Raw genomic sequence first — 57671 nt, forward strand, 5'->3', positions numbered from 1 at the left:
ATGACTGACAACAAGAACCGGCCGGCAGCCGGCATCCTGGGCACCAAGCTCGGCATGACCCAGGTCTTCGACGAGAAGAACCGCGTCGTTCCCGTGACCGTCATCAAGGCCGGGCCGAACGTCGTGACCCAGATTCGCACCCAGGAGCGTGACGGCTACAGCGCCGTGCAGCTCGCCTTCGGCGCCATCGACCCGCGCAAGGTGATCAAGCCCGTCGCCGGGCAGTTCGCCAAGGCCGGTGTCACCCCGCGCCGCCACGTCGTCGAGATCCGCGTCGCCGACGCCTCGACCTTCGAGGTGGGCCAGGAGCTGTCGGCCGACGTGTTCGAAGAGGGCACCTACGTCGACGTGACCGGCACCAGCAAGGGCAAGGGCTTCGCGGGCACCATGAAGCGCCACGGCTTCAGTGGCCAGGGTGCCTCGCACGGTGCGCAGGCCGTGCACCGCCGCCCGGGCTCGATCGGTGGTTGCGCCACCCCCGGCCGCGTGTTCAAGGGCATGCGCATGTCGGGCCGGATGGGCAACGACCGCGTCACCACGCAGAACCTCTCGGTCCACAAGGTGGACGCCGAGAACGGCCTGCTGCTGATCAAGGGCGCGATCCCGGGCCGCAAGGGCGGCATCGTGATCGTCAAGAGTGCAGTGAAGGGTGGTGCCCGGGCATGAGCACCGAAACCAAGACCAACCTGACGCTCCCGGTCAAAGAGCCGGGTGGCAAGACCAACGGCACCGTCGAGCTCCCCGCGGAGATCTTCGACGTGACCGCGAACATCGCGCTGATGCACCAGGCCGTCGTGGCCCAGGAGGCCGCCGCGCGCCAGGGCACGCACGCCACCAAGACCCGCGGCGACGTCCGCGGCGGTGGCAAGAAGCCCTACCGCCAGAAGGGCACCGGCCGCGCCCGCCAGGGTTCGACCCGCGCCCCGCAGTTCGCCGGCGGTGGCACCGTGCACGGCCCGCAGCCGCGCGACTACTCGCAGCGTCTGCCGAAGAAGATGAAGGCCGCCGCCCTGCGTGGCGCCCTGTCGGACCGCGCGCGCAGCGAGCGGATCCACGTCGTCACCGAACTGGTTGCGGGACAGACGCCCTCGACCAAGAGCGCCAAGAGCTTCCTGGCCGAACTGTCGGACCGCAAGAAGCTGCTGGTCGTGGTGGGCCGCGAGGACCTCACCGCGTGGAAGAGCGTCGCGAACCTGCAGAACGTGCACCCGATCGCGCCGGACCAGCTCAACACCCGCGACGTGCTGAACAGCGACGACATCGTGTTCAGCGTGGAGGCCCTGAACGCCTTCGTGCACGGGCCCGCTGAGGCTGCACAGGAGGACAGCAAGTGACCACCATCGCCGATCCCCGCGACATCCTGCTCGCGCCGGTCATCTCCGAGAAGTCCTACGGGCTGATCGAGGAGGGCACCTACACCTTCCTGGTGCACCCGGACGCGAACAAGACGCAGATCAAGATCGCCGTGCAGAAGGTCTTCGGCGTGAAGGTGACCAGCGTCAACACCGCCAACCGTCAGGGCAAGCGCAAGCGGACCCGCGCCGGTTACGGACAGCGCAAGAGCACCAAGCGCGCGCTCGTGACCCTCTCGGCCGACAGCAAGCCCATCGAGATCTTCGGAGGCCCGGTCGCGTAAGCGGCGGGGATTCCAGAAAGCAGAGAAGAACTCATGGCTATCCGTAAGTACAAGCCGACTACGCCGGGACGGCGTGGGTCGTCGGTTTCCGACTTCGCCGAGATCACCCGCTCGACTCCCGAGAAGTCGCTGCTGCGCCCGCTGTCCAAGTCCGGCGGCCGCAACGCGCACGGCCGGATCACCACCCGGCACCGCGGCGGCGGGCACAAGCGTGCCTACCGCATCATCGACTTCCGTCGCCTGGACAAGGACGGGATCCCGGCCAAGGTCGCGCACATCGAGTACGACCCGAACCGGACCGCGAACATCGCCCTGCTGCACTACGCGGACGGCGAGAAGCGCTACATCCTCGCGCCCAAGAACGTCACCCAGGGCACGAAGATCGAGTCCGGCCCCGGTGCCGACATCAAGGCGGGCAACAACCTGCCGCTGCGTTCGATCCCGACCGGTACCACCATCCACGCGGTGGAGCTGCGTCCGGGTGGTGGCGCCAAGATGGCCCGTGCCGCCGGCATGAGCATCCAGCTGCTGGGTAAGGAAGGCGCCTACGCCGTCCTGCGTATGCCCTCCGGTGAGATCCGCCGCGTCGACGTGCGCTGCCGCGCCACCGTCGGCGAGGTCGGTAACGCCGAGCAGTCGAACATCAACTGGGGCAAGGCCGGGCGCATGCGCTGGAAGGGCCGTCGCCCCACCGTCCGCGGTGTCGTGATGAACCCCGTCGACCACCCGCACGGTGGTGGTGAGGGCAAGACCTCCGGTGGTCGCCACCCGGTCAGCCCGTGGGGTCAGCCCGAGGGCCGCACTCGTAAACCCAACCGTCCGAGCGACAAGCTCATCGTCCGCCGTCGCGGCAAGAAGCGCTAAAGAGGAGGTTAAGACATGCCACGCAGCCTGAAGAAGGGCCCGTTCGTCGACGAACACCTCCTCAAGAAGGTGGACGTCCAGAACGAGAAGAACACCAAGCAGGTCATCAAGACCTGGTCGCGTCGTTCGACCATCATCCCCGATTTCATCGGTCACACCTTTGCGGTGCACGACGGCCGCAAGCACGTGCCGGTGTTCGTGTCGGAGAACATGGTCGGGCACAAGCTCGGTGAGTTCGCGCCGACCAGGACCTTCAAGAGCCACGTCAAGGAAGATCGGAAGAGCAAGCGGCGATGAGCACTGAAACTCAGAACCCGACCGCGCGCGCGACCGCCAAGTTCGTCCGCGTGACGCCGATGAAGGCCCGCCGGGTCGTGGACCTGGTCCGCGGCAAGCGGGTCGAGGATGCGCTGAACATCCTGCGGTTCGCGCCGCAGGCCGCGAGCGAGCCGGTCGCCAAGGTCGTGGCCAGCGCCGCGGCGAACGCCGAGAACAACCTCGGCCTGAACCCGGACACCCTGGTCATCTCGACGGCCTACGTCGACGAGGGCGCGACCATGAAGCGTTTCCAGCCGCGGGCCCAGGGCCGCGCGTTCCGGATTCGCAAGCGCACCAGCCACATCACTATCGAGGTCGAGAGCGTCGCCAGCGCCGCCCCGGCTCGCAGCCGCCGGAAGGGAGGGGCTAAGTAAATGGGACAGAAAATCAACCCCCATGGCTTCCGCCTCGGTATCACCACCGACTGGAAGTCCCGCTGGTACGCGGACAAGCAGTACAAGGACTACGTCAAGGAAGACGTCGCGATCCGCAAGCTGCTGTCCACGGGCATGGAGCGGGCCGGCATCTCGAAGGTCGAGATCGAGCGCACCCGGGACCGCGTGCGGGTGGACATCCACACCGCGCGTCCGGGCATCGTGATCGGCCGTCGTGGTGCGGAGGCCGACCGCATCCGCGCCGAGCTGGAGAAGCTCACCAAGAAGCAGGTGCAGCTGAACATCCTCGAGGTCAAGAACCCCGAGTCGGATGCGCAGCTGGTTGCTCAGGGTGTGGCCGAGCAGCTGTCGAACCGTGTGGCGTTCCGTCGCGCGATGCGCAAGGCCATCCAGTCGGCCATGCGTTCGCCGAACGTCAAGGGCATCCGCGTGCAGTGCTCGGGCCGCCTCGGTGGCGCCGAGATGTCGCGCTCGGAGTTCTACCGTGAGGGTCGGGTGCCGCTGCACACGCTGCGCGCCGACATCGATTACGGCCTGTACGAAGCCAAGACCACCTTCGGCCGCATCGGCGTGAAGGTCTGGATCTACAAGGGCGACATCGTCGGCGGCAAGCGCGAGGTCACAGCCGCGCCGGCCGGTGAGCGTCGCGAGCGTCGTGAGCGGCCGAGCCGTCCGCGGCGGTCCGGTTCTTCCGGTACCACCGCGACCAGCACCGAGGCCGGGCGTGCTGCTACTGCAGTGGCGGAGCCCGCAGAGGCCTCGTCATCCAAGGAGGGCTGACCCATGCTGATGCCTCGCAAGGTCAAGCACCGCAAGCAGCATCACCCCAAGCGCTCTGGCATGGCCAAGGGCGGTACCTCGGTGGCGTTCGGCGAGTTCGGCATCCAGGCTCTGGAGCCGGCCTACGTCACCAACCGGCAGATCGAGTCGGCGCGTATCGCGATGACCCGCCACATCAAGCGTGGCGGCAAGATCTGGATCAACATCTACCCGGATCGCCCGCTGACCAAGAAGCCCGCCGAGACCCGCATGGGTTCCGGTAAGGGTTCGCCGGAGTGGTGGGTCGCGAACGTGAAGCCCGGCCGGGTCATGTTCGAGATGTCGTACCCGAACGAGGAGACCGCTCGCGAGGCGCTGCGCCGCGCGATGCACAAGCTCCCGATGAAGTGCAGGATCGTGACCAGGGAGGAGCAGTTCTGATGGCTACCGCCAATCCGGCCGCAGAGCTCCGCGAGCTCGACAACGACGCGCTCGTCTCGAAACTGCGCGAATCCAAGGAAGAGCTGTTCAACCTGCGCTTCCAGATGGCGACCGGCCAGTTGCAGAACAACCGGCGCCTGCGTGTGGTCCGTCACGAGATCGCCCGCATCTACACGGTCATGCGTGAGCGTGAGCTCGGCCTGGCCTCCGGTCCTGAAGGCAAGGGAGACGCCGCATGAGCGACGTAAAGGGCCCGGCCAAGACGCCGGCCAAGGAGGAGGTGCGTGGCAGCCGCAAGGTGCGGATCGGCTACGTCGTCTCGGACAAGATGAACAAGACCATCGTGGTGGAGCTCGAGGATCGCGTGAAGCACCCGCTTTACGGCAAGATCATCCGCACCACCTCGAAGGTGAAGGCGCACGACGAGAACGAGATCGCCGGCGTCGGCGACCGCGTGCAGCTGATGGAGACCCGCCCCCTGTCCGCCACCAAGCGGTGGCGCCTGGTGGAGGTCCTGGAGAAGGCCAAGTAAGCCCACTCCACCTCGGCTGAAGTCTGTAAAGCGAAGGCCCGCTTCCCGGTTGGGAGGCGGGCCTTCGTGCTTCGGTCTCCCGTCCGACGGATTGCGGAATGTGAGGTAACGCGGTGCCGGATGCAGATGAACGGTTCGCGCGCGCCCGGCTGGCCGCAGGCGCATTGTTCGTGCGCGGCAACCGAATCTTGCTGGTGCACAAGACATATGGCAACGGCTGGGACATCCCCGGTGGCTATGTCGAACCGGGTGAGTCGCCCGCGGAGGCTTGTCGCCGCGAGGTGAACGAAGAACTGGGAATCGACCTTCCTCCGCAGCGCCTACTGGTGCACGACTGGGCACCGAATCCGGGCGAAGGAGACAAGATCCTCTATGTCTTCCATTGCGGCGAACTGGCGGCTCGGGAGACAGAGATCGTGCTGCAAGCAGATGAACTCGACATGTGGAGATGGGTACCCGTCGACGACCTCGACGAGTACGTAGTGGCCAGGTTGGCCCGGCGTCTGCGGAACGCGTACGCAACTCACGCGAGTAGCGGCACGCGATACCTCGAACGAGGCGAGGCGGCGCCATAGCATTCGGTCGCCCCGACGACTTCCTCTGCTAGCCGATGTGCGGTGGTGTCTCCTCGTCGAGTTCGGCGATCAGTTTGTGGGGGGGGGCGATCATTCGGTAGGCCTCGGTGATGAGTTCGTGGATTTCTGTCCAGTCGAGGGGGACGTCTAGGTAGACGCCGAGCCAGTCGGGGCCGCCGAAGGGTGGGTGGAAGAAGCGGGTGGGGAGTTGGGTGGTGAGGGCTTCTGATTCGCCCGGGGGTGCTGGGCACCAGAAGCCCACGCGGCCGGCGGGTTTGCGTTCGGAGTAGGTGACCAGCGTTTTGCGGCGTACGCGCCAGCACGGCTCGTCGTGGTTGAGATGTTCCGTGACCCCGGGGAAGGTCAGGCACAGCTCGCGCAGCCGTTGCAGGGGAACTTCGGCCATATCCGCCATTGTCCCTCTCGGAAGTCTGCGAGATCGACCACGTGAAATCAGCGTGCTGCACGTGATCGAATCTGCGGTGGTGAAGGCTGCGGTGACTTGCCGGGTGGCTCAGGGGAACTCGGCGGCCACCTCGTAGAGGGCGGGGTTGGCGGTGGCGGTTTTGCGGGCCTGGTCGACGGAGGCCACGACGGTGGGGTTCATGCCTGCTGCCTCGCAGGCCTCGACGCTGTCCCAGTGGGCGACGTTGACGAGCTGGAATCTGGTGTTCGGCAACAAGGCTCGGTGCAGGCGGACGTCGCGGAAACCGGGGGCGGTGCGCATGAGGGCCACGCGTTCGCGCCACTGCTCGATGAATCCGTCGACCTCCTCGGCGGGCAGCTCGATCGCGTTGATGAATGTGACGCCTTGATCGGTCATGGGGGGTCCTCCGTAATGTGTTGTGGGTGTTCAGAGTTCGAGGGCCGCGGCGATCGGTTCGCCGGGCCCGACACCGGGTGGGACGGCGAACAGCGCGCTGCCGGTGTGCTGGATCAGGCCGTTGAGGCGGTCGGTCGCCGCGAGCATCCGCTGGGCCTTGACGAACTGGTCCGGCGGGTTGTTCATGTACGCGGCGAAGAGCAGGCCGACGTCGAGTTGATCGTGCCCGCCGTGCGTGTGATTCGGGTCGGTGCCGGGCGGATGGTCGTGTGGCTCCGTCTCTTTCGCTGTCGCGCCGCCGAGAACGCCGTAGTCGTAGTTGTATCCGCGACGCAGCATGGGAATGCCGTGGACGAGACGCACATGCGCGTCGGCCGGTATCGCGAGGTCCCCGTCCGCGGAGCGCGCGTCGAGATCGATCGGCTCGAATTCGCCGTGTCCGCCCAGCGGTGCGCCGTCGCCGCGGCGGCGGCCGATGATGCCGTCCTGTTCCACGGTCGGCAACTGATCCCATTCGGCGGTCCGCATCCGAATCTTGCGGAATACCAGGTACGTTCCACCGCGGAACCAGGACGGCTCGGCAGCGGCGTCGACCCAGACGGTGCGTTCGAAGTCCGGGGACCCGGGCGCCGGATTCGCGGTGCCGTCCTTGTGTCCGAACATGTTTCGCGGAGTGCCGCCGTCGGCCGGGCGGCCGAGAAAGCCCTGCTGCGTCCATCGCATGCGGGCGAGTCCCGGCATGCGGGCCCGCAGTGCGCGAAAAGCGTGGCTCACGATCTGGGCGTCGTCGGCGCAGATCTGCGCCAACACATCGCCGCCGCACCAGGCGGGATGTAATGCGTCACCGGCGAATTCGGGTAGCGGCCGCAGATGCGCGGGACGCCGGTCGCCGATGCCGAACCGGTCGCCGAAAATGCCCGGGCCCAGGCCGAAGGTGATGGTCAGCCGGGCGGGGCCGAGGCCGGTCGCGAAATCGGTGTGCGCGCTGAACCCGGCTGGCGTGCCCGGCTTTTCGGGCACCCGGTGACCGGCGGCGAGCGCCGCGGCCGTGGCGGTCCAGGCCGCCAGGAGATCTCGGAGCGCGGTGCGATCGGGTCGCGCGATATCGCAAGCGAAAAACAGGGCGTGCGATTGCGCCGCGGTGGCTATGCCCGCCTGATGAATTCCGTGGAACGACTCGGCATCCGGGCCGGAGGGCGAGCGATCCGGGGTCGTGGCGCGCCCTGCGACGGCGCCGACGGCGGCGGCACCGGCCGCCGCGAACGCCGACCCGAACATCGCTCGCCGCGAGACCGGGCCCAGCTTCGACCCGGTGTTACTACGAGTTGTAGTAGTCTCGCTCATGCTGCCCAAGGCTAGCCGAGATGTGTCGAACCTTCAATAGAGCTGAAGGATTGGTGTGGGTCGGCTCGAGTCCGGTGATCCTTCATCGGCGACCGGCCCGTGGTGGCGTCGCGGCCGGGAATGTCGACTCGCTGGGCGAGAGCTGATGGCGGACAAGGAAACTGATGTCCGGGTTGTCGTGATTTATGCCGTGGCCATAATGCGACATCGGGGGGATCGGCGGACCTGCGGTAATCGAGTGCGTGCAGCGGGCTTCGCCCTCGATAATCGGTCGAAAACCGAAGCCTCGCATTATTGGTTGCCACCGAACCGCGTGGAGCAGTGGCGGGATTCCGTCGAGTCGAATACGATCCGCGCGGAACCAACCGTCCGTTGGAGGGACAATTGACCACCCCGAGTACGCAGGAGCGCGAGACCGGGGGAACCGCAGGTCGGCGAACGGTACCCCTGTCGCAGCTGATCTACCTTATGGCCGAGCACGACAAGCTGGGCGAACACCGCCAGACGTTTCTGCCGCCACCGATGAGTGGAGACACCGTGGTGCGTGGCTGCGCGCTGGTGGCGGGCGGGCTGGTCGTCGTGGGCGGGCTCTGTGCGGCCGCCGGTTCGCTGGTGGGCAGCGGCGCGGTCGGCGCGCTGGCGCTGGTGCCGGCCGCGGCGGCATTCCTGCGCGGTCGACGCAACCGTGGCAGCCGCAGGGCGCGACTGGATCTGTTCGATTACGGCATGACCGTGTACCGCGGTGTCGAGAAGATCGTGGCATTCCGGTGGGACAGCCTCGAGGTCCGGCAGCAGGTCATCCCGTTCCATAATGCGGCCGCGGCGGCAACCGACTACTCGTTCACCCTGACCGGTCCCGGAAACAGCACCGCCGCCTTCGACGAGTCGATCTTCGACGGCGCGAAGGAATGGGGCCCGGCGATCCAATCCGCAGTCACGGCAACGCAATTGCCGCATGTGGTCGCCGCTATCGACAGTGAGCAGACCATTCGATTCGGCGATATCGCGGTGGATCTCAACTCCCTCACCTTTGCGGAGACCTCGTATCCGTGGGAGCACATCCAGCGGATGGAGGCGCACCACGGCCTGGTCTGCATCAAGGCTGGCGGGCAATGGATTTCGCTCGTCTCGGTCGAAACCATCCCGAATTTCTACATTTTCAACGAGGTGACCGAACGACTACGCCTCGCCGCACTGGACGAAATGGCCGAGCAGGCCGCGGCCGATGCCACGAGGAGCGGCGACGCGGCAGTGTCGGAAGAAGGCGCCGAGGCGGAGCAGCCTTCGCTCACGCCGTGGGCTCGGGCCGCCGCGGAGACGAACTCGACGGCGGCGCCCGCGATTCGTCCCCCGACACTGCAGGCCGACGCCCCCGCGGCTCGCGGTGGGGCCGTGGATGTCCCCATTCATCCTGAGCAGGAGGATATTTCGGTCCGCGAGGGAGCGGAGGCGGTCGGGGTTGCCGGTCCCGCACGGGATTCCGAGTAGGGCGAGGACGACCGCTAACGCATAACAGGCAGGACCGGGGTATGTGAGCGTCCGGTGGCGGCCTCGATGAAGGCGATCGGATCCGCTATCGCGGAAAGTATTTCGACCGTCCGCCGCAGGCCCGCCTCCGGCGGTGCGTCACCTCCGACGGCGTCGATCAGGTCGAGCAGGTGCGTGGTGGCCTCCACGATCATGGTGTCGGCCAGCGCCCGGAAGCTGACGGTGCCGAGGATCGGGTGGACGAGACCGGCGGCGGGATCGGCCCCGCGCAGCTCCGCGAGCATCGGCGGGCCGTCGTCGGCGAAATGCCGGACCAGCGTCTCGGGGCCGACCGCGGAGGTCTGCTGTGCCTGTTCGGCGACGTCGTCGGCCAGCGTGTGTGCCGGCCCGCCGGGCTCGTTGAAGATCCGAAGCCACTGCGCGCTACTAGTCACCGCGGGTGAGTCCACCCGCTCCCCGCGCAGGAAGTCCAGCACCTGCTTGTCCGGCGCCATGTGGGCGACGAGATCCTGCACCGTCCATCCCGGAAGTCGCGTGGGTGTCGCCCACTGCGCGGGCGTCAGTTCCGCCACCCGCTCGCCCCAGGTCACGCAAAGCCGTTCCAGCGTGGTGATATCCATATGAACCCCAGTTCACCCAACGATGCGGATGCCATGCCATCCCATGTCAGCACCATCCGGTGGCGGTCGCAACGAGATATCGCTCGATGAGCGCGACACCGGGCTTCGTGTAGCTTGGTGATGTCTTCTCACCGGAGGGCCCGCGGGTCCTCGAGGGCTTCGGCCTCGCCAACCGGTTTCCCGGTGCCCCATGGCATCGAGGAGGTGGGAGTCGTACACGACTCCGGTGAGGTATGTCTTGAACAGCTCTGTTTCACGTCCGCATAATCCTGCTCTCTCTCGCCCGCGACGGCCGTACCCGCACGTCGTCGTGGTCGGCGCGGGTCTCGGCGGGCTCTGTCTCGCCCAGGGCCTGCGCCGTGCCGGTATCGGCGTCGCCGTCTATGAGCGCGACGCCGCGGCCGCCGTCCGGGCGCAGGGCCACCGCCTGCACATAGATGCCCGCGGGCGGCGGGCGCTGTCGGCGACGCTGCCGCCGCATCTGTTCGCGCTGCTCGCGGCCGTCGCCGGACGACCCGCGATGACTGCGAACGGTTTCGATCATCGACTGCGTCCGACGGGCGTGTTCGCGCTGGACGATCCGGTGCCGAGCCCGGGCACCGCGGAGCACCTCCTGCCCGCGCATACGGTCGTCGACCGGCAGGTCCTGCGTCGCATCCTCCTCGCGGGGCTCGACGACGTCGTTCACTTCGGGCGCCGCTGTGTCGGTTACGACAGCGATGCGGACACGGTCAGGGTGCGGTTCGCCGATGGCAGCACGGCGCAGGGCTCGGTTCTGGTGGCCGCCGACGGCATCGGATCGGTGATTCGAGCGCAGCGGCTGCCGGATGCCCGTGTCGTGGACTCCGGGACGCGCCTGATCTACGGCCGCGTTCCGCTGACCCCCGAACTGCGCCGCGAACTCCCGCCGGAGATGTTCAGCGTCTTCAACTCCGTCATCGATCCGGACCGGCGGTTCGTCGGCGTCGCGCCCGTTCAGTACCGGGAACCACCGCGGGCAGCCGCGGCGCGATCGGCGCCCGAGGTGGCTCTCGAGCCTGCCGAGGACACCCTGGCGGTGATGTTCGGCCGCCGCCTCGACCGGCTCGGGCTCTCCGACGGGGAACTCCGTGCCGCAACGGATGTGGGCCTGCGCGAACTGGTGCTCGAGCAGCTCACCGGCTGGCATCCCCTGGTGACCCGGATCGTCGAGGGGTGGACTCCCGCGAGCATCTACCCGATCACGGTGCGCAGCAGCGTTCCCGTCCTACCGTGGCAGTCCTCGAACGTGACACTGCTCGGCGATGCGATCCACGCCATGAGCCCCGCCGCCGGGGCCGGTGCGAACATGGCGCTGCGGGATGCCGCCGCATTGGCAGAGGCGCTGACCGAGGTCGCCGACGGGCGTCCGCTCCTCGATGCGGTGCGCGAGTACGAGCGGGCGATGGCCGACGAGGGCTTTCGCATGGTGCGACGGTCGGCAGCGAACGGGACGCAGGCGTTGGGGGCGGAGCCGCTGCCGGATTGATCGGGCCGGTCTGTGCGGTCATGAAACGGGGTGATGTGACGACATATGCCGTCGGGACGCGAATTGTGTCCGCTCAGACCGGGATCCGAGCGCTCCTCACCCGCTGACGGCGTAGGGGAGGCGGATGCGGCGCGCGGCTTCGAGGATGCCCAGGATCCGGGAGCCCGGCAGTCCGATGGAGGAGCCGATGGCGGCGGGGGTCCAGGACTCGTCGGCGAGGGTGAGTATCTCGGCGAGCTGCTCCACCGGGAGCTTGGACAGGCGGCGCTCGGAGATCTCGCGCGCCACCGCCCACACCCCGACATTGTCGATCTCGGCGGCCAGGTCGTCGGCACTCGCCCGGGTTTCGGTCGAGTCCTGTTCGGCGGCTTCGGGTTCCGTCTCGACAACCGCATACGGACGCCGGTACTTGGAGACGTCGGGGGCGGGCTCCTCGAGGGTCAGCTGGGTGCCGCGCCGACCCGGCTGCTGCGCACGCGGTTGCCGATCCGCCTCGGTCGGTGCCTGAGGTTCGGCCGTCTCCGGAGCCGAGGCGGGGCGCCGGGTGTACGGATGCGCGGCGGTGGACTTCTTCGCGGTGCGTCGAGAGTCGTTGCGCCCCTGCGATTCGGAACCGTTGGGAACGCTGCCGGTGTGCTGCCGGATTGTGCCGGTTTCGCCGTCGTACTCGGCGCGCGATGATCCGTTCGGCCCGGGGCGACCGGTATCCGGCTCTCCGGTGGAACCCGTGCGCTCCAGAGGGGAGCCGGATGCCGGGCGGCGGTCGTCACCGGGCTCGATGCTCTGCTCGGTGGTAGGGACCGTGGGCTCCGACGTGGGTGCGGCGGCCGGGCGGGGGCCGTCACCGTGGTCGCTCTCCTGGCCGCCGGACGGGCTGCCTTCGTCGGGGGACGGGCTCACTCGTTCCGCGTCCGTGTCGGCCGATTCGCCGAGCTGGTACCGCCGCTCCGAGAAAGACTGCTCGGCAACGCCATTCGAATGCTCCCCGTTGATTCGAGGCGCAGGCTGACCGTTGCCGTTGCCGTTGCCGTTGCCGTTGCTGGGGGAGTTCGGCGCGCTGTGTCGCCGGTCGGTCTGCGGCAGGCGTGGCTCGCGGAACCCGTTCGGAACGGACGGTGCTGCGGGATGTGTGTGGCCGTTGCGCCCCGAGTGGCCCGTTGTCGGTGACGCGCCGTGCTGCGGATTCACCTGGTTGCTGTCAGGGCCGCGGGATGGGGTGGGAAACCCGTTGTGTTCGACGGTGTTTGCGGGCAGGTCGTGTGTGTGGTTGCCGAAACCGCTGGTAGTGGGGGCCGTTGGCGATGGGTGCGTGTCGCCGTTGTGCGAAGGCGCAACCCGGGGATGCCTGTCGGGGGCAGAGCGGTGGAGGTGCCCGTTGTTCCCGGGGGCGATATCCGTAGGGCGAGTGTTGCTCTCGTGATCGTCTCGCGTCGACTGCGGGTAGGACGCGAGGGGGTCGATCGGGCGGCCGTTGCCGTACGGCTCGGCGGTCGCGTGGCCGTTTACCTTGTGCCCCAGTGTTGTCGAGGCTGTTTCGGTGCCGTGCCCGTTCGCGGGGAGGTCGTCCGGCGGGTATGCGTGGCCATTGCGATCGCCGAAGTGGGTACGGTCCGTTGTGGGGCGGGGAGCGGCGGTTTCCTCCGACCGGTGGTCCCGGCCATGACGGTTGTCCGGTTGGGCTTGCGCGTCGACGCTGGTGCCTACGGCCTCCGCCGATGGGTGGCTCCGGCCGTTGCGGCTACTCGGCTGAGGTCGGGGGGTGTCGGGAGGGGAGCCGTGGGCATTCGTCGGCGGGATGTGGTCGGAGCCGGGCGACTGTGGTGCGGACCCATCCGCCGGGTGGTCCTCGGGCCCGGGGTGGGGGACCGAGTGCGCCGTAAGACCCGGATCGCCTGGTCTGTAAGCGGCGGCGCGGTCATCGGCCGAATGGTTGGAAAGCATTGGGCCGGAGGGGTATTCGTGAGCGGCGGAGAGGCGGCGAGATCCCGAACCCTCGCGGACCGGGGCGAAGGCGTCGACTATGCGATGGGTGACCGTGCGGCCGTGCTCCGCCGAGTTGTCCGGGATCGCGTCGATCAGCTGGGCGTAGCGCGCGGAGACCCAGGCGTGCAGCCAGATCACGACGCCCACCATGACCGGCGCCACCGCGGCCTCGGCGGCGCGGGCGGGTGCGCCGCCCGCCAGGTGCGGCCCGGCGTTCAGGGCGATGGTGACGCCCAGCAGTGCCGCCTCCAGGAAAACCACCTTGCCCCGGGCGATTTCGCGGCCCCACCGCGCGGCGGTCGTCGCCACCACCATGATGGTGATGATCGGGATGGAGATCATCGCCTCGAAGCCGTAGCTGAGCCAGTACAGCGGATCGGACATATCGCCGCTGGGCACCAGATTCTGCTGCACGTTGACGCCCGCCCACACCATGCCGAGCACCACCACGCCGATCAGGGCCCGCGAGGACCATTCGGCGCGGCGGTACAGCTGGGCAAGGCGCGCATCGGGATTGGACACCCGGCGCCGCGCGGCGAGTGCCTTCCGGTGCCAGCGGGCGTCGGCGTCGTCGGCGCGGCGCAGTGCGCGCTCGACCCGGCGGTCGCGCTTCTCCGCGGCCAGTTCGGCGGTCACCGCTCCGCGACGCTGCCGTCGGCGCTGCGCTCGAATCCATTCCGCCAGATCGCGTTCGGCGGCGATCTCGGAATCGGACATCTCGTCGAACAGGGCGGGATCCGTCTGCAGCGGAAGCTTGCCGCGCGCGGTCGCCACCCGCTGGGCCAACGCGGCGATCTCTGCTGACATCTCTGCATTCCCGGCCGACTGGTCGTCGCGCATCGCGAGCCTTCCATGACGAAGGTATGGTGCCGAATATCCGCAACAGCCGATTACTCGAACATATGTGTGACCGCAGTGAGAGTAATCCGTGACCTACCCGTGGTCAATGGTGACACCGAACATCAGTTCGGGTGAATCCGCGAAAATGCTCGTCCACCCGCAACTTTCGGGCAGAATTCGAGCGCGTGTCGCGGCGGGCTCAGCGCATTGCGGTATGCCAGAGAATCGCCGCCGTCAGGGCGCCCGCCCCGTTCAGCGACCAGTGCAGCGCGATCGGCGCGAGCACGCTGCCGCTGCGCCGCCGCAGCCAGGTGAATACCGCGCCCGCCGCGGCGGTCGCCAGGACGGCGAGCGCAATTCCGCCGATCTGCCCGGCCAGGCCGCCGCCGAGAAATGTGCTCAGCCCGCGGTTGCTGCTGGTCAGGCCCAGCGACGAGGCGATATGCCAGAGGCCGAAAAGCAGTGACCCGGCGGCGAATACGCCGCGAGCGCCATAGGCGCGGTCGAGCGCCCCGTGCAGGACGCCGCGGAAGGCCAGTTCCTCGGGAATTGCCGTCTGCAAAGGGATCACGATCATCGAGGCGATCAGCGCGCCGGAAATCGTGGCGTAGCGGTCGGCCAGAAAGAACGGCCGCGTAATCGGCAGCAGCGCGCCGATGGCGACGGCGCCGAGCACGATGCCGACCGCGGCCACCGAATACAGCGTGCCCTTGCGCCAGTGTCGCGGCGAGAGCCCGAGTTCGGACCAGCCGAGCCCGCGCCGCCGCATCATGGCCACCAGGACCACGGCGGCGATCGGCACGGTCACGATGTTGGCCCAGGCCGAGGTGAAGTGTGCGATCAGATTGGTGCAGGCCAGCACCACGACGACGACGGCGACATCCAGATAGGCATGCAACCGGCGGGGCGAGCCGGTGACCTCGGAGAGCGGTACGGCGTCGTTATCGTTTCGAGACATCGCCGCCAGTCTACGTTCATCCGCCGCGGGCGCGCTGTGTTCCTCCGAACATCCGGCCGGGAATCGGGTCTTGCTTTGTATGTATACGTCTACGTATAGTCTGTCTCGGGTGGTTGGTTGAGCGCCCCGACGATGGTGTCGAACCGATCCAACGAGGGGTGTGGGCTCGAGTCCGCGCTCACCGAAGCCCGATGGCAACGGGTATCGCCGTGCGCCAGAGATCAGCTCATGCGCACGTGCGCAGTTATGCATGAACGGAGAATGCAGATGGATACAGATCCGCAGGGTTTCGGCGAACACGCCGCGCACGGTCCGGCCGACGAGCCGCATCCGGCCGACCAGCAGGCCGGAACGCCCGACCGGAGCCGGTCCGGAGATCCCGTCCGGGTCGTCACGGAGGACGGCGAGTTCGGCGAGATCAGCCTGAAGGACGGCCCCGGCGGCCTGCGCGTCAAGCGCTTCATCGGTCGCTACCTGGCGGAGGCCCGGGATGTCGCGAAGACCGGGACGGAGGTCGTCCGGGTCTACCGCAGCCGCAAGGGCAAGTTCGTGGTCCATCGCCAGCAGTCGGACTGGTCCGACTTGTCGGCGCTGTCGGAACTGGCCGCCGACTGGAGGAACTGGCGCAGCATCCTCGGCAAGGGCGACCAGGACTGGGGCGATTTCACGGTGGAGATCGTCGACTCGCTCGACGAACTGCGTGCCGTGGTCACCCCCAAGCTCTATCGCCGGGTCGCCGCCGCGGTCGAGCAGCCGCAGGCCGAAAACCTCGACATCTGAGCGGGCCCGCTCCCGGAAAGGACCCTGAACATGTTCGCACGGCTGGGCGCAGTGGTCGTCCACAACCCGTGGAAGACGATCGGCCTGTGGGTACTGATCGTGATCGCGGTCATGGCGACGGCGCCGAAACTGGCCTCGACCACCGACCAATCCGACTTCCTGCCTTCGCATTACGAGTCGATCCAGGCAATGGAGCTGCAGGAGAAGGCATTTCCGCAGAGCTCCGCACCGGCGGCGATCGTCGTGTTCGAGCGGGGCGACGGGGCGCCGCTGGAGGCCGCCGATTCCGCTGCGGTCGAGTCGATCACGGCACAGCTGCGTCAGGCGGGCATCGAGAACGTCACCGGCATCCAGGCGGCGCCGCCGTCGGACAACCGGCTGATCCAAATCGCCGCCGTGCAGATGACCAAGGCCACCGGGGCGAGCGACACCCGGCAGAGCGACGCGGTGCGGGATCTGCGTGACGCCCTGAAATCGAAGCTCGACGGCACGGATCTGAAGGGTGGCGTCACCGGCCAGGCCGCGCAGACCCTCGACGCCACCGAATCGTCCGAGAAGGGCATGGCGATCATCGGCATCGCCACGATCCTGCTGATCCTGGTGCTGCTGCTGGTGATCTTCCGCAGCCCCGTGATCGCGCTGCTGCCGATTCTCGTGATCGGCGCGATCACCGGTGTCGTCAACGGGCTGATCGCCTGGGTGAGTAAGGGTTTCGACCTGAAGGTCGACAGCTCGGTGACCTCGATCCTGCTCGTCGTGCTCTACGGCGTCGGCACCGACTACATTCTGTTCCTGATGTTCCGCTACCGGGAGCGGCTGCGGGCGGGGGAGGACCCCAAGACCGCCATGGTCAGCGCGGTGACCAGGGTCGGCGAGGCGATCACGTCCGCGGCGGGCGCGGTGATCATCGCGTTCATGGCTCTCACGCTGTCCACCCTCGGCCTGTTCAAGTCGCTCGGCCCGGCGCTGGCCATTGCCGTGGGTGTGGCGCTGGTGGCCGGTCTGACCCTGGTTCCCGCGATCGTTTCGCTGTTGGGTACCAAGGTGTTCTGGCCGTCGAAGGCGTGGCGGGCCGAGCCGAAGGGCGCGGGATTCGCCGCGGTGGGACGGGGTCTCGGAAAGCGGCCGGGGGTCTTCGCGGTCGTGTCCGGCGGCGTGCTGGTCGTGCTCGGCCTGTTCGCCGTGGGCTTCAGCCCGACGTTCGACCTCACCTCCGGATCCACCTCGAACGCCTCCGAATCCGTGGTCTACAACAAGGAACTGGTGAAGGGGATGCCCGCCGGTGTCACCCAGCCGTCGGATGTGATGCTGCAGTCGACGGGCGGGCTGACCGACGAGCAACTGGGCGCCTATCGGGACGCGCTCGCCGCCGTTCCGGGCGTGGGTCAGGTCGCGGAACCCGCTCTGTCGCAAGACCGTACGGTCGCCGACTATCGGGTGACCCTGGCCTCGGCACCCGAATCGGACGCGGCCATCGATACCGTCGCGGGTCCGCTGCGCGATGCCGCGCACGCGGCCGCACCGCCCGGTACGACCGCGGCGGTGGGCGGCATGACCGCGGTGTTCGTCGACTTCCAGGACGCGATGAACCACGACTACACGGTCGTATTCCCGGTCGCCGCGATCCTGATCATGATCGTGCTGGCGCTGCTGCTGCGCAGCCTGGTCGCGCCGTGGTACCTGATGGCCTCGGTGTTCCTGGGATTCGCTGCGACGCTGGGCGCCTCGGTGCTGGTGTTCCAGCACATGCAGGGCGAGCCGGGGCTGATCTTCACGCTACCGGTGATCATGTACCTGTTCGTGGTCGCGCTCGGCACCGACTACAACATCCTGATGGTGGCCCGGCTGCGCGAGGAGGCGCGCGAGGGTAACGATCCGCATCGGGCGGCCGCGCTGGCAGTGCGGCACACGGGTCCGACGATCGTCGCCGCCGGTGTCATCCTCGCGGGCACCTTCGCCTCGATGATGTTGGCGGGCAACACCATGCTGTCGGAGATGGGCTTCGCCATCTCGGTCGGCATCGCGATCGCCGCCTTCGTGATGGCGCTGTTCTTCACGCCGGCGGTGACGGCGCTGATCGGGCACCGCGCGTGGTGGCCGGGGCACGGGGACAGCAAGCCGGAGCGCAAGGGCGGTGTGCCGAATACCGGTGCGGTGCAACATGATCCGAACTGGTCGAAGTACATGCACGCGGATACCTACGACCACGATGGCGTGCCGACGGTATCGGTTCCCGAGCGCCAGGGCTCGCAGTGGAGTTGGTCGAACACCGGCGAGCGGCGTCGGTGAGTCGCTCGAGCCGGTAGGCGGGCCGTCCGTTCGGAATGCCGAGCGGGCGGCCCCTCCGTGTTCTCGGAACTCCTACGGCCCGGCGAGGGTTACCTCGAATACCCGGGCGGGGGCCGGTGGGATAACCACCCCAGCCCTGTGCCGCCAGCCTGCGTTTGCTCGAACCGCGTTTGACCGCAACGACGATGAGCATGATGACACCGGCGAGCACCCCGGCGCCCGCGACGCCGAATCCGAGGAGAATCGTGGTCGCTATCGAGGAGCCGATCCCGCGTCCGACCGCCGCAGTGACCGAGGAATCACCCTGTGTCGCAAGATGATACGTGCCGGATCGGTCGACATCGAACGAGAATCCCGCCCGCCCCTCGTGTCCGCCGAAGGAATAGGTCACATCGGAGGTGTAGTCCTGCAGCGGTACCGCCGCGCCGTCCGGGCCGGAGAGTTGGACGTTCACGTCCCCGTCGGGGGCCTGTGACGAGGCCCCGGGATACTCGAAATACATGGTGTAGCCGCCCGTTTCGGTGAGCTGCACATCGGCCGCGCCGGGAATCTCGACCCGCTGGAAGTCGTCGACCCGGTTCGACATCTGCATGAAACCCACTACGCCGACGACGATGCCGCCGATGATTCCCGCGGCGGCGAGCAGCGCGGCGAAGACATACCAGCGCCCGGACGGGGTGATGGATCGGGGCGGCGGCGCCCCGGGTACGCCCGCTGTCCCCGGATATGGTGGCTGCGACATGCTGAGGTCCTCCCTCTCGCCTCGGTGCCGGTCGGCAGGTGATTGAACCATCGCCGTCGACGCCGCGCTTGTTAACCGACGCCTTCCCGGAAGTGCCGGCCTTGTTCACTGGGATCCCGCGGCCCACCCGTCCGGATCGCTCCAAGCCTGCAGGGTGCGGGTGGTTTCGAAGCGGCGTGGCTCGCGGGTGATCGGATCGGTGAATTCCAGTGTGGTGGACAGTAATTGGAGCGGGCGGGTGAAGTCGTCGATGGGGCGGTCGGTGAGTTCGGGGTAGAAATCGTCGCCGAGGAGGGGAATGCCGAGGCCGTTCATGTGCACGCGGAGCTGGTGGGTGCGGCCGGTGTGCGGGGTCAGGCGGTAGCGGCCCAGGCCGTCGCGATGCTCCAGCAGTTCCACCAGGGTTTCCGCGTTCGGTTCGCCGTCTACCTCGAAGGCGCGGAGGATGTTGCGTTCCTTGATGATTCGGCTCGTGACCGTGCGCGGCAGTGTCAGGTCCGGGTCGTAGCGGGCGATGGCCTCGTACTGCTTGAACACCCGGCGCTTGTGGAACAGCGTCTGGTACGCGCCGCGGCGGGCGGGGTCGACCACGAACAGGACCAGCCCGGCCGTGGTGCGGTCGAGCCGGTGCGCGGGCACCAGATCGGGCAGGTCCAGCTCCCGCCGCAGCCGTACCAGCGCGGTCTGCAGGATGTGCTGCCCGCGCGGGATCGTGGACAGGAAGTGCGGCTTGTCGACCACCAGCAGATTCTCGTCGCGGTGCACGATCGTGATCTCGAACGGCACCTCGGTCTCGGTGGGCAGGTCGCGGTGGAACCACACGGCCGTGCCCGGTGCGTAGGGGGCGTCCGGTGCGATCGGGCCGTCCAGGTCGACGATGCCGCCCTCGGCCAGCAGCTCGTCTATCCGCGCGGCGGGCACCCGGGGCAACCGCTCCACGAGGTGGTCGCGGATGGTTGCCCAGGCCCCCTCCTCCGGCAGCCGCAACCGCGCGGGATCCAACCCGTGCCGCTTGGGCAGCGGCGGCTTCTGCCTACGTCTCACACATCCGACCCTAGCGGCCGGGTTTCACCGATGATTGCGCAGGTCGCGGCGTATGTGGGTGGGCTCAGAAGCCGCGCAGGCGATCGGGGCGGATGCGGATGAGGGTGGAGTAGGTGGCGTAGAACTTCTCCGCGGGCATATTGATGTCCACGAAGCCCTGGGTGTACTTGGCGGAGAATTCGGAGATCTCCTCGGGGGTGGCACCGGCCTCGTCGACGCGTGCGTCGCCGGTGAGGACGGCGACCTCACCGCCGTGCTCGGTGCTGTTGAGATTCAACGAGATTCGCGGGTTTCCGGTGATATTGCGGAGCTTCGCCTGGTTCGCCTGGCTGAAGACGAGGAATTCCCCGTCGCGCCAGAGGAACCACACCGGGTTCGGCTGCGGCGTGCCGCTGCGCCCGACCGTCGTGAGCCAGGCGACGGTTTCGCGGCCCAGCCGGTCGGCGACACGGGCGCCGAATTCGGTGCTGACATCTACCACGGGTGTGCTGTCGGTCGCTGTCATCGCTGCTCCTCCAGATTGACGGGTCCGGTCGTGACTCCCGTCGCACAACGCCGACCGATTCGCGAGGATTCCCCCGGTGGGTCGACGGGCGAGAACCCGGCGGTGAGAACCGCGGCGTAGGCGACTGCCGCGAAGGGCGGTCGTGAACATGGATGATGCGAAAGCCCTGGGCACGTGACATTTTCGTGCCCAGGGCCGTGCGGAGGGGATCAGACCGTGCAGGGCTGGTTCGCGTAGTAGGCGATGGTGCACTCGGATTCGCGGGTGAGTTTCCAGTTGCCGTCGATGTCCTTCCACGACAGCTCGATGAACATGGCATCGAAGCCGGGGACGTTGATCTGCAGGTTGTGAGTGAGGCTGTCGCCGTTGACGTTCACCGGCTCGACCGCCTGCCACTGGAAGCCCGGCACGGTCTTCATGACGCCGCCGACATTGTCGACCAGCGGCAGGCCCGCCTCGCCCGCCTCGAGCTCGTTGGCGCGGGCGGCTCGCGGCGCACCCGGGTCGAGGATCAGCTGCAGCTTGCTCTGTAACTGGCCGATGCCGGGGGCCGCGGCGTGCACGGGGGCGACGACCGGGGCGGCCAGCGCCGGGGTGGCGGTGGCGACGCCGCCGACGAAGACCGCTGCGGCCAGGGAGAACGCCGCGGCGGCGCGAGAGTTGATCTTGATCATGTGTATTTCCAATCGTTGCGGGACCGCAGTGCCGTGCCTCGCAGTCTCGCGGCGAGGTCTGGCACCACAGTGCAATATAAGGTAAGCCTATGCAAAGGTAGGTAACACTCATTCGGATCTCCGGCGGCCCTCGGTCCCGGACGATCCGAATCGGCGCAGCTGAACGCCGCTGACGGCCGCTGCGCGGTGGCTGGAATCACAGATCGGAGTACCAGGTGGAAACGCTTCTCGTAGTGGGTGCCGGGCCGAAAGCGATGGCCGTCGCGGCCAAGGCGCGGGTGCTGCGGGAGCTGGGACTGCCGGCTCCGCGCGTGGTGGTGGTGGAATCGCATGCGGTGGGCGGCAACTGGCTGCCCAGTGGCGGGTGGACCGACGGTCAGCACCGGCTGGGCACCGGCCCGGAGAAGGACATCGGGTTCCCGTACCGCTCGACCTGGGCCCGCGGGCACAATCGCGAGATCGACCAGGCGATGGTCGCCTACAGCTGGACCTCGTTCCTCGTCGAAACCGGCAGCTACGCCGAGTGGGTCGATCGCGGCAGGCCCAGCCCGCACCATCACGTCTGGGCGAAATATCTGCAGTGGGTGGCCCGCACGGCCGAGGTCGAGCTGGTCACCGGCACCGTGCGGCAGATCCGCGCGGCCGCGGACGGCTGGCTGGTCTCGGTGGCCGACACCGAGGGCGCCGTCACGGAGATCGACACCGACGGGCTGATGATCACGGGCCCCGGGAACAGTCGCCGGGCGCTGGCCGACCACGCGAAAGTGCTGAGTATCGCGGACTTCTGGGATCTGGCGGGAAAGCGGCGGCTGCCGGTGTCCTCCCGCGCGGCCGTGATCGGCGGCGGCGAGACCGCGGGCTCGGCGGTGGACGAACTGGTGCATCACGACGTGCTGACCGTCTCGGTGATCTCCCCGGCGGCCACCCTGTACACCCGCGGTGAGAGCTACTTCGAGAACGCGCTGTTCAGCGATCCGGCCAAGTGGCGGGCGCTGAGTCTGCAGGAGCGCCGCGACGTCATCCGCCGCACCGACCGCGGCGTGTTCTCGGTGCGGGTGCAGGAGAACGTGCTGGGCGACAACCGGGTTCACCATCTGCAGGGGCGGGTGGTGCGCGTCGCCGAACAGGGCGAGGGTGTGGCGCTGACGCTGCGCAACGAGCTGCGCCCGGATCAGGTGCACACCTTCGACCTGGTGGTGGACGCGACCGGCGGCCAGCCGCTGTGGTTCCTGGACCTGTTCGACTCCGACGCCGCGGACCTGGTCGAGCTGGCGGTGGGCGGGCCCGTCACGCAGGCGCGGCTGGAGGCGGCCATCGGTCACGATCTGGCGGTCGACGGGTTGGACGCGAAGCTGTATCTGCCGAATCTCGCGGGCCTGGCACAGGGGCCCGGATTCCCGAATCTGAGCTGCCTGGGCGAACTTTCGGATCGGGTGCTCGGCGGGGTGGCGGCGCGCCCCGTGGTCGGCGCGGCGCGGGCCGGTGAGGTGCGCGGACCGGCCTGAGAGTCCCGTTGACCAGTAGGCTAGGCTACCCTTAGTTATCGGAGATGAGGTTCGGTTCATGCGTATCGTGTCGTTCGGCTTTCAGACCTGGGGCCGCAGAACGCTGCAGGCTCTGATCGATTCGGAGCACGAGGTGGTGCTCGCGGTCACCCACCCCGCGAGCGAGCACTCCTACAAGGGCATCTGGTCCGATTCGGTCGAGGAGCTCGCCCGCGAGCACGGCATCCCCGTGCACCTGACCGAGCGGGCCGACGCCGAGACCATCGACCTGGTCAAGCGGGCCGAGCCGGACATCATCGTGGTGAACAGCTGGTACACCTGGATGCCCGCGGAGCTCTACACCATGCCCACGCACGGCACCCTGAACCTACACGATTCGCTGCTGCCGAAGTTCACCGGCTTCTCGCCGGTGCTGTGGGCGCTGATCAGCGGCGAATCCGAATTCGGGCTGACCGTGCACCGCATGAACGACGGCCTGGACAGCGGCGACATCCTCGTGCAGCGCTCGTTGCCGATCGGCCCGGCGGCCACCGGCACCGAGCTGGTGCTGGCCGGTCTGGAACTCATTCCGGGCGCGCTGGAGGAGGCGCTGGGCGCGATCGAATCCGGCACCGCGGAATGGAAGCCGCAGAAGGCGTCCGAGCGCACGTACTTCCACAAGCGGTCCGAGCGCGACAGTCGCATCGACTGGCATTGGGACGCAGTGGATCTGGAGCGTTTCGTGCGGGCGCTGTCGGATCCGTACCCCCGCGCGTTCTCGCATTACCGCGGCGAGAAGGTCGAAATCGTAGCGGCCACATTGTCGGAGGCGCGCTACGGCGGCACCCCCGGCCGCGTGGTGGTCGTGGAGGGCGGCGGCGTCGTGGTCTGCGGCCCGGACGCCCACCGGGGCCGCAACCGCGGCCTGCTGATCACCCGGGTGCGCACCGCCGACGGCGCCGAACACGATGCCGCCCGATTCTTCGCGCGCGGTGGCTATCTCACCGACGCCCCGGCGTGAGCGGACGCGTCACCATGCAGGCCCCCGCCCGCGCCGGAAACGGACACAGCGTGAACTCGCTGTCGCCGGGGCAGCGCCGCGTCTGGTTCCTGCAGACCCGCGATCCGGAGGACACGACCCTCAACAGCTGCGCGGTGTATCGGCTGCGCGGCGCGGTGGACCCCGATCGTCTGCGCGCGGCAGTCGCGGCGGTGGCCGCCCGGCACGAGATCCTGTGCGGTACTTACGCTTCCGACGATGACGGCGAGCCCTATCGGATCTCCCGCCCGGATGTGACGCCGAGCTGGCAGCAGCAGGATGTCTCGGACCTGGCCGAATCGAGCCGGGCTCGGCGGCTGGAGGTGCTGGTGCGTCGCGAGGCCGCGCGGCCCTTCGACCTCACCGGCGAATCGCCGCTGCGCTGCCTGCTGATCCGCACCGCGGCCGACGAGTACCTGTTGGCGCTGGTGGTGCACGCCATCGGCTGGGACGTCGAATCGTGGGCGGTGTTCTGCGAGGCGATAGGTGACCACTACGACGGGACGTCAGGCCCGCGCACCGGCGCCGCGGCAGCCGAGCCCGAATCCGACGCGGCCGAAATCGACGGTGCGGCAGGCGAAGACGGGATCGGCTTCTGGCGCCGCACACTGTGCCCGCTGCCGCAGCCGCTCGAGCTGCCCGGCCGGGTGGTGCCCGCCGGGCTGGGCTCGCTGCGCGCCGAGCGCAGCGTCCGGGAGCTGCCCGCCGAACTCGCCGACCGCCTCGGCGAATTCGCCCGCGCGCAGGAGATGACGCCGTTCTCGGTGCTGCTCGCGGCCTGTGACGTCCTGATCCATCGGTACACCGCCGCCACCGATTTCCTGGTCTCCGTGCCGGTTTCGGTGCGGACCGCGGCCGAGCGGGATCGCATCGGCAACTTCGGCAATACCCTGCTGGTGCGGGCCACCGTGCGGCCCGAGGACACCTTCGCCGCCTGCGCCGCCGCCGTGCACGGCACGGTCACCGAGGCATCCGCGCACCGCGCCACCGGGATCGATCGCGTGGTGCGGGAGATCAATCCGGACCGGGGCGGCGGCCGGGACGGGCTGGAGCAGCTGGTGCGCGTGGAATTCGGGATGCGCACCGGCGATGCCGGATTCGAGCTCGGCGATGCCACCGCCACCCGGATCGAGCTGGGCAGCCCGAGCACCCGAATCCCGTTGGCGCTCACCGTGGTCACCGACGCGGGCGGCGCCCGCATCGAGGCCGAGTACCGGGCCGACCTGCTCGAGGACCGGATCGTCGAGCAGCTGCTCGCCCACTACGTCCGGCTGCTGGACGGCGCGCTGGCGCGGCCGCAGAGCCGGATCGGCGATCTCGACATGTTCGGCAGCCGGGACCGAGCCGGGATCCTGGAACGGTCGCACGGCGAACTCGTCGCGACCACACCCACCACGCTGACCGCCCTGTTCGAGCGCCGCGCGGCCGCGGAGCCGCATGCCACGGCCGTCGTCTCGGCCCCGGACGACGATCGGGAATTCACCTACGAGGAACTCAACCGTCGGGCGAATCGCCTGGCGCACAGTTTGATCCGGCAGGGTATCGGCACCGAGGACATCGTCGGGCTGCGGCTGACCACCTCGGTGGAGTTCGTCGTCGCCGTGCTGGCGGTGCTGAAGGCGGGCGCCGCCTACCTGCCTATCGATCCGGCGTACCCGCGCGAGCGCATCGACCTGCTGGCCGCCGACGCCCGACCGGGCTTCGTACTCGGACGCGCCGAACTGGCCGCCGCCGAGGAGGCGGCGGCCGCGCTGCCGCACCACGATCCGTCCGACGCCGACCGGGTGCGCCCGCTGCGGCCCGGAAACCTGGCGTATGTCATCTACACCTCCGGTTCCACCGGTGTCCCCAAGGGCGTGCCGGTGCCGCACGCGGCGATCGCCGAACACCTGGAGGGCTTCTGCGCGCAGTGGGGGATGACCGCGCGGGACCGGCTGCTGCAGTCGTCGTCGGTCAGTTTCGACGCCTCCCTGCTGGACGTGTTCGTCACGCTGACTCTCGGTGCCTGCCTGGTGATTCCGAAACCGGACGCCTTCCGCGACATCCCGTACGTCGCCGATCTGATCGCGCGCTGCGGGGTGACCGTGTTGCATATGGTGCCGTCGCTGCTGAGCACCTTCCTGATGCTGCCGGAGGTGAACCAGTGGCGGGCGCTGCGGCACGTCCCGGTCGGCGGCGAGGCGCTGCACGGGGAGTTGGCCGACCGGTTCGCCGGTGTCTTCGATGCCGAACTGCGCAACCACTACGGCCCCACCGAGGCGGTGGTGTCGGCGACCCATCTCACGGTCGAGGGTCCGCAGGGAACCCGGATCGTGCCGATCGGTCACCCCAACCGCAATGTCCGCGTGTACTTGCTGGACGAGCGGCTGCAACTGGTTCCGGCCGGTGTGGTCGGCGAAATCTACCTCGGCGGTGCGCAATTGGCGCGCGGCTATCTGAATCGCCCCGGCGCGACCGCCGAACGCTTCGTGGCCGACCCCTTCGGCGCGGGGCGGCTGTATCGCACCGGCGATCTGGCTCGCCGCAATACCGCGGGCGAGCTCGAATTCGTGGGCCGCGCAGACGAACAGGTGAAGGTGCGCGGCTACCGGATCGAGCTCGGCGAGGTGCAGGCCGCCGTCGCGAACCACCCGTCCGTGGCGCACTGCGTGGTGACGACGGTGCCGGACACCGTCATCGGGACGCGCCTGGCCGCCTACCTGGTGCCCGCGGGGGCGGCCGTCGACATCGACGAGGTGCGCGCCCACGCCGCGGCGGTGCTGCCCGAATACATGGTGCCCTCGGCATTCGCGGTGATCGACGAGATTCCACTCACCGAACACGGCAAGCTCGACCGCCGCGCGCTGCCGCGCCCCGCGCCGACCGGCGCCGAGCTGTACCGGGAACCCGGAACCGCCACCGAGATTCGGCTCGCCGAGCTGTTCGGCCGGCTGTTCGGGCGCGATCGGGTCGGCGCCGACGATTCGTTCTTCGACCTGGGTGGCCACTCGCTGCTGGCCGCCCGGCTGCTCGCCCGCGTCCGCGCGGAGTTCGGCGTGGAGATCGGCGTGCGGATGCTGTTCGAGACTCCGACCGTGAGTGGCCTGGCGGCGCTGATCGAGGCCGCCGCGACCCGCAACACCCCGCTGGAGGTTGGCTGATGTCGAGCGCGATGTTCGAGATATCGAGTGCACGAACGGAATCCGAGCTGTCGGCGCCGGTGCGGCAGCGGGTGCTCGGGGAGTGGGCGACCGGGGTCGAACTGTCGGACGTGGTGGGTATCTCCGGGCTGATCCGGCGGGGTCAGGCGGTGCCGATCATCCGCACGGCGGTGCACTGCGGCGATGAAAGCCTCGACTACGGCGAACTTTTCGCGCGTATCGAGCGGGGCCGGGAGACGGACCGCGGCGATGTCGCCGTCGCCGTGCGGCTGCTGGCCGCCGTCGCCGCCCAGGACGGGGAACCGCTCCGCGTTCGCGGTACCGACGGCCGCGCCGTCGTGCTGACACCGCGGGCCGTGACCGCGGCCGTCGCCGACCGCCGCGCGGTGGCGGTCGAGCGCCGGTGGGACGCGGCCGATCCCGCGCTCGGCTCCGCCGATGTGCGGCTGGTCGTGGCGCCCTGGGACTGCTCGCACGTGCTGATCGAACTGCTGGCCGCGCTCGCGGACGGGGCGACGCTGGTGGTCCCCACCGCGGCCGAGCGCGGCGATCCGGTCGCCCTGAGCGAGGTGATCCGGTCGCGGTCGGTGACCCACGTCGTCGCGGCGCCCGAAATCCTCCTGGGGTTGCGAGATACCGGTGGCCTGTCCACGGTGCAGCGCTGGGACGTCGTCGGAACCGCCTGTCCGCCAGGGCTTTCCGGTCATCTGCGCACACTGTCCCCGGAGGCCGTCGCGAGCTTCGGGTACGACCTGCCGGAGTACGCCGGCGCCGTCGCGCGCGGACCGCTCGACGGCAGCGGCCGCGCCCGGCCGATTCCCGGCGCCCGCGTGCTGGTCCTGGACGACTACGGGCAGCCGGTGCCGCCCGGCGTCGTCGGTGAGATCTATGCCGGAGGCGCAGCGCTGGCCGAGGGCGAGGGGGCCGAGTCGAGCCGTTTCGTCGCCGATCCGTTCCCGGTCGACGGCACCGCCACCAGGCTGCTGCGGACCGGTGGCCGTGGTCGCTGGACGAGCGAGGGCTGGCTCGTATTCGAGGACGAGCCCGACCATGCGGCATCGCGGCGAAGCGTGGGGCGACTCACTCCGGCACCAGTATTAGCTTAGCCTAAGCTACTGTTCTGAGGATCCGTGCAGTCGGCGGATCGTGGAGAAGGAGCTGACGGAATGAACCCTGGTCGAACACGCGCGAGACGAGCCCTCGGGGGACGCACGCGCGCCGTGATGCAGCGGATCGGTCTCGTCACGGTGGCACTGGGGCTCGTGCTGAGCGCGGCCGCGTGCGGGTCCGGCGACTCCGAATCGTCCGGCGAGGTGACCATCGCCCACACCATGGGCGAGGCCAAGATCGACGGCACCCCGAAGCGGGTGATCACCATCGGTACCCAATGGCTGGATGCCGCTGTGGCGCTGGGGGTTACGCCCGTCGGCTACCTGGTTCCGGGCGGGCCCGGGGCGACCGTTCCGTGGCTGCCGCCGTCGCTGTCGCAGCAGTCGAAGGCGCTGACCATGGGCGGCGATCTCGCCGAGCAGGTCGCGGCGCTGGAACCCGATCTCATCGTGGCCCCCGGCTTCATGATGGACAAGGCCATGTACGACAAGCTGTCCAAGCTGGCCCCGACCATCGGCCCGCTCACCGGCGCCCAGGTCGACCCCTGGGAGGACCAGGTGACCACGCTCGGCAAGGCCCTGCACCGGCAGGCCGACGCCGACAAGGTCGTCGCCGATGTGCACGGCAAGATCGACGCGGTGGCCGCGAGGCATCCGGGCCTGAAGGGCAAGACGTTCCTCACCTGCATGCTGACCACGCCGACCCAGCTGATGGTGCTGGCGGACCCGAAAGACGGCTCGGCCCAGGTGTTCTCCCGGATGGGCATGACGATGCCGGACAAGCTGGTGCAGGAGGCGCCGACCGGCGGGCGGCTGGCCCTGTCGCCGGAGCGGCTCAACGATCTCACCGCCGATCTGCTGGTCTGCGGCGCGGCGCCCGGCCTCGAGCAGAAGTTCAAGCAGCTGCCGGGGTACGCCGAGCTGCCGTCGGTGCGTCAGGGCGGCATCGCCTTCATCGACATGATCACGATCAACGCCATCAACCTGCCGACCGCGCTGTCGCTGCCGTACGTGCTCGACAAGCTCGAGCCGACGCTCGCGAACGTCGGGAAGTGAGAGGTACCGCCATGCCCGAATCCTCCGTGCCGAGTTCGACTCCCGCCGCCCGCGGAGTCCCGCTGTCGCTGGCGCAGCAGGCCGCGCTGCTGCCCGAACGCATGCGGCGCACACCGGCCGCCAATCTGTTCGTGGCGCTGGAGATTTCGCCCGGCCTGGATGCCGAGGCGCTGGACCGTGCCGCGGTGGCGGTGATTTCGCGGCACGAGATCCTGCGGACCGTGTACCCGGACGATCGCCGGATTCCCTATCAGCGGGTGGTTCCCGCACCGGAGTCGGTGGTCGAGGTCGTGGAGCCGGACGGGGCGCAGCTGACGCGCGTACTGCTGGACGACGCCGCGCACGCGTTCGATCTCCTGGCCGGGCCTCCTGTGCGAATCCGGTTGTACCGGTTGGCGGATCGCGATGTGCTGTCGCTCGCCGCGCATCCGGTGGCCGCCGACGATCGGTCGATCGAGCTGCTGGTCGCCGTGCTGTTCGCGGCCTACGACGGCGCGCCGGTTCCCGAGGCGGCCCAGTATCGGACCTTCGCCGCGGCGCAGTTGAAGACGCTGGCCGCCGACGCCTCCGGGGACGCCGATCTGAACTACTGGCTGGAGCGGCTGGCCGACCTGCCGGAGCGGGCGGAGATCGCGCCCGCGGACCCGGAAGCCGGTGCCGGACAGTCCGTCTCACCGGCCGCCCATCGCGTGTTCCGGCTGCCGATCGCCACCATCGGGGCATTGGCCGCGGACGTGACGGTCGACACCGCGCTCGCCGCGGTGGTGGCGCGTGCGCTGAGCGAGGCCGGAATGGGTGACGATATCGCCGTCGGTGTCGCCGATGCGGGCCGCGGCACCGATGCGGAGGCGGCGTTCGGGGCATACGCCAATCATCTTGTGCTGCGGCTCGATCCGGCCGCCGATCGCACGCCGCGGCAGTCGATCGAGGATGCGGCCCGGGTCGCGGCCGAGGCTCGCGCGCACGCGGCGACCCGCATCGAGCGCCTCACCCACCAGTTGCGGGGTGCGGCCGCGGTATCGAGCGGTGTGCTGTTCCAGGCCCTGGTCAACGTCCGCTCGGAGAGCGCGAGCGCACCCGCCGGACGGACCGTGCGCGAGCTCGCGCGGCGCGTCGCGCGGCCGCACGGGGTGGATATCGCGGTAGACGTCGTCACCGACACCGACGGCGCGACGGTGACCGTCGGGTTCTCGCCGGCGCTGGCCGGACATCCCGGCATCGACGGATTCGCCGGGCTGCTCGAGCAGCTGTGCGCGGACTGGGCCGCCGGGCCGGATGTTCCGCAGTCCTCGCCCGCATCGGCGCCCGTGCTGTTCACCCGAGTCGACGCACCGGAAACGGGTGCCACCGGTCTGGGCGGCGCCCCGCGCACCGACGCGGAGCGGACGATCGCGAGCGCCATCCGCGAGATCCTCGAGCTCGAGGACGACGACGAGGTCGGGCGCGCGGACACCTTCTTCTCGCTCGGCGGCGACAGCATCGCCGCGCTGCGGCTGGTCACCCTGCTCGGCGAGCGGGGATACACGCTGGACGTGCAGAAGGTGTTCGAGTTCCCGGCGATTCATGAACTCGCCGAACAGCTTACGGACGCCGACACGGCCGCAGGCGCCGAGGAACCGGCCGCGCCCGAGGTGGCGCCGATGGCCGCCTCCGGCCTGGATCAGGCCGCCCTGCAGGCGCTCGGCAGGAAGTTCGCCGCGCAGTGAGCGTCGAGATCCTCGATGTCGTCGCGCTGTCCCCGCTGCAGCGGGGACTGTACTCGGTGAGTTCGATATCGCGCGGTGTCGATCCCTATCTGGTCACCTTCGCGGTGCGCGTCGAGAATCTGACCGATCCGGCCGCGCTGCGGACCGCGTTCGACGAATTGCTCGGCCGCTACCCGCATCTGGGCGGCGCGGTGCTGGCCGAGGACGTGCCGCATCCGGTGCTCGTCATCACCTCGGCCGGGCGGATCGGCTGGCGCGAGGTCGATCTGCGCGAGGCGGACGATCCGGATGCGGCGGCGCGGGAACTGTATTGGGACGAGGCACGGCGGCGGCTGGACCTCGAGCGCGGACCGCTGTTCCGGGTGGTGGTCGCGCGGGTCGGCGAGGCCGACTACGAATTGGTCTGCACCGCACACCATATCGTCGTCGACGGCTGGTCGATTCCGCTGCTGTTCTCCGATCTGATCGCGCTGCACCGCGGTGCGGGCGACACCCTGCCGACCGCGCCGCCGCTGCGCGAGCACGCGGCGTGGCTGGCGACCCGGGACACCGCGGCGTCGGGGCGGGCGTGGGCCGAGGCGCTGGCCGGGCTCGCGCCGATGCCCATGGTCGGGCCTCCGGCACCGGCCCAGCTCGACCTCCCCGTGGTGGGCGAGGCGCGGCTGGACCCGGGCACCACCGCGGCACTGCTCACCTGGGCGCGCGGGCGCGGACTGACTCTCAATACGCTGCTCCAGATGGCCTGGGCGCGTGTGCTTTCCGGGCTCACCGGGCGCGACGACGTGGTGTTCGGGCAGACCACCTCGGGGCGGGACGCCTCGCTGCCCAATGCCGAACGGCTCGTCGGGGCGCTCGTCACCACCATTCCCGTGCGGGTGCGGATGGACGAGCGGGATCCGGGGGAGATCGGCGCGCAGCTGCAGCGCGAGGTGGCGCGGCTGCGGGCCCACGAATACCTCGGCATCGCCGAGATCACCCGGCACGCCGGCGCCGGGCAGCTCTTCGACACCCTGCTGGTCTTCGAGAACTCGCCCGTCGGTGCCGTCACCGCCGGAATGCCGATGGGCGGCGGGGCGACGATGACCGCGCGCCGGGTGGATTCGCCGAGCCACTACCCGATGGCGGTGGTGCCGGTGCTCGAGCACGGCGAGCTGATCTGCCGCGTCGAGACGCGACCGGACCTGCTGGCCACCTTCGATCCCGACCGGATGGCGCGACGGGTGCTGGCGGTGGCCCAGCGGCTCATCGGCGCCGCCCGGGCCTGCGATGCCGACGTGCTGCTGGACGACGAGCCGGTCGCGATCACCGCGGCGGGTCCTTCGCCGTCCGATGCGCGAGTCTCCTCGTCTTTCCGGCGAGTGCCGGAATCGAATGCTGCGGGTATCGGCGGAGTGCCGGGGGCACTGCTGAATGCCACCGCCGATGCGGCCGGGCGGGCAGCGGTGATCGATGCGGTGGGGGAGCAGAGTTTCGAGGAGTTCGGTTCGGCTGTACGGACATTGGCGGCCGAATTGCGGGCCGCCGGGGTGCGGCCGGGGGATGCCGTCGCGGTCATGCTGCCGCGGGATCGGCGAGTGCTGCACGCGCCCTTCGCCGTTGGCCTGGCGGGTGCCACGTGCGTTCATGTCGACCCCGCGACCCCCGCCGACCGCGTGGCATACATGCTGACCACCGCGGGCGGCCGGATGATTCTCGCCGATGCCGCTCGCGCCGATGTCATAGCCGAGGTTCGTGCGTCGGGAATCGACTGCCTGCACGCGATTCCGGATAATGCCGGCCGCCTGCGGTTCGCGGAATCCGGCGATCTGCGTGCCGAGTCGGTGGCGGCGCCCGTGCCGCACCCGGACGTGCCCTTCTACGTCGTTTTCACCTCCGGCACCACCGGACGCCCGAAAGGCGTTGCGGTATCGCATCGTTCGCTGCTGAACCACTGGGCCAACCATGAGCGCCGGATCTTCGCGCCGACCGCGGCAGCGGTGGCCGACCGGCCGCTGCGGATCGGGCACGGCTGGTCGACCGGATTCGACGCCGCGTGGCAGCCGACGGTCGCGCTGCTGAGCGGGCATACCGTGGTGCTGCTGGGCGACGAGGTGCGCACCGATGCCGAGCGGATCGTCGCGGCGATCGACGAGTACGGGATCGACATCTTCGACACGTCGCCGTCCATGCTGAATCGGCTCGTCGCCGCCGGGCTTTTCGAGAAGCAGGGCGAGGACGAACGCTGCCCGCTGGCGGTGCTGGCGCTGGGTGGCGAGGCGATCAGCCCGGATACCTGGCGGCGACTGCAGGGCCTGCCCACCACCCGGGTGATCAACTTCTACGGCCCTACGGAGACGACCGTGGAGGCCCTGATGGCCGACGTGCACGAGCACGCGGCGCCCACCATCGGCCGACCGTTCGACGGGATGCGGGCCGAGGTTCTCGATCATCGGCTGCGCCCGGTGCCGCCCGGCGGTACCGGCGAGCTGTACCTGTCGGGCCCGCAGCTGGCCCTCGGATATCTCGGCAGGCCGGGCACGACGGCCGCGGCGTTCGTGGCCGGTGCGGGTGGAAGGCGTTACCGCACCGGCGATCTGGTGCGCCGCGGCGCCGATGGCACGGTCGCCTACGAGGGACGCATCGACAGTCAGGTGAAGATCAACGGTTACCGGGTGGAGCCCGACGAGGTCACCGTCGTGCTGCGCGAACTCGACGGTGTGCGGCATGCGGCGGCCCTGGCCTTCACCGAGAACGGCCGAACCCGGTTGGGGGCGTTGGTCGTCGGCGGTCGGTCGGTGGCGGAGATCCGATCGGCACTGGCGCGGCGGTTGCCGCAGTTTCTCGTGCCGACGCGCATCGTGCACGTCGGCGAGATTCCGTTGAACCGCAACGACAAACTGGATGTGCACGCCGCGGCCGCACTGCTGGCGCGGCCCGCCGGGGCAACTGCTGCGGTGGAGCCGGAAACCGAGACCGAGCGCACTTTGATCGCCGTGATCGGGGCCATGACCGCGAGGTCGGAAACCACCGATGGCGATATGGACCGGCGCGGGGCGGAGTCCGGTGGGGCGCGGATCGGAATCCTCGACAGCCTGGTCGATCTGGGCATCGACAGCATCGGCGTGATCGACCTGGTGTCGCGGCTGCGGGGTGCGGGCTTCCGCATCTCCGCGCGGGATGTGCTCGCCGCCGCCGACCTGCGCGATCTGGCGCGCCGCCTGGACGATCCGGATTCGCGGGACGACGAGGCCGCCGCCGAAGTGACTCCCGCCGGGGCGGTCCTACCGCTGACCGATTTGGCGCACGAGATCATCGCCAACGGCGACTACCGTTATCTCGCGCAGTCCCAGGTGATTTCGCTGCCGCAGGACGTGTCGGTGGAGGCCGTCGTCACGCGGCTGGAGGCACTGGCCACCGCGCACCCGACATTGCGCTCTCGGCTGAGCGTCGATGAGTCCGGAACATCGGTGTTGGTGGTGAGTGAGGCGTCGAGCGCGGCCGAGCTGATCTCGGTCTCCGACGAATCCGGCGGTGCGGCCGCCGCTCTGGCCGACACCGTGGAACGCCTCGACCCGGAGGCGGGGCGCATGGTGGCCGCCACCATGCTGAACGGCCCGAATCGCCGCCTGCTGCTGTCGATTCACCACCTGGCCGTCGACGTCGTGTCCTGGCTGATCCTCATGGACGACCTGCGGCAGCTGGAGCAGGGGGAGAAGCCGCTCAACGAACGACGCGACCGTGCGGATGGCGATGGTGTAGGCGTGCGTGGCATCCGACCCGCAATCCTGGGAGCGCCGCTGGGTGGCAGGTTCACCGATCCGGCGACGGACAAGGCGGGCAAGGCGATTCAGCGCGTCGTCGAGCTGGGACCGGACGAGACCGAGCGCCTGCTGTCCCGCTGCGCCGAAGCCGATGTGCCGCTGGAGGAGGCGCTGCTGTCGGCCTGCGCGCAGATCGTGGCCGACACCGCCGACTTCGCCGGGCGCATCGCGGTGACCCGGGAGTCGCACGGACGCGCGCCGGACGACGACACTCGCCGGGTGGGTTGGTTCACCGTGGAGGAGACGGCGCTGGTGCCCGCGGCGGAGATCCAGGATTGGGCGCCGAACGCGGGACGCCCGCCGCTCTCGGACCGCACCCTGGCCGCCCGCGGGCAGATTCGCCTCAATCACCTGGGCCGGTTCGATGTGCTGCGGTTCGGCACCGGGCCGTGGTCGCCGGTGCCGCTGTCGGAGTTCACCTCCGAATTCGGCGTTGCCGGGCATCCGGATCTCCCGCTACGTTTCACCCTCGACGTGAATACCGCCGTGGTGCCGCGTGATTCGCGACCGGCGCTGGTCGCGCAGTTCGACGCCAACGCGGCCGTGCTCGACGAGGCCGAGGTGCAGGCCCGCACCGACCGGTGGCTGGCCGTATTGTCCACATTCGCCGAGGGGTGAGCAGAGTGGGAGGAAGGGCATGACGGTCGAAACGGCCGAACAGGCCGCGCCGGACGCGAAGACACCGGCGCTGGAACCGGATCGGGTGGCGCTCAAACAGCAGCGCAGGGTCGACGGTGCCGCGCGCAAGCAGATCCTGGCTCCGGTGAACGGCGCGCTGTCGCTGGCGAGCCTGGTCATCGTGGTGTCCTCGGTCTGTGCGGTGGTCCCGTTCATTCTGATCGTCGAGGCGTGCCGGGAGCTGCTGTCGACACCGGTCGATTCGGATCGGGTGTGGTGGTTGGTGATCACCGCGATCGTGGTGCTGGTGGTCCGCGGCCTGCTACAGGCCGGGGCGCTGGTCTGGACGCACCTGGTGGACGCGAGGTTCCAGCTGACCCTGCGACAACTGCTGGCGGCCAAGCTGACTCGGGTGCCGCTCGGCTGGTTCACCGAGCGCAGTTCGGGTGAGGTGAAGAAGTTCCTGCAGGACGATGTCGAGGCGCTGCACTATCTGGTGGCGCACGCGCGGCTGGAGTTCGTCGGCGCGGTGACCGTCCAATTGGTCGCGCTCATCTACCTTTTCACCGTCGACTGGCGGCTCACACTGGTGCTGCTGGTGCCGCTGATCCTCTACACCCGCGCGCTCGCCGCCATGATGGGGCCGGGCCACCGGGAGCGGCTGGCGGAGTTCGAGGGCTCCGAACGCAAGATCGAGCAGTCGACCATCGAATTCGTAGACGGCATCCAGGTCGTGCGCGCGTTCGGTCAGGCGCGCAAGGCGCACAACACCTTCCAGCAGGCGGTCGACAAGACAGCGGCGAACCTGCTCGCGTGGAAGACCCCGATGACGCAGCTGCAGTCGGCCGCCGAGATCCTGCTGACACCGGTGTTCCTCATGCTGGTGGTCGTCGTCGCCGGGCTCGGTTTCGTCGATCTGGGCTGGATCGACGCCGCGGACATCCTGCCGTTCCTGCTGCTCGGCATCGGGCTCGGCAGCGCGCTGCTGGGCATCGGCTACGGCGGTCAGGCGCTGCGCGAGGGGGCCGCTGCGGCGCTGCGGCTGCACGAGTTGCAGCAGACGCCGGAGCTGTCGGTGCGGGCGGGCGCGGAGGCGGCCGAGGCAGGAGCAACCGGCGACCGTGCCGGGCTGCCGGTGCGGTTCGAGGGGGTGAGCTTCGGCTATCGGAAGGACCGGACGGTCCTGCGCGACATCGATATCGAGCTGGCGCCGGGCACCATCACCGCGCTGGTCGGGCCGAGCGGCTCCGGCAAATCGACGCTGGCCCGGCTGCTGCCCCGCTTCTACGACGTCACCGACGGCCGAATCACCATCGGCGGCAAGGATTTGCGCGAGTTCTCCACCGAGGAGCTGTACCGCACCGTCGGATTCGTCCTGCAGGACGTGCGGATGATTCGCGGCACCATCCGGGACAATATCCGCCTGGCCCGGCCCGACGCCGACGACGCCGTGATCGAGCGTGCCGCCCGGGCGGCGCAGATCCACGACCGCATCGCCGCCCTGCCGCGCGGATACGACTCCGAGATCGGCGTCGACGCAGTGCTTTCCGGCGGCGAGGCGCAGCGCCTGTCGATCGCCCGCACGCTGCTGGCCGACACCCCCGTCCTGGTATTGGACGAGGCGACGGCCTTCGCCGATCCCGAATCCGAGGCCGCGGTGCAGGACGCGCTCGCGGTGCTGGTCGCCGACCGGACGGTGCTGGTGATCGCGCATCGGCTGCACACGATCACGGGTGTCGATCGGATTCTCGTGCTGGAGGACGGGGTGGTGGCCGAGAGCGGCGATCACGCCACGCTGTCGGGCGCCGGCGGGCTCTACCAGCGGCTGTGGGAGACGAACGAGGCCTCCATCAACGAGATCGAGCTCGTCGAAGGGGAGATCCGATGATCACCAAGGTTTTCGCGCTCGTTCCGGCCGAACTGCGCGGCCACGTCCCGCGCTACCTGGCGTTGATTCTCGCGCTGTCGCTCGGCCAGATCGCGGCCTACCTGCTGCTGATCCCGTTGCTGCAGGCGCTGTTCGACGGCGATCTCGGCGACGCGTGGCGGTGGGCGGCGTGGATGGCGGTCGCGGTGGCCGTCGCCTCGGCCTTCTCGTATCTGCAGTCGATGGCCGGGCTGCGCATCGGCGTGGGCATGCTGCGCGGCGTGCAGACCCGGCTCGGCGACCACCTGAGCGGCCTGCCGCTGGGCTGGTTCGCCACGGCGAATGCGGGCGCGATCTCGAAGATCGTGGTCGGTGGGGTGCGCGAGATACTCAGTGTCGTCTCGTATCTGGTCGCGCCCGTGCTCACCGCCGTGGTGGTGCCGGTGGGCGTCGCCATCGGCGTCGCCTTCATCGACTGGCGGATCGCCCTCACCATGCTGATCAGCCTGCCCGTGCTGGTGCTGGTGAGCCGGTGGGCGAACAACAGCTATTCGCGCGCCAACGACCAACTGCACGACGCCGCGGCCGAATCCAATGCGCGGGTGGTCGAATTCGCCCAGGCCCAGCCCGTGCTGCGGGCGTTCGGCGCCGTCGGTGACGGGAACCGGAAGCTCTCCGAGGCGCTGCGCCGACAGCAGCAGGCCTCGACGAGCCTGATCTTCGCCAGCGTGCCGGGCCTGATGGTGTTCGCGCTGTGCGTGCAGGCCGTCTTCGTGATCCTGGTGTCGGTGATCGTGGCCCGGGGGACCGGTGGTGACCTGTCGATCCCGGCCGCCATCGCGCTGATCGCGGTGAGCTCGCGGTTCATCGAACCGATCAATCGCGCGGCGCAGCTGAGCAATGCGCTGCGCAGCGCGGCCGACGCCGCCGACCGGATCACCGCGTTCCTGGCCGTGCGTGATCTGGGCGAGGCGACCGAACCGGTCGAACCGGGTGCGCCGGAGATCGTGTTCTCCGATGTCGACTTCGGCTACCGGGACGGCGAAAAGGTCATCAGCGCCGCGTCTTTCACGGTGCCGAGCGGAACCACCACCGCCATCGTGGGGCCCTCCGGCAGCGGCAAGACCACCCTGCTGCGGTTGGCGTCGCGGTTCTACGACGTCGACGCCGGCCGGATCACGGTGGGCGGTCACGATGTTCGCGAGCAGCCGTCGGAAACGCTGCTGCGCCAGGTCTCGCTGGTGTTCCAGGACGTGTATCTGTTCGACCAGACCGTCGAGGAGAACATCCGCATCGGCCGTCCGGACGCGACGCCGGAACAGGTGCGCCGCGCCGCGGAGATGGCCCGTGTCGACGAGATCGTCGAGCGCCTGCCCGACGGCTGGGATTCCGCCGTCGGCGAGGGCGGCGCCGCGCTGTCCGGCGGTGAGCGCCAGCGGGTCTCGATCGCCCGCGCGCTGCTCAAGGATGCCCCGATCGTGCTGCTGGACGAGGCCACCAGCGCCCTGGATCCGCACAGCGAGGCCGTGGTCGTCCGCGGCATCCACGAGCTGACCCGCGGCAAAACCGTTGTCGTGGTGGCGCATCGCCTGGCCACCATCCGCCACGCCGACCAGATCCTGTTCGTCGAGGACGGCAGGATCGTCGAAAGCGGCACGCACACCGAGCTGCTGGAGCGCGGCGGCCGATACGCCGGATTCTGGAGCGAGCGCTCGCGGGCGACGGGCTGGCACCTGGCCCCGGCCTAGCACCCGGCGCCTCGATCCGGTGCCGTCGGTACTGTGACTTCGTATGCCCGGCACCGAGCTCGAGATCACCGCGGACCTGGTCCGTGACCTGCTGCGGGAGCAGCATCCAGACCTGGCGGGGCTGGCCGTCCGTCCGGTGGCGGGCGGCTGGGGCAGCCAGATGTGGCGCCTCGGGGACGAGTTGGCCGTGCGCATGCAGCACATGGACCGCACCCCGGCGCTGCAGCTGAAGGAGCGGCGGTGGCTACCCGTGCTGGCCCCGCGCCTGCCGCTCCCCGTGCCGACCCCGGTGCGGTTCGGCGAACCGTCCGAGCGCTTCCCCAAGCACTGGACCGTGATGACGTGGGTCCCCGGCGAGCCGCTCGACCACGGCTCGATCAGCCGCGGCGCCCACGCGGCCGATACCCTGGCGGGCTTCCTCCGGGCGCTGCATGTGGAGGCGCCTGCCGAGGCGCCGATCGCCACGGATCGCGGTGCCCATCCTGGGAACTACACGGACGGCTTCGAGAAGCTACTCGAGGCCGTCGCCCCTGACGGCATCGGTGCCGATATCCGGGCCGTCTGGGCCGACGCGTGCGCGGCCCCCGAGTGGGAGGGTCCGCCGGTGTGGGTGCACGGCGACCTCCATCCCGCGAACGTGGTCGTTTCGGACGGAACGCTCTCGGGCATAGTCGATTTCGGTGACATGTTCGCGGGGGATCCGGCGTGGGACCTCGCCGCCGCGTGGGTACTGCTGCCCGTGGGCACGGCCGCGCGGTTCTTCGACACGTACGCGCACGCGGACGAGGCGGCGATCCGGCGCGCCCGCGGGCTGGCCGCCATGAAGAGCCTCTTCCTGATGCTCATGGGGCAGAACGGAGATCGAGGTCTGCCCGGCGGCAAACCGCACTGGGGACCCGTGGGCCGGGCGGCACTCGATCGTGTTCTGCGGGGTGTCTGAAACACGCGTCGGGAGTGACAATCCGGTCCGGTGAATTCGCGCGGACAAAGGCTCTGTCGAATTCCGGTGAAATTGGCTACCGTGGTTCGGGACGCAGTTGAAATTCATTGGGGCACAGTATTTTCAATGGAGGCGATGACGCATGTCCGGACTGCTCTACACCGGATCCGGCCCGTACTGTTACAGCAGCTCACTGGCGATGATGCTGGGGGAGGGGGCGCCATCGCCGGGCGTTGTCGAGGTGCTGACCGGTGCGCCTTTCGGGATGGCTTTGGTGGCGGGGAAATTGCCGTTTTTCGATCCGTACGGGTGGGATCCCGAGCTCGGTCTCGATACCGCAATTTCATTGCTGGGATGGCGGTGCCGGTTCGACAGCGGTGGCGACGAGGCGGGCGCGTTGCGGCGGCTCCGGGGCGCCGTGGACAAGGGGCCGGTGCTGGTCGGTCCGGTGGAGATGGGGATGTTTCGCCATCAGCCCGGGATGGACGGGCCGATCGGGGCCGACCACTACGTGGTCGTGCTGGAGGTGGGGGACGATCAAGTGCTGATGCACGACCCGCAGGGATATCCGTTCGCGACGTTGCCGCTACCGCTGTTCCTGAGCGCGTGGCGTGCCGAGTCGATACCGTTCGGCGCGCCGTACTCGATGCGGTGCGAATTCGTTCGCGACCGCGATGTGGCCGTGGACGAGGCGCTGCGGAGAGCCATCCCGAATGCCGTTGCGTTCCTGTCGAATCGGGACGATCTTCCGGTCCCGGCGGGCACCGTGGGTGCCGGTGCGGCCGCCCTGGCACTGGCGGACCTGCTGATCGAAGATCCCGACCCGGAGTTGCGGGCGCACCTCGTACATTTCGCGATCAGGGTCGGCGCCCGGCGACTCTCCGATGCCGCGGCGGCCCTGCGCCACCTCGATCTCGGTGCCGCGGCCGACGTGGCCGCCGCCCAAGCACGTCTCGTGGGCGCACTGCAATACGACGTCGTGACCGGCGACAACGCCTCGGCCGCGGCGACGCTGCGGCGGCTCGCACCGACCTACGAAACGCTCGCCGCGACGCTCTCCTGAGATCCGGTCAGCGCCAGTAGGCCCGGGCGGCGATGTTCTGCTTGGGCAGCTTGGTCTTCAGCGACTTCACGATCGCGCGGGTGGTGGCCGCGTCGCAGGCGGCCCAGCCGAAGCCGTCCGGGGCGCAGCTCAGCGATTCCGCGGCCTGGCGGAGCAATTGGCCGTAGTTCACCCGCTCGACCCAGGTCACCTCGGTCTTCGGGCCCGACCGCACCGGCAGCGTCCGGTCGGACTCGTACTGCCACTCCAGCCACACCCGGGCCGGGGTTTCGCCGATGGCGTCCAGCAGCGAGTTGATGGCGGGCAGCGAGGCGGTGTCGCCGAACACCACGAATTCGGACGGAACCGGCTCGGGGACAGCGAATTTCGAGCCCATCACCGTCGCGTCGATCACATCGCCCGGCGACGCCTGCGCGGCCCAGGCCGAGGCCGGTCCGCCGTGCAGGGCGAATTCGATATCGAACGCGTCGCGGGACGGATCGGGGTCGACCAGGGTGTAGCCGCGCTGCAGCAGGCTGCCGTTGTCGTCCGGGAACCACATGCGAATCCACTGCGTGGGGTGCACCGGATGTTCGGCCAGCAGACCACCGCCGGTGAAGCCGAGCCGCAGGTAGTTGTCGCTGATGCGATCCACCGAGGTGACGGTCAGGCGGTAGTCGTCGGCGCGCAGCGCCTTGAGGACGAGTCCGTTGATGCCTTTACCCATATGGTTAGGTTAGCCAAACCACATCCCTTCGTCGCGCCCAGAGTCGTGAGTTACTATTCACGAAGGTTAGGCAAGCCTAGCCTTTGACGCTTGATGAAGGCTGCTTCGAAGAATGCTGCGGCCGGTGAGGAGTCCGATGCTCGGCAAGGCTGACGTTCGCGACATCGTGGCGGGGGAGCTCGGGGTGGACCCGGACTCGATCGGCTACGAGGACGATCTGGTGAGCCTGGGCATGCACTCGATGATGCTGATGCAGCTCGCCGCCCGGTGGCGCAAGCAGGGGCACGAGGTGCGCAGCTCCGAACTGGCCCTGCAGCCGACCGTCGCCGCGTGGGCCGAACTGCTGGGCAGTCCCGCCGAGCGGGAGGAACCGGTGGCGGTTCCCGCGGCCGCCCCCGAAACCGATGAATTCGCGCTGGCCACAATGCAGCACGCCTATTGGGTCGGGCGACGCCAGGACCAGCGCCTGGGCGGTGTCGCCGCGCATCTGTACGTCGAGTTCGACGGCCGGGGCGCGCAGGCCGACCGGATGCGACGCGCGGTGGAGCGGCTGGTGCGCCGGCACGACCAGTTGCGCGTGCAGTTCACCGACAGCGGGACGCAGCGGGTGCTGCCCGAACCGCTGCGCCCGGTCTTCCATCTCGTCGACCTGACCGCCGAATTCGACGGCGGCCGCATGGAACTCGAGCGGATCCGCCAGGAGAAGAGCCATCAGCGGATGGACGTCGAGGCGGGCCAGGTGATCGATATCACGCTCACGCTGCTGCCGGACGGCGGGCATCGCGTGCACGTCGACGTCGATATGCTCGCCGGAGATGCGCTGAGCTACCGCCGAATTCTCGACGACCTCGCAACCCTCTACGAAACCGACGCTGACGCAACGGATTCCATCGGCTACACATTCCGTGAATATCTGTCCGCCAAGGAACGCAACGCCCCCGACAACTCGGCGGCGAAGGCGTGGTGGGAGAACCGGATTCGGCAGCTGCCCGATATTCCGTCGCTGCCGGTACTGCCCGAGAACGAGCGGCGCGACCCGGCGCGCAGTATCCGGCTGCACCACTGGTTCTCGCCGGAGGCGAAGGCACAGCTCAACAAGGTCGCGCACGGGAACGGCGTCACCCCCGCGGTGGCGCTGGCGACCGTGTTCTCCGAGGCCATCGCACGCTGGTCGGCGCAGCAGCGGTTCCTGCTGAACGTGCCGCTGTTCGACCGGGAACCGCTGCACGACGACGTCGAACGGGTGGTGGGCGACTTCACCAACTCGGTGCTGGTCGACGTGGACGCGCGCGAGCCGGAGTCGATGGTGGCGCGGGCCAAGCGGCTGCAGCGCGAATTGCACACCTGCGCGGCGCATTCCACCTACGAGGGCCTCGACGTACTGCGCGACCTCGGCCGGTTGCGCGGCGCTCCGGTGACGCCGTCGGTGGTGTTCACGTCCGGACTGGACCTCGGCGAGCTGTTCTCCGACCGCGTCACCCGGATCTTCGGCGAGCCGGTGTGGATCCTGTCGCAGGGACCGCAGGTGGACCTGGACGCCCAGGTGGTCGAGCTGGCGGGCGGGCTGATGGTGAACTGGGACGTGCGCCGCGACGCCATGCCCGCCGGTGTGGTCGAGGCGATGTTCGCCGAATTCCGGCAGTTGCTGCTGACGCTGGTCGACACCGACGCCGATTGGCAGGCCCCGCTGTCGATCGCGCTGCCGGAAACGCAGCGGGCGGTGCGGAATTCGGTCAACGACACCCGGAAAGATCTCGGTGACCGCAACCTGCACGATGCCTTCTTCGCCCGCGCCGCGCAGCATCCGGAGCGGGCGGCGCTGCGGTGGCGCGACGGTGGATCCTGCAGCTACGGCGAGCTGTCGGCGCAGGCGCTGGCGGTCGGCCGCGCCCTCGCCGATGCGGGCGTCCGGCCGGGCGACACCGTCGCCGTGGTGGTTCCCAAGGGGCACCGGCAGATTCCCGCCGTGCTGGGCGTCCTGGCCTCCGGCGCAACCTATGTCCCGATCGGGACCGGGCAGCCGCAGGCGCGTCGGGATCGGATTCTGGCCCGGGCGGGAGCCCGGGTGGCCATCGTCGACGACACCGTGGAAATGCCGGCGGATGTCACCGCGATCCGGCTGACGGATGCGATGACGGGACCGCGCCTGGACCGCGCGCACGGCGGTGCCCCGGACGCGCAGGCGTATGTGCTGTTCACCTCCGGTTCCACCGGTGAACCGAAGGGAGTCGAGGTCGGTCATCGCGCCGCCGCGAATACGATCGACGCTCTCGCAACGCATTTCGGGCTGGGCGCGGACGACCGCCTGATCGGCCTGTCCTCCCTGGAGTTCGACCTGTCGGTGTTCGACATCTTCTGCCCCCTGTCTCTCGGCGGCGCGCTGGTGTGTGTGGATGCCGACACCGAGCGCGACGCGGCCGCGTGGGCGGCGCTCATCGCCGACACCGGTGTCAGCGTGCTCAACTGCGCCCCGGGCCTGATCGGCATGCTGCTCGATACCGCCACCGCCGAACAGCTGCGGTCGCTGCGGGTCGTGATCACCGGCGGCGATCGGGTGAAAACCGAACTGGCACGGCGGTTCCGGGCGCAGGTCCCGGGTCTGCGGTTCGCGGGCCTGGGCGGCACGACCGAGACCGCCATCCACTCCACGGTGTGCGAGGTCACCGACGCGTTCCCGCCGGAGTGGGATGCGGTGCCCTACGGCACGCCGCTGGCGAATGTGCGGCTGCGCGTCGTCAACGAGCGCGGCGAGGACTGCCCGGACTGGGTGGTGGGCGAATTGTGGATCGGCGGAACGAGTGTCGCGGACGGCTACCGGGGCGACCCGGAGCGCACGGCGCAGCGGTTCGTCGAGATCGACGGCGTGCGGTGGTACCGGACCGGCGACATGGCCCGCTACCTGCCCGACGGCACCGTGGACTTCCTCGGCCGCGCCGACCACCAGGTGAAGATTCGCGGCTACCGGGTGGAGCTCGGCGAGGTGGAATCGGCGCTGACCGGGCTGCCGCAGGTCCGCGAGGCCGTGGCGCTGGTGACCGATTCGGGTCGCCTGGTGGCCGCGGTGACGGGTGGGGCCGACGTCGATTTCGGCCCGGCACTGCGGGAGTTGCTGCCCGCCCACATGATCCCCGAGGCGGTCGAGGTCCTCGACACGATTCCGCTGACCGGCAACGGCAAGGTCGACCGGGCGGCGATCCGTCGCGTGATCGACGCCGACGCGCTCGCCGCGCGCACCGCGTACGTGGCGCCGGAGAACGAGGTCGAGGCGGCGGTGGAATACATCGCCGCACAGATCCTCGGCGTCGAGCAGGTGGGGGTCGAGACCGACTTCTTCGAGATCGGCGGCAACTCCATCCTGGCCACCACGCTCACCGCGAAGGTCCGCGGGCTGCTGGCGGTCGAGAAGTTCGGTGTCACAGAGGTTTTCGAGGGTCGCACGGTGCGCCGGATCTGCGCCGGGCTGCTGGCGGGCGAGGCCGAGGCCGGCCGCCTGGCGCAGGTGTCGCGGATCCTGCTCGAGCTCGCCGAGGTGCGCGTGCCGGAACCCGTCCCGGCGAGATGATCTGCCGGATTCGCGTAGTACACAGATTGGTTCGATAGATGCGTTCGCTGGAAGACCTGCAGGTAGCCATGGCGGCCCGGTTGGCCGAGGAGGGCCTGGCCACCGCGGCGGCGGTGCCGGCGCGCCGGGATCCGACCCGGGCGCCGCTGTCGTTCGGACAACGGTATGTGTGGGCGCATCAGCAGATCGCACCCGACAGTGCGGCCTACAACCTGTGCCTCGCACTGACTTTCGCCGGGACCGTCGATCCGGCGGCGCTGCGGTCGGCCTTCGAGGCGCTGGTGCGGCGGCACGAGGTGCTGCGCACCACCTATCACACCGACGAGCACGGCGAACCGTTCCAGCGCATCCACCGGGAGCTGCCGCCGCGGCTGACCGATGTGGACCTGACCGGCGCCGCCGAACCCGATCGCCGCCTGGCGGAACTGGTGGAGGCGGCGGCGCGGGAGACCTTCGACCTGACGGCCGAATCCTCGCTGCGGGTCACGTTCGTGCGGACGCATGCCGCGAAACTCGTTGCGATCGTGGTGATCCAGCACATCGCGTGGGACGGCATGACGCTGCCCGCGCTGTCGCGGGACGTGGAGAACTTCTACCGGCAGGCCCGGACCGGCCCGGTCGAGGTGGAGCCGCTGCGCCTGCAGGTGGCCGACTTCGCCGAATGGGAGCAGGACCGCTTCCACGCCGAGGAACACGCCGACGAGATCCGGTTCTGGGAAACCAGATTCGACGGCGAGGTCCCGGAGCTGCAGCTGCCCTACGATCGCCGCCCGGTCACGGTCTCCGAGCGCGGCGCCCGCTCCGATCGGCTGCTGGGCTCGCGTGCGGACGCCAACTTGCGGCACCTGACCGCGCAGCTGCGCACCACGCCGTTCTCGGTATTCCTCGCCGCCTACCACCTGGCGCTGCGGCAGATGACCGGTCAGCACGACATGGTGATCGGCACGACGGTCGCCAATCGCGAGGAATCCGGGATGGAGCTGCTGATCGGCAACCTCAGCAATATGCTCCCGCTGCATATCGCCGGCGGCGCGGGCTCCTTCGCCGAGCTGGTCGAGCAGGTTCGGGCGGTGATCACGGACGCGTTCCGGCACAAGAACTTCCCGCAGGAAGGCATCGTGCGGGCGGTGAACCGCACCACCGGGAACGTCGGTTCCAAGCTGTTCGACACCATGGTGCTGTTCCTGCACCAGAAGATCGACGGACCGCAGCTGCCGGAGGCCACCACCAGCTGGGAGCTGGTGGACAACGGGTCCGCGCTGCTGCCGCTGGTGGTCGAGACGTTCATGCACGGCGACCGCACCGACGTCCAGATCACCTACCGCACCGACCTTTTCGATGCGGCGACCGTCGACCGGCTGCACGAGTACATCGATCGGATCCTGGCCGAGGCCGCGGCCGATCGTCCGGTGCGGGAACTGCTGACGCTCTCCGCCTCCGACCGGGCGAATCTGGACGACTGGTCGCACGGCACCGCGGTGGATATCGTCCCGGAAACGGTCGACGCGATGATCCGCTCGGCCGCCCGCGACCATCCGCACCGGACCGCCGTGGTTTTCGAGCAGACCGAGCTGACCTATCGCGAATTCGATTCGCGGGTCAACGGACTCGCACGCCTGCTGCTGGCCCGCGGCGTGCGCAACGGTGACCGCGTCGGCGTCTACGCCGAGCGCAGCGAACGGTTACCGATCGTCTTCGCCGCCGTATTACGCACGGGGGCAGTGTATTTCCCGGTGGACCCGAGCTATCCGTCTGACCGCATCGAGTACCTGCTGGGCGATGCCGAGCCGACGCTGCTGGTGCGCTCGGCGTCGGCGGCGCAGGAGCTGCCGACCACCGATGTCCCGGTCGTCGACCTCGCCGACCCGGCGATCGCGGAAGAGCTGTCCGCACAGGACGATTCGGTGCTCGCCGCGTCCGAGCTGTCGCGCCCGATCCATCCGCTCGACGGCGCCTACCTGCTCTATACCTCCGGCACCACGGGCCGTCCCAAGGGCGTGGTCGTGAACCACCGGGCCGTGGCCAACCACGTGCAGTGGATGCGCGACTACCTCGGATTCGGCGAGGAACGCATCCTGCAGAAGGCGCCGATCGGATTCGACGTCTCGGTGTTCGAGCTGGTCAACGCGCTGTGCACCGGGTCGGCGACGGTGCTGCCGCCGCCGGACTGGTGGCAGGCCGACGTGGAGGCGCTGGCGGGCATCATCCATCGGCACCGGATCACGCAGATCTCGCTGGTGCCCAGCGTCGTCCGCGCCTTCATCGACGCCGGGCCGGATCCCGCGCGGCTGCAGTCGATGCGCTACGTCTACCTCGGCGGCGAGTCGGTGCCGCCCGCGCTGGTCGAGGAGTCGAGCCGGTTCTTCGGCGGTACCGTGCTCGGCCTGTACGGGCCGACCGAGGCGGCCATGGACCTGATGCACGAGGACTTCGCGAGCACCCGCGAGCGGCGCGGCTCGATCGAATCGGCGCTGATCGGCCGCCCCGAATCCAACTCGTCGGTCTACGTGCTCGACGAGCACCTGCGGCAGGTGCCGCCCGGCGTGGTCGGCGAGCTGTACCTCGGCGGCGCGCAGCTGGCCCAGGGCTACCACCGGCGGCCCGATCTGACCGCCGGCGCCTTCGTCGCCTGCCCGTTCGCCGGGACACCCGGCGCGCGCATGTACCGCACCGGCGACATCGTGCGCTGGAATTCGCAGGGGCGCATGGAATATCTGGGCCGCGTCGACGATCAGGTGAAGATCCGCGGCCACCGCATCGAGCTGGGCGAGATCGGTACGGTGCTGCGGCGCCTGCCCGGTATCGCCTCGGCGGCGGCCGTCACCGTGCAGCAGGGGAGCGGCCCCGCGCTGGTGGCTTACTATGTGCCCGAACCGGATTCGGATCACCCGGCCGACGACGCCGACCGCATCAAGGCGCAGCTGGCCGAGCGGCTGCCGGAGTACATGATTCCCTCGGCACTGGTGCGGCTGGACGCCCTGCCGCTCACCGTGAACGGGAAGCTCGACCGGAAGGCGCTGCCCGCACCGGATCTGGGCGGCGGCAGCGGCCACGGCCGGACCCTGCGCGAGGGCGCCGAGCGCGTGGTCGCCGAGGTGGTGCGGCAGGTTCTCGCCCTTCCCGACGCCACCGAACTGGCGGCCGACGACGACTTCCTCGCCCTCGGCGGCGACTCGATCACCGCCATCCGGATGGCCTCCGCGCTGAAGAAGCGCGGCCTGTTCATCACCACCAGCGCGCTGTTCGACGCCCGGACCGTCGCCCGGATCGCCGCCGCGACCGAGCCGATCAGCGAGCACGGCGCCCCCGCACTGGCCGAGGTCGGCGACGAAACCGGCTGGATCCCACTGAATCCCATCGCCACCCAGCTGACCGAGCTGGCCGCGGACTACAGCGGATTCAGTCAGGCCACCGCGGTGGTGACGCCCGCGCACAGCACGCTGGAGCAGGTGGCCGCGGTCGTCGCGGCGCTCGTGGACCGCCATCCGATGCTGCGGGCCCGGATGGCCGAGGATCCGGACGGACGGATCGCCTTCCAGGTCCCGGGCCCGGGTGAGACGGCGGCCGAGCCGACCCTCACCGAGGTGGTGCTGGACGGCGAAAGCTGGGACCGCACAGCGGGTTCGGAGCTGCGCGAGCAGCTGCGGCACGTGAGCGAGTTGCTGGATCCGGCCGCCGGGCGCATGGTCGCCGCCGTCTGGCTGCGATCCGGCGACGGCGCGCACGGCCGGTTGCTGCTGGTGATCCACCACCTGGTGGTCGACGGCGTGTCCTGGCGCATCATTCACGACGACCTGGCTCAGCTCTGGGACAACCCCGGTGCGACAACGGAATCCGGCACGTCGGTCAAGACCTGGAACACCAGCCTCGCCCGGCTGGCCACCGCGGACGCCGTCGTCGACACGCTGCCGTACTGGGCCGCGGCGGCGGCGGGCGCCGACCCGCTGCTGGGCAGCCGCGAACTCGACCCCGCCGTCGACACCGTCGCCACCGTGCGGGAGATCACGGCGGCACTGGATTCCGACGACACCGCCTTCCTGATGACCACCGCCACCACGGCATTCGGGTGCGACTTCCTCGACCTCCAGGTGGCCTCGCTCGCCGTGGCCATCCATCGGTTCCGCAGCCGCCGGGAGCGGGACGCGGACACCGTATCGCTCACCATGGAACGGCACGGGCGCGTCGAAACCCTGTTCGCCGGTGTGGATCTCGCCAACACCGTCGGATGGTTCACGACCACCTACCCGGTCAACCTGGACGTGACCGGTGGCAGCGACGTCGAGTCCGCGGTCAAGGCCGTCAAGGAGCGTCTGCTCGCGGTCCCCGACTCCGGCATCGGCTGGGGCATGCTGCGCTGGCTCAACGACGACACCCGGACCCGGCTCGAGCCGTACTCGGCGCCGCAGATCAGCTTCAACTACATGGGCCGCTTCGCCGCCGCGGGCTCCGAGGGGGTGGCGCAGGAGTGGAGTGCCGCACCGGAATTCGGCTACCTCGGCGGGCACGCGAACGCCACCATGCCCGCCCCGGCGCTGCTGGACATCAACACCGTCGCCCTGACCGACGACGACCGGGTGACCCTGCAGTCCTCGTTCCGGTTCCCGGCCGGTCCGCTGTCCGAGGACGACGTGCGCGAGCTGGCCGAACTGTGGACCGAGGGGCTCGGCGAACTGGTGAAGACCGTGCGGGACAACCCCGCCCGGCGGCTCACGCCCAGCGATGTCGTGGCCGACGAGGTGACCCAGCTCGACCTGGATCGCTGGCAGTCGATGTACCGCGGATGCGTGGACATCTATCCGCTGGCACCGCTGCAGGCGGGTCTGTACTTCACGGCGCTCGGGACATCGGGCACGGACTTCTACAACGTGCAGACGCTCATGGGCGTCCGTGGCGACCTGGACGTGCCGCGGCTGACGCGGGCGTTCGACACCGTGCTCAACCGGTATCCCAATCTGCGCGTGACCATTTCGGTCTCGCACGCGGGTCAGCCCTACGCGATCGTGGCCGACCACATGGCGATTCCGGTGCGGGAGATCGACTTCTCGGCCCTGCCGGACGCGGAGGAGCGGCTGGAGACGTTCTACCGCGCGGATCAGGCCGAGCAGTTCGACCTGGCGCGCGGGCCGCTGCTGCGCGCCACCGTGGTGCACCTGCCCGGCAACGCGCACATGGTGGTGCTGACCTCGCACCACCTGCTGACCGACGGCTGGTCCGGTCAGCTGCTGCCGCGCGAGCTGTTCGCCGAGTACGGCGCGCCGGGCGCCGAGCCGCTGGGCGATCCGGGCACCTTCGCGAAATTCCTGCAGCTGACCCGCGATCGGGAGGAAGCCACCGAGGCGGCCTGGCGTGACTACCTCGACGGTGTGCAGCCGTGCCTCGTCGCACCGAGCCGGACGCCCGACAGCTCGGGCGTGCCGGCGGGCCGCTCCTTCACCATCGACGACGAGCTGGTGAACCGGGCCACGGAGGTCGCCGGGGAGCTCGGCACCACCTTCAGCGTGGTCTGCCAGCTGGCCTGGGCCAATGCGCTGCGGTACGTCACCGGCGAGCAGGCGGCCGTCTTCGGCGAGGTGGTGTCGGGCCGTCCGGCCGATCTCGACGGGGTGGACAACGCCGTGGGCTGCTTCGCCAACACCATTCCGGTCGCCGTCGACCTGAACTCCGAATGGACCTGGCGCGAACATCTCGCCGAAATCCAGCGACACCGTGTGGAACTCATGGAGCACCACCAGTTCCGGCTCACCTCCGCGATCCGGAATTCCGGTGCGCGCAAGCTGTTCGACAGCATGTTCGTCTTCCAGTCCTATCCGCCGGGCCGCGAGGACCTGGCGCGGCTGCTGCGCGAATCCGACCTGGAACTGGTGTCGTTCGAGGGCGGCGGCGCCACCGACAACGCCCTGCTGCTGATGGTCTTCCCCGCGAATTCGCTGCTGCCCAGCGATGCCGTGCAGGCCGTCGTCTTCTACGCCGAGGACGCCTTCGAACCCGACGACGCCCGGATCATCGAGACCGCCTTCCACAACACCCTGCGCGCCATCGCCGGACAACCCGACGTGCGGGTCGCCGCGGCACCGGTGCTCGACGACGAGGACCAGGGCCTGTTGGTGATGCGGCGGATGTGGCAGTAAGTGCGAAAAGGAGTTAATGACATGGCAACTGGACCCGGTTGGATCCGACAGTTTCACAAGCCCCGCGCGGCAGGCAGTGCGCCGCTGGTGATCTGCCCGCACGCGGGCGGCGGCGCCTCGACGTATCGGCCTTTCTCCGCCCGGCTGCGCGAGCATTTCGATGTCGTGGTGCTGCAGTACCCGGGCCGCCAGGACCGTGCCCGCGAGGCGGCCCCGCAGACGCTGCCCGAGGTGGCGGCCGGGGCCTTCGAGGAATTCGCGCGATCGTCGTTCCATCGCGGTGAGCCGATCACGATCTTCGGGCACAGCATGGGCTCGATCGTGGCGTTCGAATTCGCCCGGCTCGCCGAATCCGCCGGTGTGCCGGTGCGTTTGCTCGGGATCTCCGGTGCGGTGGCGCCCTGGCGGGTGGCCGAGATGCCGAATCATCCGACCGAGGACGAGCAGTTGCTCGACCACGTCGCCGGGCTGCAGGGCACCGGGTCGGATGTGTTGGGCAACCGGGAGCTGATGCGCATGGCGCTGCCCGCGCTGAAGGCCGATTACGCCGCGTTCGACCGCTATTCGTGTTCGCCGGACGTGCAACTCGACGTGCCCATCCAGGCGATGGGCGGCAGCGACGACGAGTTCGTCACGATGGGCGACCTGTACGGCTGGCAGCGGCACACTACCGCGGATCTGCAGGTGGCGCTGTTCGACGGCGGGCACTTCTACCTGCACGATCAGGTGGCGGGCATCGCGGAACTGCTTGCGGGAGAACTGGAAACCGCGCGATGAGCGACGCGACCGACGATCCGATCGTCATCTCCGGCATGGCCGTCGAGGCGCCGGGCGGGATCGAGACCCCCGCGCAGTACTGGACTGCGCTGGCCGACTCCCGGGACCTCATCGGACCCTTCCCGCGCGACCGCGGCTGGCCGGTCGAGCGGCTACTGTCGCTGTCGGAGTCCGAGGGCTGGGCCAAGGTGCCCGACGCGGGTGGGTTCCTCAGCGGTGCGGCGGAATTCGATCCGACCTTCTTCGGTATCACCCCGCGCGAGGCGGTGGCGATGGATCCGCAGCAGCGGGTGGCGATGCGGGTGGCCTGGCGCGCGGTGGAGAACGCCGGTCTCAATCCCGCAGCGCTGGCCGGTGACGAGGTGGGCTGCTACATGGGCGTGTCCTACACCGAATACGGCCCGCGCTGCGACGAGGTGAACGAGTACACCGGCTACCGCGCGACGGGCATGGCCCTCGGCGCGGTGGCGGGCCGGATCTCGCACGGCCTCGGCCTGATCGGGCCGTCGGTCAGCGTCGACACCGCCTGTGCCTCGTCGCTGTCGGCGCTGCATCTGGCGGCGGGCGCGATCCGGAACGGCGAGTGCGACTGGGCGATCGCCGGCGCCGTCTGTGTACTGGGCTCGCCCGCAGGGTTTTTCGAGTTCTCCAAGCAGCACGCGCTGGCCTCGGACGGGCAGTGCAGGCCGTATTCGGAGGACGCGACCGGCACGCTGTGGGGCGAGGGCGCGGGAGTGGTGGTGCTGGAACGCGAATCTCGCGCCCGCGCACTGGGTCACCGGATCTACGGCAGGGTGCTGGCCACGCGCGTCAACCACAACGGCGCCGGTGCGCCGCTGGCCGTGCCCCGCGCGGAGGCGCAGGAACGGCTGATCCGCAAGACGGTTGCCGCGGCGGGTATCGCGCCCGAGGTGATCGGGATGATCGAGGGCCACGGCACCGGTACCTCCGTCGGCGACCCCCTCGAACTCGTTGCGCTGCAGCGTGTCTACGGCGCCGGCGGCGCCCCGCTGCTGGGCTCGGTGAAGTCGAACGTCGGGCACGCGCAGGCCGGTTCCGGCATGCTCGGGCTGGTCAAGGTGCTGCTCAGCGGGCTGAACGGCCATATCGCGCCGACGCGGCACGCGGAAAACCCCACGCGCAAGGTGGATTGGGAATCGTCCACGCTGCGCCTGGCCGAGAAGTTGCAGTACTGGGAACCGATCGACGGGATGCGCTACGGCGCCGTCTCGTCGTTCGGCGTCGCGGGCACGAACGCGCATGCCATCGTGGCGATGCCCGTGCAGGAAGAGGAGATCCATGTCTAGCCACCGGCTTCCGGACGGCAGCGTCCCCGTTCTGCTGTCGTCGGACGGCCCCGAGCTGCTGCGAGCCGAGGCGGCGGCGATACTCGGATATCTGGAACAGCGGCCCGCCGTCACCCCCGGCCAGGTCGCGGACATGCTGCTGCGCACCCGTTCCGCCCGTCGGCATCGCGTGCTGGCCATGGTCACCGAGCGGATCGAACTCCTCGAGGCGCTGCGCGCGATCGCGGCGGGCGATCCGCATCCGGCGGTGATCGCCGGTGGCCCGGCGATCCCGCGCCGCATCGGGTACGTCTTTCCGGGGCAGGGCAGCCAGCGGGCCGGGATGGGCCTGTCGTTCTACGAGCATTCGGCGGCGTTCCGGGCCGCGGTGGACGAGTGCGAGGCGGTGTTCCAGGAGCTGTACGAGCTGTCGCCGCTCAGCTACCTGCTGGGCCGCGGCGAGCACGATGAGAACGTGCTGCGCATCGTGCAGCCCGCGCTGTTCATGCAGATGCTCGGCCTGGCCGCGATGTGGCGCGCCGCCGGTGTCGAGCCCGCGGTGACGATCGGCCACAGCCAGGGCGAGATCGCCGCCGCCGTCGTGTCCGGGGTCATCCCGCTGGCCGACGCGGTGCGGGTGGTGACGATGCGCGGTGGCCTCGTCGACACGATCGCCTCGCAGAACGGCATGGAGGGCAAGTACTCGATGGCGGTCGTCGGAGCGGACCGGGACGAGTGCGAGGCGCTGCTCGCCCGGCGTTCGGGCTGGGCCGAGGTGTCGGTGATCAACTCCGCGCACGTGCTGGCCCTGGGCGGTGATCGCGACGTGGTGTCGGACATCGTCACGATGCTGACCGAGAACGGCAAGTTCGCCAAGGAGATTCGCGTCCCCTATCCGGCGCATACCACCGTCGTCAGCGAGTTCCGCGACCGATTCTGCGACGACGCCCTGATCCGCGACCTGGATCAGCCGCACTTCGCCGCCACCGAAATCGACTGCCTCGGTGCCACACTCGGCGCCCCGATCACCCCCGACCTGCCGGTCGGCGACTACTGGTACTGGAATCTGCGCAACCGTGTCCGCTTCGACCTGGCGATCGCCGCGGCCGCCGCGCGCGAGGTCGACACCTTCCTCGAGATCGCCGATCATCCCGCGCTCATGCTGGCGATCGGGGAGAACCTGAGCGGTGTGACGCCCCAGCGGGACTTCCTCACCGTCGGCACCTCCCGCCGCACCGCGGACGATTTGAGCGAATTCACCCGCAACCTGGCGACGGTCGCGGTCAGCGATGCGAACTATCGCTGGGATGCGCTGCGGGACAGCGCCTCCGGTGGCGCTCCCACGCTGCCGCTGCCGGACTTCCCGAACACGCAGATGAACGCGAAGCCGCTGTGGGCGTTCTCGCACCCGGCGAACGGGCACACCGCGGTCGCGGCGCCGACCGGTGTGGAGGCGGCCCCGCAACAGAGGGGGGCAACGGCGGTGAGCCCGGGTACGGCGGCCCGAACCGCAACGGCCGCTGCGGAACCCGCCGTGCCCTCCGAGACCGTGCAGCCCGGCGATGCCCCGCAGCCCGACAGCGTCCCGCAGCCTGTCCCCGAGGCCGGGACCGCCGTCCCGCAGCGACTCGTCGAGCATTGGACACGGCTGCAGCGGCGGGCGCTCGTGCCGCCGCGCACCATGGCGCTCGTGGACCACACCGGCCGCTGTGCCGACCTGGTGTCCGCGGTCTGCGCGGTCGCGCCGCGGCACGGTGCCACCGTCGTCTACACCGACGAATCGGGCGCGCCCACAGCGCCGTTCGACACCCTGGTCGTCCTGGTACCGCCGCCGTCGGATACCGAGATCGGCGCGGCCGTCGACGATCTGGCCGAATTCCTCGGCGACCGCTCCTGGTTGCGGGACACCCGCGGGATCACCGACGTCTGGCTGGTGACGACCGGTGGCGAGCAGGTGCTGGAGACCGACGTGCCGGGGCTGTTCCACGCGGCCGCCCAGGCCGGATTCCGTTGTCTGGCGGCCGAGCACGTCGGCGTCGGGTTCCGGCACATCGATCTGGATCCCGCCGCCGACCCGGATACCTCGGCGAAGGCGCTGGCGGGCGCGTTGCACATCGCCGGGGAGCCCGAACTCGCGGTCCGCGACGGCGGGGTCTACGCCAAGCGTCTCGTCGTCGACGACACCGCCGAGGACCGCCCGCTCGGCGCCCAGGACCTCCGCGAGGTCGTGATCGTCGGCGGCACCGGCAAACTCGGCCTCGACCTGTGCGAGTACTTCACCGAGCACGGCGCGAACCGGATCACGCTGATCAGCCGGTCCGGCGGCGATGCCGCCGCGGTGCAGCGCATCCGGAACCTGCGGCGCGTCGGCAAGGCCGAGATCGTCGTCCGGAACTGCGATGTCGGCGACGAGACCGCGGTGCGGGCCCTGGCCGACGACTATCGCGGCACGCCCGCGACGCTGATCGTGCATGCGGCGGTCGACTATTCGGCGGCGGCGGCCGATCCCACCCCGGACGCGCTCCGCGCCGCCGCCGCATCCAAGGCGGTCGCACTGGACCACCTGGTGCGGCACTTCCCGCTCGCCGCGGACGGCCGCATCGTCCTGTGCTCCTCGCTGTCGGCCACCTTGGGCGGCCGCGGTCACCTGGCGTACTCGGCGGTCAACCGGCTGCTCGACGCCGCCGCCGGGCGGTACCGGGCCGGGGGCCTGCGCTGCTCGTCGGTGCAGTGGGGGCTGTGGCGCGCCGTGGGGGCCGACCACGCCGACGCGCTGGCCAGGATCAGCGGCGCCGGGCTGCTGCCGATGGATCCCGCGTCGGCCGTCGCGGCCGCGTTCCCGCCGGAGCCCGCGAATATCCTTGTCACGGCCTCGGATTGGGGCCGGATCCGGGAGCTGTACTCGGTCTTCGGGTACGAGCGGCTGTTCGCCGAGCTGCCCGAGGAGTCGCCGCAGGTGGTCGCGGCCGTCCCAGCCGATACCGCCGTCGCTCCGGTGCTACCGGAGACGAACGGCAATTCCGCTGTGGCCCCGGCGAATTCGCACGAAATGGCGGTGGCTGCCCCGGCCGATACCGCGGAGACCGTGCGGCACGCCCTGCGGACCGTCATGGGCCTCGGGGGCGCCGAGGCCATCGACGGCTCCGTGCCGCTGGTGGCGCTGGGCCTGGATTCGTTGCAGGCCTTGGATTTGCGCAAGCGCATCGAGTCCGACCTGAAGCGCGACCTGCCGGTTACGGCCATCCTCGGCGGCGCCTCGCTCGACGAGGTGGTGTCGCTGCTGAACTGACCGCGGGCGGGGTGGAGTCGGCGGGTCAATTAGGTTAGCGTTACCAAAGTAATTGGCTCGATGAGCGCACAGACGGAGAGCATTGTGTCGGAATCAGTGGCAGGATCGGGAGTGGATCACGCGATCGTCGTCGAGTCGGTCGAGAAGTCGTTCGGCGCGGTGCAGGCCCTGCGGGGCATCACCTTCAGCGTGCCCGCGGGCAGCGTGCTGGGCGTGCTGGGACCCAACGGCGCCGGCAAGACCACCACCGTATCCATCCTGTCCACGCTCACCCGGCCCGATGCGGGCCGCGCGGTGGTCGCCGGATACGACGTGGTCGCCGAGGCCGCCCAGGTGCGGTCGTCGATCATGCTCACCGGTCAGTACGCCGCGCTGGACGAGATGCTCACCGGCCGGGAGAACCTGGTGCTGTTCGGCCGCCTGATGGGCCTGCGCCGCAAGGCAGCCGGGGCGCGTGCCGAGGAACTGCTCGAGCAGTTCGCGCTGACCGAGGCCGCGGACCGGCGGGTCGGCCAGTACTCGGGCGGCATGCGCCGGCGCATCGACATCGCCTGCGGGCTGGTGCGCCCGCCGCGGGTCGTCTTCCTCGACGAGCCCACCACCGGCCTGGATCCGGTGAGCCGCCAGAGCCTGTGGGCCCTGGTGCGTTCGCTCAAGGAGCAGGGCGTGACGATCCTGCTCACCACGCAGTACCTCGAGGAGGCGGATGCGTTGAGCGACAACATCATCGTCGTCGACAAGGGTACCGTGATCGCCGAGGGCACGGCCGACCAGCTCAAGGCCCGCTCGGGCGCGAGCTACTGCGAGGTGGTGCCGGTCGACGCCGCGGATGTGCCCGCGGTGGTGACGGCGCTGTCGAGCCTGGGCGAGGTCACGGTCGCGGATTCGCAGGACCGGGTGTCGCTGCCCGCTCCGGGCGGAGCCGCGACGCTGTCGGAGGCGCTGGACCGGATCAACGGCGCCGGAATCGAACTGATCGATATCGCGCTGCGCCGCCCGTCGCTGGACGAGGTCTTCATCGAGCTGACCAAGCCGGCCGTGGGGGCCGGGGCATGACGGCGGCGGCGAAATCGCCGGACGTCCTGCATGTTCCGGCGTGGCTGCAGTGGAGCGCGCTGAGCGGCCGCAATATTCGCACCACGCTGCGCGAGGGCGATGTGGTGCTGGCCTTCGCGGCGCCGCTCGTGTTCTTCGTGTGTTTCTATGTGCCGCTGCGCCGTTCGATGGAGGCGTCGG

General features: G+C 69.5%; 43 protein-coding genes and 1 pseudogene (1 of these 44 running past the window's edge). 34 read left to right on the forward strand and 10 right to left on the reverse strand.

The window, feature by feature from the left end; translation table 11 throughout:
- The 11 genes from rplC to NM1_RS16665 form a co-directional block, all read left to right on the forward strand.
- On the forward strand, nt 1–666 hold a 666-nt coding region (rplC, locus tag NM1_RS16615), incomplete at its 5' end, for a 50S ribosomal protein L3 (protein WP_068020523.1).
- Nucleotides 663–1334, forward strand: a complete 672-nt coding sequence (gene rplD / locus NM1_RS16620) for a 50S ribosomal protein L4 (RefSeq protein ID WP_068020525.1) — start codon at nt 663–665, stop codon at nt 1332–1334. The genes rplC and rplD, both read left to right, overlap by 4 nt.
- A complete protein-coding gene (rplW, locus tag NM1_RS16625; RefSeq protein WP_068020527.1) occupies nt 1331–1636 on the forward strand; it encodes a 50S ribosomal protein L23 in 306 nt (101 codons plus the stop codon). The genes rplD and rplW overlap by 4 nt, the downstream gene beginning before the upstream one ends.
- Before the next feature lie 33 nt (nt 1637–1669).
- Nucleotides 1670–2500, forward strand: a complete 831-nt coding sequence (gene rplB, locus NM1_RS16630; protein WP_068020529.1) for a 50S ribosomal protein L2 — start codon at nt 1670–1672, stop codon at nt 2498–2500.
- Between the two features lie 15 nt (nt 2501–2515).
- Nucleotides 2516–2797: a 30S ribosomal protein S19 gene (gene rpsS, locus NM1_RS16635; RefSeq protein ID WP_024800475.1), complete on the forward strand. Its 282-nt coding sequence runs from the start codon at nt 2516–2518 to the stop codon at nt 2795–2797.
- Entirely contained in the window at nt 2794–3192 is a 399-nt protein-coding gene (gene rplV / locus NM1_RS16640) for a 50S ribosomal protein L22 (protein ID WP_040745656.1), read from the forward strand. Before rpsS ends, rplV begins: the two co-directional genes overlap by 4 nt.
- Entirely contained in the window at nt 3193–3993 is an 801-nt protein-coding gene (gene rpsC, locus NM1_RS16645; RefSeq protein WP_068020532.1) for a 30S ribosomal protein S3, read from the forward strand.
- Between the two features lie 3 nt (nt 3994–3996).
- A complete protein-coding gene (rplP, locus tag NM1_RS16650) occupies nt 3997–4413 on the forward strand; it encodes a 50S ribosomal protein L16 (protein ID WP_068020538.1) in 417 nt (138 codons plus the stop codon).
- Nucleotides 4413–4652 (forward strand): 50S ribosomal protein L29, encoded by a 240-nt coding sequence (rpmC, locus tag NM1_RS16655; RefSeq protein ID WP_068020540.1) that lies wholly within the window; start codon nt 4413–4415, stop codon nt 4650–4652. Before rplP ends, rpmC begins: the two co-directional genes overlap by 1 nt.
- Complete coding sequence (rpsQ, locus tag NM1_RS16660; protein ID WP_068020542.1) at nt 4649–4945, forward strand: 30S ribosomal protein S17; 297 nt, start codon at nt 4649–4651, stop codon at nt 4943–4945. Before rpmC ends, rpsQ begins: the two co-directional genes overlap by 4 nt.
- 113 nt (nt 4946–5058) lie before the next feature.
- Nucleotides 5059–5520 carry an NUDIX domain-containing protein gene (locus NM1_RS16665; RefSeq protein ID WP_068020544.1) on the forward strand — a complete coding sequence of 154 codons (462 nt, stop codon included), beginning with the start codon at nt 5059–5061 and terminating at the stop codon, nt 5518–5520.
- Nucleotides 5521–5548: 28 nt separating this feature from the next.
- Here the strand turns inward: NM1_RS16665 and NM1_RS16670 are convergent, their stop codons facing one another.
- The 3 genes from NM1_RS16670 to NM1_RS16680 form a co-directional block, all read right to left on the reverse strand.
- Entirely contained in the window at nt 5549–5926 is a 378-nt protein-coding gene (locus NM1_RS16670; RefSeq protein WP_068020600.1) for an MmcQ/YjbR family DNA-binding protein, read from the reverse strand.
- Between the two features lie 108 nt (nt 5927–6034).
- Entirely contained in the window at nt 6035–6343 is a 309-nt protein-coding gene (locus NM1_RS16675; RefSeq protein ID WP_068020545.1) for an antibiotic biosynthesis monooxygenase family protein, read from the reverse strand.
- Nucleotides 6344–6373: 30 nt separating this feature from the next.
- Nucleotides 6374–7687 carry a Dyp-type peroxidase gene (locus NM1_RS16680; protein WP_068020547.1) on the reverse strand — a complete coding sequence of 438 codons (1314 nt, stop codon included), beginning with the start codon at nt 7685–7687 and terminating at the stop codon, nt 6374–6376.
- 384 nt (nt 7688–8071) lie between these two features.
- On the opposite strand from NM1_RS16680, the gene NM1_RS16685 reads away from it, so the two are divergent.
- Nucleotides 8072–9175, forward strand: a complete 1104-nt coding sequence (locus tag NM1_RS16685; protein WP_174556882.1) for a DUF6585 family protein — start codon at nt 8072–8074, stop codon at nt 9173–9175.
- A gap of 14 nt (nt 9176–9189) precedes the next feature.
- On the opposite strand, the gene NM1_RS16690 is transcribed toward NM1_RS16685, so the two are convergent.
- Complete coding sequence (locus NM1_RS16690) at nt 9190–9795, reverse strand: maleylpyruvate isomerase N-terminal domain-containing protein (RefSeq protein WP_068020551.1); 606 nt, start codon at nt 9793–9795, stop codon at nt 9190–9192.
- 190 nt (nt 9796–9985) lie between these two features.
- Between NM1_RS16690 and NM1_RS44785 the strand changes: the two are divergent.
- Both NM1_RS44785 and NM1_RS16695 read left to right on the forward strand, forming a co-directional pair.
- A pseudogene (locus NM1_RS44785) lies at nt 9986–10225 on the forward strand (FAD-dependent monooxygenase); the annotation flags it as partial.
- Nucleotides 10226–10315: 90 nt separating this feature from the next.
- A complete protein-coding gene (locus NM1_RS16695; protein ID WP_246011570.1) occupies nt 10316–11302 on the forward strand; it encodes an FAD-dependent oxidoreductase in 987 nt (328 codons plus the stop codon).
- 96 nt (nt 11303–11398) lie between these two features.
- Here the strand turns inward: NM1_RS16695 and NM1_RS16700 are convergent, their stop codons facing one another.
- Both NM1_RS16700 and NM1_RS16705 read right to left on the reverse strand, forming a co-directional pair.
- Nucleotides 11399–14092 carry a hypothetical protein gene (locus NM1_RS16700; RefSeq protein ID WP_147289084.1) on the reverse strand — a complete coding sequence of 898 codons (2694 nt, stop codon included), beginning with the start codon at nt 14090–14092 and terminating at the stop codon, nt 11399–11401.
- Nucleotides 14093–14324: 232 nt separating this feature from the next.
- Nucleotides 14325–15083, reverse strand: a complete 759-nt coding sequence (locus tag NM1_RS16705; protein ID WP_068020558.1) for a CPBP family intramembrane glutamic endopeptidase — start codon at nt 15081–15083, stop codon at nt 14325–14327.
- A gap of 267 nt (nt 15084–15350) precedes the next feature.
- Between NM1_RS16705 and NM1_RS16710 the strand changes: the two genes are divergently transcribed.
- Together NM1_RS16710 and NM1_RS16715 are read left to right on the forward strand one after the other, a co-directional pair.
- Nucleotides 15351–15863 carry an EXLDI protein gene (locus tag NM1_RS16710; RefSeq protein WP_169814277.1) on the forward strand — a complete coding sequence of 171 codons (513 nt, stop codon included), beginning with the start codon at nt 15351–15353 and terminating at the stop codon, nt 15861–15863.
- 30 nt (nt 15864–15893) lie between these two features.
- On the forward strand, nt 15894–18152 hold the full coding sequence (locus tag NM1_RS16715; RefSeq protein ID WP_084519708.1) for an MMPL family transporter: 2259 nt from the start codon (nt 15894–15896) through the stop codon (nt 18150–18152).
- Between the two features lie 847 nt (nt 18153–18999).
- Here NM1_RS16715 and NM1_RS16720 read toward each other — a convergent pair.
- The 3 genes from NM1_RS16720 to NM1_RS16730 form a co-directional block, all read right to left on the reverse strand.
- Nucleotides 19000–19938 carry an RluA family pseudouridine synthase gene (locus tag NM1_RS16720; protein ID WP_068020562.1) on the reverse strand — a complete coding sequence of 313 codons (939 nt, stop codon included), beginning with the start codon at nt 19936–19938 and terminating at the stop codon, nt 19000–19002.
- 64 nt (nt 19939–20002) lie between these two features.
- Nucleotides 20003–20443, reverse strand: coding sequence for a TIGR03667 family PPOX class F420-dependent oxidoreductase (locus NM1_RS16725; protein ID WP_068020564.1), 441 nt, complete (start codon nt 20441–20443; stop codon nt 20003–20005).
- Between the two features lie 209 nt (nt 20444–20652).
- Nucleotides 20653–21117: an MTB12 C-terminal domain-containing protein gene (locus NM1_RS16730; RefSeq protein ID WP_068020566.1), complete on the reverse strand. Its 465-nt coding sequence runs from the start codon at nt 21115–21117 to the stop codon at nt 20653–20655.
- A gap of 215 nt (nt 21118–21332) precedes the next feature.
- Between NM1_RS16730 and NM1_RS16735 the strand changes: the two genes are divergently transcribed.
- The 11 genes from NM1_RS16735 (at nt 21333) to NM1_RS16785 (ending at nt 40687) form a co-directional block, all read left to right on the forward strand.
- Entirely contained in the window at nt 21333–22622 is a 1290-nt protein-coding gene (locus tag NM1_RS16735) for a SidA/IucD/PvdA family monooxygenase (protein WP_068020567.1), read from the forward strand.
- A 58-nt stretch (nt 22623–22680) separates the two neighbouring features.
- Nucleotides 22681–23622, forward strand: a complete 942-nt coding sequence (locus NM1_RS16740) for a methionyl-tRNA formyltransferase (RefSeq protein ID WP_068020568.1) — start codon at nt 22681–22683, stop codon at nt 23620–23622.
- 14 nt (nt 23623–23636) lie between these two features.
- On the forward strand, nt 23637–26780 hold the full coding sequence (locus tag NM1_RS16745) for a non-ribosomal peptide synthetase (RefSeq protein ID WP_084519713.1): 3144 nt from the start codon (nt 23637–23639) through the stop codon (nt 26778–26780).
- Nucleotides 26780–27886, forward strand: coding sequence for an AMP-binding protein (locus NM1_RS16750; RefSeq protein ID WP_084519709.1), 1107 nt, complete (start codon nt 26780–26782; stop codon nt 27884–27886). The genes NM1_RS16745 and NM1_RS16750 overlap by 1 nt, the downstream gene beginning before the upstream one ends.
- A gap of 60 nt (nt 27887–27946) precedes the next feature.
- Nucleotides 27947–28945: an ABC transporter substrate-binding protein gene (locus tag NM1_RS16755; RefSeq protein ID WP_084519710.1), complete on the forward strand. Its 999-nt coding sequence runs from the start codon at nt 27947–27949 to the stop codon at nt 28943–28945.
- Nucleotides 28946–28956: 11 nt separating this feature from the next.
- The gene (locus NM1_RS16760) at nt 28957–30651 is read left to right on the forward strand and encodes a condensation domain-containing protein (protein ID WP_068020573.1); all 1695 of its coding nucleotides are present in this window, start codon (nt 28957–28959) and stop codon (nt 30649–30651) included.
- Nucleotides 30648–35069: a non-ribosomal peptide synthetase gene (locus NM1_RS16765; RefSeq protein ID WP_068020574.1), complete on the forward strand. Its 4422-nt coding sequence runs from the start codon at nt 30648–30650 to the stop codon at nt 35067–35069. The genes NM1_RS16760 and NM1_RS16765 overlap by 4 nt, the downstream gene beginning before the upstream one ends.
- Nucleotides 35070–35088: 19 nt before the next feature.
- Entirely contained in the window at nt 35089–36957 is a 1869-nt protein-coding gene (locus NM1_RS16770) for an ABC transporter ATP-binding protein (RefSeq protein WP_068020575.1), read from the forward strand.
- A complete protein-coding gene (locus tag NM1_RS16775; RefSeq protein WP_068020576.1) occupies nt 36954–38684 on the forward strand; it encodes an ABC transporter ATP-binding protein in 1731 nt (576 codons plus the stop codon). Before NM1_RS16770 ends, NM1_RS16775 begins: the two co-directional genes overlap by 4 nt.
- A 43-nt stretch (nt 38685–38727) precedes the next feature.
- Nucleotides 38728–39624: an aminoglycoside phosphotransferase family protein gene (locus NM1_RS16780; protein ID WP_068020577.1), complete on the forward strand. Its 897-nt coding sequence runs from the start codon at nt 38728–38730 to the stop codon at nt 39622–39624.
- 142 nt (nt 39625–39766) lie between these two features.
- Nucleotides 39767–40687, forward strand: a complete 921-nt coding sequence (locus NM1_RS16785; protein ID WP_068020578.1) for a YobF C-terminal domain-containing protein — start codon at nt 39767–39769, stop codon at nt 40685–40687.
- A gap of 7 nt (nt 40688–40694) precedes the next feature.
- On the opposite strand, the gene NM1_RS16790 is transcribed toward NM1_RS16785, so the two are convergent.
- Nucleotides 40695–41393 carry a siderophore-interacting protein gene (locus NM1_RS16790; protein ID WP_068020579.1) on the reverse strand — a complete coding sequence of 233 codons (699 nt, stop codon included), beginning with the start codon at nt 41391–41393 and terminating at the stop codon, nt 40695–40697.
- A gap of 136 nt (nt 41394–41529) precedes the next feature.
- On the opposite strand from NM1_RS16790, the gene NM1_RS16795 reads away from it, so the two are divergent.
- The 7 genes in view from NM1_RS16795 to NM1_RS16825 are tightly spaced (at most 60 nt apart) and all read left to right on the forward strand, a layout consistent with a single transcriptional unit that may run on beyond the window.
- Nucleotides 41530–44955: a non-ribosomal peptide synthetase gene (locus NM1_RS16795; RefSeq protein ID WP_068020582.1), complete on the forward strand. Its 3426-nt coding sequence runs from the start codon at nt 41530–41532 to the stop codon at nt 44953–44955.
- A 38-nt stretch (nt 44956–44993) separates the two neighbouring features.
- Nucleotides 44994–51083: a non-ribosomal peptide synthetase gene (locus NM1_RS16800; RefSeq protein WP_068020584.1), complete on the forward strand. Its 6090-nt coding sequence runs from the start codon at nt 44994–44996 to the stop codon at nt 51081–51083.
- A gap of 21 nt (nt 51084–51104) precedes the next feature.
- A complete protein-coding gene (locus tag NM1_RS16805) occupies nt 51105–51860 on the forward strand; it encodes a thioesterase II family protein (RefSeq protein ID WP_068020585.1) in 756 nt (251 codons plus the stop codon).
- Nucleotides 51857–53167, forward strand: coding sequence for a beta-ketoacyl [acyl carrier protein] synthase domain-containing protein (locus NM1_RS16810; RefSeq protein ID WP_068020587.1), 1311 nt, complete (start codon nt 51857–51859; stop codon nt 53165–53167). The genes NM1_RS16805 and NM1_RS16810 overlap by 4 nt, the downstream gene beginning before the upstream one ends.
- Nucleotides 53160–56435, forward strand: coding sequence for a nocobactin polyketide synthase NbtC (gene nbtC, locus NM1_RS16815; protein WP_084519711.1), 3276 nt, complete (start codon nt 53160–53162; stop codon nt 56433–56435). Before NM1_RS16810 ends, nbtC begins: the two co-directional genes overlap by 8 nt.
- Before the next feature lie 60 nt (nt 56436–56495).
- Nucleotides 56496–57491 (forward strand): daunorubicin/doxorubicin resistance ABC transporter ATP-binding protein DrrA, encoded by a 996-nt coding sequence (locus NM1_RS16820; protein WP_068020590.1) that lies wholly within the window; start codon nt 56496–56498, stop codon nt 57489–57491.
- Nucleotides 57488–57671 carry the start of an ABC transporter permease gene (locus NM1_RS16825; RefSeq protein ID WP_068020592.1) on the forward strand. Its footprint extends 599 nt past the window's final position, so 184 of the gene's 783 nt are visible here — the first part of the coding sequence; the start codon lies at nt 57488–57490; its stop codon lies off the right edge, out of view. Before NM1_RS16820 ends, NM1_RS16825 begins: the two co-directional genes overlap by 4 nt.

The organism is Nocardia mexicana NBRC 108244, from assembly GCF_001613165.1.
In the GTDB taxonomy this organism is placed as follows: Bacteria; Actinomycetota; Actinomycetes; order Mycobacteriales; family Mycobacteriaceae; genus Nocardia; species Nocardia mexicana.

Excerpts from the sequence above, each read along its gene's own strand:
- NM1_RS16790 (WP_068020579.1), bottom strand. The coding sequence starts at position 41,393 with ATGGGTAAAGGCATCAACGGACTCGTCCTCAAGGCGCTGCGCGCCGAC.
- NM1_RS16710 (WP_169814277.1), top strand. The coding sequence starts at position 15,351 with ATGGATACAGATCCGCAGGGTTTCGGCGAACACGCCGCGCACGGTCCG.
- NM1_RS16775 (WP_068020576.1), top strand. The coding sequence starts at position 36,954 with ATGATCACCAAGGTTTTCGCGCTCGTTCCGGCCGAACTGCGCGGCCAC.
- NM1_RS16770 (WP_068020575.1), top strand. The coding sequence starts at position 35,089 with ATGACGGTCGAAACGGCCGAACAGGCCGCGCCGGACGCGAAGACACCG.
- NM1_RS16705 (WP_068020558.1), bottom strand. The coding sequence starts at position 15,083 with ATGTCTCGAAACGATAACGACGCCGTACCGCTCTCCGAGGTCACCGGC.
- rplP (WP_068020538.1), top strand. The coding sequence starts at position 3,997 with ATGCTGATGCCTCGCAAGGTCAAGCACCGCAAGCAGCATCACCCCAAG.
- NM1_RS16820 (WP_068020590.1), top strand. The coding sequence starts at position 56,496 with ATGAGCGCACAGACGGAGAGCATTGTGTCGGAATCAGTGGCAGGATCG.
- NM1_RS16695 (WP_246011570.1), top strand. The coding sequence starts at position 10,316 with ATGACTGCGAACGGTTTCGATCATCGACTGCGTCCGACGGGCGTGTTC.
- NM1_RS16795 (WP_068020582.1), top strand. The coding sequence starts at position 41,530 with ATGCTCGGCAAGGCTGACGTTCGCGACATCGTGGCGGGGGAGCTCGGG.
- NM1_RS16750 (WP_084519709.1), top strand. The coding sequence starts at position 26,780 with ATGTCGAGCGCGATGTTCGAGATATCGAGTGCACGAACGGAATCCGAG.
- rpsC (WP_068020532.1), top strand. The coding sequence starts at position 3,193 with ATGGGACAGAAAATCAACCCCCATGGCTTCCGCCTCGGTATCACCACC.
- rplB (WP_068020529.1), top strand. The coding sequence starts at position 1,670 with ATGGCTATCCGTAAGTACAAGCCGACTACGCCGGGACGGCGTGGGTCG.
- NM1_RS16670 (WP_068020600.1), bottom strand. The coding sequence starts at position 5,926 with ATGGCCGAAGTTCCCCTGCAACGGCTGCGCGAGCTGTGCCTGACCTTC.
- rpsQ (WP_068020542.1), top strand. The coding sequence starts at position 4,649 with ATGAGCGACGTAAAGGGCCCGGCCAAGACGCCGGCCAAGGAGGAGGTG.
- NM1_RS16690 (WP_068020551.1), bottom strand. The coding sequence starts at position 9,795 with ATGGATATCACCACGCTGGAACGGCTTTGCGTGACCTGGGGCGAGCGG.
- NM1_RS16715 (WP_084519708.1), top strand. The coding sequence starts at position 15,894 with ATGTTCGCACGGCTGGGCGCAGTGGTCGTCCACAACCCGTGGAAGACG.
- rplD (WP_068020525.1), top strand. The coding sequence starts at position 663 with ATGAGCACCGAAACCAAGACCAACCTGACGCTCCCGGTCAAAGAGCCG.
- NM1_RS16755 (WP_084519710.1), top strand. The coding sequence starts at position 27,947 with ATGAACCCTGGTCGAACACGCGCGAGACGAGCCCTCGGGGGACGCACG.
- NM1_RS16810 (WP_068020587.1), top strand. The coding sequence starts at position 51,857 with ATGAGCGACGCGACCGACGATCCGATCGTCATCTCCGGCATGGCCGTC.
- nbtC (WP_084519711.1), top strand. The coding sequence starts at position 53,160 with ATGTCTAGCCACCGGCTTCCGGACGGCAGCGTCCCCGTTCTGCTGTCG.
- NM1_RS16800 (WP_068020584.1), top strand. The coding sequence starts at position 44,994 with ATGCGTTCGCTGGAAGACCTGCAGGTAGCCATGGCGGCCCGGTTGGCC.
- NM1_RS16780 (WP_068020577.1), top strand. The coding sequence starts at position 38,728 with ATGCCCGGCACCGAGCTCGAGATCACCGCGGACCTGGTCCGTGACCTG.
- rpsS (WP_024800475.1), top strand. The coding sequence starts at position 2,516 with ATGCCACGCAGCCTGAAGAAGGGCCCGTTCGTCGACGAACACCTCCTC.
- NM1_RS16675 (WP_068020545.1), bottom strand. The coding sequence starts at position 6,343 with ATGACCGATCAAGGCGTCACATTCATCAACGCGATCGAGCTGCCCGCC.
- rplV (WP_040745656.1), top strand. The coding sequence starts at position 2,794 with ATGAGCACTGAAACTCAGAACCCGACCGCGCGCGCGACCGCCAAGTTC.
- NM1_RS16805 (WP_068020585.1), top strand. The coding sequence starts at position 51,105 with ATGGCAACTGGACCCGGTTGGATCCGACAGTTTCACAAGCCCCGCGCG.
- NM1_RS16785 (WP_068020578.1), top strand. The coding sequence starts at position 39,767 with ATGTCCGGACTGCTCTACACCGGATCCGGCCCGTACTGTTACAGCAGC.
- NM1_RS16740 (WP_068020568.1), top strand. The coding sequence starts at position 22,681 with ATGCGTATCGTGTCGTTCGGCTTTCAGACCTGGGGCCGCAGAACGCTG.
- NM1_RS16745 (WP_084519713.1), top strand. The coding sequence starts at position 23,637 with ATGCAGGCCCCCGCCCGCGCCGGAAACGGACACAGCGTGAACTCGCTG.
- NM1_RS16700 (WP_147289084.1), bottom strand. The coding sequence starts at position 14,092 with ATGTCAGCAGAGATCGCCGCGTTGGCCCAGCGGGTGGCGACCGCGCGC.
- NM1_RS16760 (WP_068020573.1), top strand. The coding sequence starts at position 28,957 with ATGCCCGAATCCTCCGTGCCGAGTTCGACTCCCGCCGCCCGCGGAGTC.
- NM1_RS16680 (WP_068020547.1), bottom strand. The coding sequence starts at position 7,687 with ATGAGCGAGACTACTACAACTCGTAGTAACACCGGGTCGAAGCTGGGC.
- NM1_RS16730 (WP_068020566.1), bottom strand. The coding sequence starts at position 21,117 with ATGATCAAGATCAACTCTCGCGCCGCCGCGGCGTTCTCCCTGGCCGCA.
- rpmC (WP_068020540.1), top strand. The coding sequence starts at position 4,413 with ATGGCTACCGCCAATCCGGCCGCAGAGCTCCGCGAGCTCGACAACGAC.
- NM1_RS16725 (WP_068020564.1), bottom strand. The coding sequence starts at position 20,443 with ATGACAGCGACCGACAGCACACCCGTGGTAGATGTCAGCACCGAATTC.